At 63.5% G+C, this 55,795-nt stretch carries 60 protein-coding genes, 1 tRNA gene and 1 pseudogene (2 of these 62 cut by a window edge); 23 read left to right on the top strand and 39 right to left on the bottom strand.

Annotated elements, in window-relative coordinates; all coding sequences use genetic code 11:
* Together CXY77_RS05575 and CXY77_RS05570 are read right to left on the bottom strand one after the other, a co-directional pair.
* Positions 1-58: the 5' portion of a 1,4-dihydroxy-2-naphthoate polyprenyltransferase gene (locus CXY77_RS05575; RefSeq protein ID WP_369827242.1), read on the bottom strand. The gene continues 935 nt to the left of window position 1, outside the view; only the first 58 of its 993 coding nucleotides appear in the window; it begins with the start codon at positions 56-58; its stop codon lies beyond the left edge, outside the window.
* A 69-nt stretch (positions 59-127) separates the two neighbouring features.
* Complete coding sequence (locus CXY77_RS05570) at positions 128-1,267, bottom strand: AMP-binding protein (RefSeq protein ID WP_233197252.1); 1,140 nt, start codon at positions 1,265-1,267, stop codon at positions 128-130.
* A 279-nt stretch (positions 1,268-1,546) separates the two neighbouring features.
* On the opposite strand from CXY77_RS05570, the gene CXY77_RS05565 reads away from it, so the two are divergent.
* The 4 genes from CXY77_RS05565 to CXY77_RS05550 are packed head-to-tail and all read left to right on the top strand — an operon-like array spanning position 1,547 to position 4,219.
* The gene (locus CXY77_RS05565; protein WP_158252785.1) at positions 1,547-2,524 is read left to right on the top strand and encodes an RNA polymerase sigma factor RpoD/SigA; all 978 of its coding nucleotides are present in this window, start codon (positions 1,547-1,549) and stop codon (positions 2,522-2,524) included.
* A gap of 40 nt (positions 2,525-2,564) precedes the next feature.
* Complete coding sequence (locus CXY77_RS05560; protein ID WP_092340480.1) at positions 2,565-2,915, top strand: ATP-dependent DNA ligase; 351 nt, start codon at positions 2,565-2,567, stop codon at positions 2,913-2,915.
* Positions 2,912-3,166: a hypothetical protein gene (locus CXY77_RS05555; RefSeq protein WP_104129780.1), complete on the top strand. Its 255-nt coding sequence runs from the start codon at positions 2,912-2,914 to the stop codon at positions 3,164-3,166. The genes CXY77_RS05560 and CXY77_RS05555 overlap by 4 nt, the downstream gene beginning before the upstream one ends.
* 48 nt (positions 3,167-3,214) lie before the next feature.
* Complete coding sequence (locus CXY77_RS05550; RefSeq protein WP_104088157.1) at positions 3,215-4,219, top strand: o-succinylbenzoate synthase; 1,005 nt, start codon at positions 3,215-3,217, stop codon at positions 4,217-4,219.
* Between the two features lie 83 nt (positions 4,220-4,302).
* Here CXY77_RS05550 and ccsB read toward each other — a convergent pair whose 3' ends face one another.
* The 10 genes from ccsB to CXY77_RS05500 form a co-directional block, all read right to left on the bottom strand.
* On the bottom strand, positions 4,303-5,319 hold the full coding sequence (gene ccsB, locus CXY77_RS05545; protein ID WP_092340536.1) for a c-type cytochrome biogenesis protein CcsB: 1,017 nt from the start codon (positions 5,317-5,319) through the stop codon (positions 4,303-4,305).
* Between the two features lie 69 nt (positions 5,320-5,388).
* A complete protein-coding gene (locus CXY77_RS05540) occupies positions 5,389-7,065 on the bottom strand; it encodes a cytochrome c biogenesis protein ResB (RefSeq protein ID WP_092340482.1) in 1,677 nt (558 codons plus the stop codon).
* Entirely contained in the window at positions 7,049-7,810 is a 762-nt protein-coding gene (locus CXY77_RS05535; RefSeq protein ID WP_092340483.1) for a cytochrome c biogenesis CcdA family protein, read from the bottom strand. Before CXY77_RS05535 ends, CXY77_RS05540 begins: the two co-directional genes overlap by 17 nt.
* The gene (locus tag CXY77_RS05530; RefSeq protein WP_092340484.1) at positions 7,807-8,409 is read right to left on the bottom strand and encodes a TlpA disulfide reductase family protein; all 603 of its coding nucleotides are present in this window, start codon (positions 8,407-8,409) and stop codon (positions 7,807-7,809) included. The genes CXY77_RS05535 and CXY77_RS05530 overlap by 4 nt, the downstream gene beginning before the upstream one ends.
* Entirely contained in the window at positions 8,406-9,050 is a 645-nt protein-coding gene (locus tag CXY77_RS05525) for a histidine phosphatase family protein (RefSeq protein WP_092340485.1), read from the bottom strand. The genes CXY77_RS05530 and CXY77_RS05525 overlap by 4 nt, the downstream gene beginning before the upstream one ends.
* A 47-nt stretch (positions 9,051-9,097) precedes the next feature.
* Entirely contained in the window at positions 9,098-9,664 is a 567-nt protein-coding gene (locus CXY77_RS05520) for a hypothetical protein (RefSeq protein ID WP_104129779.1), read from the bottom strand.
* The gene (locus CXY77_RS05515; RefSeq protein WP_092340487.1) at positions 9,661-10,302 is read right to left on the bottom strand and encodes a hypothetical protein; all 642 of its coding nucleotides are present in this window, start codon (positions 10,300-10,302) and stop codon (positions 9,661-9,663) included. The genes CXY77_RS05520 and CXY77_RS05515 overlap by 4 nt, the downstream gene beginning before the upstream one ends.
* On the bottom strand, positions 10,295-10,831 hold the full coding sequence (locus CXY77_RS05510; protein ID WP_104129778.1) for a hypothetical protein: 537 nt from the start codon (positions 10,829-10,831) through the stop codon (positions 10,295-10,297). Before CXY77_RS05510 ends, CXY77_RS05515 begins: the two co-directional genes overlap by 8 nt.
* Entirely contained in the window at positions 10,825-12,126 is a 1,302-nt protein-coding gene (locus tag CXY77_RS05505) for a hypothetical protein (protein WP_104088154.1), read from the bottom strand. The genes CXY77_RS05510 and CXY77_RS05505 overlap by 7 nt, the downstream gene beginning before the upstream one ends.
* Positions 12,123-12,422, bottom strand: coding sequence for a hypothetical protein (locus tag CXY77_RS05500; protein WP_104088152.1), 300 nt, complete (start codon positions 12,420-12,422; stop codon positions 12,123-12,125). Before CXY77_RS05500 ends, CXY77_RS05505 begins: the two co-directional genes overlap by 4 nt.
* A gap of 78 nt (positions 12,423-12,500) precedes the next feature.
* Here CXY77_RS05500 and aspS point away from each other — a divergent pair, with 78 nt between their 5' ends.
* Positions 12,501-13,829, top strand: coding sequence for an aspartate--tRNA(Asn) ligase (aspS, locus tag CXY77_RS05495; protein ID WP_092340491.1), 1,329 nt, complete (start codon positions 12,501-12,503; stop codon positions 13,827-13,829).
* A gap of 133 nt (positions 13,830-13,962) precedes the next feature.
* Here aspS and CXY77_RS05490 read toward each other — a convergent pair whose 3' ends face one another.
* The 4 genes from CXY77_RS05490 to CXY77_RS05475 form a co-directional block, all read right to left on the bottom strand.
* On the bottom strand, positions 13,963-14,262 hold the full coding sequence (locus CXY77_RS05490) for a Dabb family protein (RefSeq protein WP_092340492.1): 300 nt from the start codon (positions 14,260-14,262) through the stop codon (positions 13,963-13,965).
* Positions 14,259-14,528 (bottom strand): glutaredoxin family protein, encoded by a 270-nt coding sequence (locus CXY77_RS05485; RefSeq protein WP_092340493.1) that lies wholly within the window; start codon positions 14,526-14,528, stop codon positions 14,259-14,261. The genes CXY77_RS05490 and CXY77_RS05485 overlap by 4 nt, the downstream gene beginning before the upstream one ends.
* Positions 14,529-14,671: 143 nt before the next feature.
* Positions 14,672-14,770, bottom strand: coding sequence for a 30S ribosomal protein bS22 (locus tag CXY77_RS05480; RefSeq protein WP_003792170.1), 99 nt, complete (start codon positions 14,768-14,770; stop codon positions 14,672-14,674).
* A 109-nt stretch (positions 14,771-14,879) separates the two neighbouring features.
* Positions 14,880-15,347, bottom strand: coding sequence for a helix-turn-helix transcriptional regulator (locus CXY77_RS05475; RefSeq protein WP_092340494.1), 468 nt, complete (start codon positions 15,345-15,347; stop codon positions 14,880-14,882).
* Positions 15,348-15,494: 147 nt separating this feature from the next.
* Here CXY77_RS05475 and CXY77_RS05470 point away from each other — a divergent pair, with 147 nt between their 5' ends.
* The 3 genes from CXY77_RS05470 (at position 15,495) to CXY77_RS05460 (ending at position 19,048) form a co-directional block, all read left to right on the top strand.
* On the top strand, positions 15,495-16,883 hold the full coding sequence (locus CXY77_RS05470) for a TrkH family potassium uptake protein (protein WP_369827237.1): 1,389 nt from the start codon (positions 15,495-15,497) through the stop codon (positions 16,881-16,883).
* Positions 16,876-17,547, top strand: a complete 672-nt coding sequence (locus CXY77_RS05465; protein ID WP_092340496.1) for a TrkA family potassium uptake protein — start codon at positions 16,876-16,878, stop codon at positions 17,545-17,547. Before CXY77_RS05470 ends, CXY77_RS05465 begins: the two co-directional genes overlap by 8 nt.
* Before the next feature lie 115 nt (positions 17,548-17,662).
* On the top strand, positions 17,663-19,048 hold the full coding sequence (locus CXY77_RS05460) for a chromosome partitioning protein (RefSeq protein WP_199181889.1): 1,386 nt from the start codon (positions 17,663-17,665) through the stop codon (positions 19,046-19,048).
* A 42-nt stretch (positions 19,049-19,090) separates the two neighbouring features.
* On the opposite strand, the gene proC is transcribed toward CXY77_RS05460, so the two are convergent.
* Positions 19,091-19,939, bottom strand: coding sequence for a pyrroline-5-carboxylate reductase (gene proC, locus CXY77_RS05455; protein ID WP_104129777.1), 849 nt, complete (start codon positions 19,937-19,939; stop codon positions 19,091-19,093).
* Between the two features lie 94 nt (positions 19,940-20,033).
* Here proC and CXY77_RS05450 point away from each other — a divergent pair, with 94 nt between their 5' ends.
* Entirely contained in the window at positions 20,034-20,996 is a 963-nt protein-coding gene (locus tag CXY77_RS05450) for a cation diffusion facilitator family transporter (RefSeq protein WP_092340498.1), read from the top strand.
* A gap of 3 nt (positions 20,997-20,999) precedes the next feature.
* Here CXY77_RS05450 and tadA read toward each other — a convergent pair whose 3' ends face one another.
* Positions 21,000-21,476 carry a tRNA adenosine(34) deaminase TadA gene (tadA, locus tag CXY77_RS05445; RefSeq protein ID WP_233197251.1) on the bottom strand — a complete coding sequence of 159 codons (477 nt, stop codon included), beginning with the start codon at positions 21,474-21,476 and terminating at the stop codon, positions 21,000-21,002.
* Positions 21,477-21,520: 44 nt separating this feature from the next.
* On the opposite strand from tadA, the gene upp reads away from it, so the two are divergent.
* The 4 genes from upp (at position 21,521) to CXY77_RS05425 (ending at position 25,231) form a co-directional block, all read left to right on the top strand.
* Complete coding sequence (gene upp, locus CXY77_RS05440; RefSeq protein ID WP_092340500.1) at positions 21,521-22,153, top strand: uracil phosphoribosyltransferase; 633 nt, start codon at positions 21,521-21,523, stop codon at positions 22,151-22,153.
* Positions 22,154-22,686: 533 nt separating this feature from the next.
* Positions 22,687-23,391 (top strand): winged helix-turn-helix domain-containing protein, encoded by a 705-nt coding sequence (locus tag CXY77_RS05435; protein WP_092340501.1) that lies wholly within the window; start codon positions 22,687-22,689, stop codon positions 23,389-23,391.
* Positions 23,392-23,816: 425 nt separating this feature from the next.
* Positions 23,817-24,278, top strand: coding sequence for a MarR family winged helix-turn-helix transcriptional regulator (locus tag CXY77_RS05430; RefSeq protein WP_369827236.1), 462 nt, complete (start codon positions 23,817-23,819; stop codon positions 24,276-24,278).
* A gap of 254 nt (positions 24,279-24,532) precedes the next feature.
* On the top strand, positions 24,533-25,231 hold the full coding sequence (locus CXY77_RS05425; RefSeq protein ID WP_092338746.1) for an SDR family oxidoreductase: 699 nt from the start codon (positions 24,533-24,535) through the stop codon (positions 25,229-25,231).
* Between the two features lie 2 nt (positions 25,232-25,233).
* On the opposite strand, the gene CXY77_RS05420 is transcribed toward CXY77_RS05425, so the two are convergent.
* Positions 25,234-26,697 (bottom strand): cryptochrome/photolyase family protein, encoded by a 1,464-nt coding sequence (locus CXY77_RS05420; protein WP_092338744.1) that lies wholly within the window; start codon positions 26,695-26,697, stop codon positions 25,234-25,236.
* Between the two features lie 398 nt (positions 26,698-27,095).
* On the opposite strand from CXY77_RS05420, the gene CXY77_RS05415 reads away from it, so the two are divergent.
* Together CXY77_RS05415 and CXY77_RS05405 are read left to right on the top strand one after the other, a co-directional pair.
* Entirely contained in the window at positions 27,096-27,698 is a 603-nt protein-coding gene (locus CXY77_RS05415) for a hypothetical protein (protein WP_104088144.1), read from the top strand.
* Between the two features lie 768 nt (positions 27,699-28,466).
* Positions 28,467-28,736, top strand: a complete 270-nt coding sequence (locus CXY77_RS05405; protein WP_092338738.1) for a hypothetical protein — start codon at positions 28,467-28,469, stop codon at positions 28,734-28,736.
* 147 nt (positions 28,737-28,883) lie between these two features.
* Here the strand turns inward: CXY77_RS05405 and CXY77_RS05400 are convergent, their stop codons facing one another.
* The 5 genes from CXY77_RS05400 to CXY77_RS05380 form a co-directional block, all read right to left on the bottom strand.
* Complete coding sequence (locus CXY77_RS05400; protein WP_092338736.1) at positions 28,884-29,993, bottom strand: sugar-binding protein; 1,110 nt, start codon at positions 29,991-29,993, stop codon at positions 28,884-28,886.
* A gap of 62 nt (positions 29,994-30,055) precedes the next feature.
* The gene (gene mmsB, locus CXY77_RS05395; protein WP_369827235.1) at positions 30,056-31,396 is read right to left on the bottom strand and encodes a multiple monosaccharide ABC transporter permease; all 1,341 of its coding nucleotides are present in this window, start codon (positions 31,394-31,396) and stop codon (positions 30,056-30,058) included.
* Positions 31,396-32,916 (bottom strand): multiple monosaccharide ABC transporter ATP-binding protein, encoded by a 1,521-nt coding sequence (mmsA, locus tag CXY77_RS05390; RefSeq protein ID WP_092338734.1) that lies wholly within the window; start codon positions 32,914-32,916, stop codon positions 31,396-31,398. The genes mmsB and mmsA overlap by 1 nt, the downstream gene beginning before the upstream one ends.
* 144 nt (positions 32,917-33,060) lie before the next feature.
* Positions 33,061-34,242, bottom strand: coding sequence for an ROK family transcriptional regulator (locus CXY77_RS05385; protein WP_092338732.1), 1,182 nt, complete (start codon positions 34,240-34,242; stop codon positions 33,061-33,063).
* Positions 34,243-34,516: 274 nt separating this feature from the next.
* Positions 34,517-34,589, bottom strand: a tRNA-Arg gene (locus CXY77_RS05380).
* Positions 34,590-34,752: 163 nt separating this feature from the next.
* On the opposite strand from CXY77_RS05380, the gene CXY77_RS05375 reads away from it, so the two are divergent.
* The 4 genes and pseudogenes from CXY77_RS05375 (at position 34,753) to CXY77_RS05360 (ending at position 37,847) form a co-directional block, all read left to right on the top strand.
* On the top strand, positions 34,753-35,286 hold the full coding sequence (locus CXY77_RS05375; RefSeq protein WP_104088140.1) for a hypothetical protein: 534 nt from the start codon (positions 34,753-34,755) through the stop codon (positions 35,284-35,286).
* A 125-nt stretch (positions 35,287-35,411) separates the two neighbouring features.
* Entirely contained in the window at positions 35,412-36,149 is a 738-nt protein-coding gene (locus tag CXY77_RS05370) for a flavodoxin family protein (protein WP_104088139.1), read from the top strand.
* Positions 36,150-36,272: 123 nt separating this feature from the next.
* Positions 36,273-37,343: pseudogene (locus tag CXY77_RS21035) on the top strand (carboxylesterase family protein).
* 105 nt (positions 37,344-37,448) lie between these two features.
* Positions 37,449-37,847, top strand: a complete 399-nt coding sequence (locus CXY77_RS05360) for a DUF1294 domain-containing protein (protein WP_092338726.1) — start codon at positions 37,449-37,451, stop codon at positions 37,845-37,847.
* Here CXY77_RS05360 and CXY77_RS05355 read toward each other — a convergent pair.
* Positions 37,844-38,413 (bottom strand): hypothetical protein, encoded by a 570-nt coding sequence (locus CXY77_RS05355; RefSeq protein WP_104088137.1) that lies wholly within the window; start codon positions 38,411-38,413, stop codon positions 37,844-37,846. The two genes, CXY77_RS05360 and CXY77_RS05355, sit on opposite strands and share 4 nt — an antisense overlap.
* Before the next feature lie 235 nt (positions 38,414-38,648).
* Here CXY77_RS05355 and CXY77_RS05350 point away from each other — a divergent pair, with 235 nt between their 5' ends.
* A complete protein-coding gene (locus CXY77_RS05350) occupies positions 38,649-39,131 on the top strand; it encodes a pyridoxamine 5'-phosphate oxidase family protein (RefSeq protein WP_104088136.1) in 483 nt (160 codons plus the stop codon).
* A 51-nt stretch (positions 39,132-39,182) separates the two neighbouring features.
* Here CXY77_RS05350 and CXY77_RS05345 read toward each other — a convergent pair whose 3' ends face one another.
* The 3 genes from CXY77_RS05345 to CXY77_RS05335 form a co-directional block, all read right to left on the bottom strand.
* Positions 39,183-41,642, bottom strand: coding sequence for an MMPL family transporter (locus CXY77_RS05345; RefSeq protein ID WP_369831289.1), 2,460 nt, complete (start codon positions 41,640-41,642; stop codon positions 39,183-39,185).
* A 178-nt stretch (positions 41,643-41,820) separates the two neighbouring features.
* Positions 41,821-42,465, bottom strand: a complete 645-nt coding sequence (locus tag CXY77_RS05340) for a TetR/AcrR family transcriptional regulator (protein WP_104088132.1) — start codon at positions 42,463-42,465, stop codon at positions 41,821-41,823.
* Between the two features lie 421 nt (positions 42,466-42,886).
* Positions 42,887-43,894 carry a TerC/Alx family metal homeostasis membrane protein gene (locus tag CXY77_RS05335; RefSeq protein WP_092338718.1) on the bottom strand — a complete coding sequence of 336 codons (1,008 nt, stop codon included), beginning with the start codon at positions 43,892-43,894 and terminating at the stop codon, positions 42,887-42,889.
* A 669-nt stretch (positions 43,895-44,563) separates the two neighbouring features.
* Here CXY77_RS05335 and CXY77_RS05330 point away from each other — a divergent pair.
* The gene (locus tag CXY77_RS05330; RefSeq protein ID WP_092338716.1) at positions 44,564-45,313 is read left to right on the top strand and encodes a GntR family transcriptional regulator; all 750 of its coding nucleotides are present in this window, start codon (positions 44,564-44,566) and stop codon (positions 45,311-45,313) included.
* 10 nt (positions 45,314-45,323) lie between these two features.
* On the opposite strand, the gene CXY77_RS20105 is transcribed toward CXY77_RS05330, so the two are convergent.
* The 6 genes from CXY77_RS20105 to CXY77_RS05305 all read right to left on the bottom strand — a co-directional run bounded on the left by CXY77_RS20105 (position 45,324) and on the right by CXY77_RS05305 (position 49,626).
* Positions 45,324-45,491, bottom strand: a complete 168-nt coding sequence (locus CXY77_RS20105; protein WP_158252784.1) for a hypothetical protein — start codon at positions 45,489-45,491, stop codon at positions 45,324-45,326.
* Between the two features lie 649 nt (positions 45,492-46,140).
* Positions 46,141-46,959 carry a cytochrome c biogenesis CcdA family protein gene (locus tag CXY77_RS05325; RefSeq protein ID WP_104129775.1) on the bottom strand — a complete coding sequence of 273 codons (819 nt, stop codon included), beginning with the start codon at positions 46,957-46,959 and terminating at the stop codon, positions 46,141-46,143.
* Between the two features lie 2 nt (positions 46,960-46,961).
* A complete protein-coding gene (locus CXY77_RS05320; RefSeq protein ID WP_233197250.1) occupies positions 46,962-47,897 on the bottom strand; it encodes a DsbA family protein in 936 nt (311 codons plus the stop codon).
* A 274-nt stretch (positions 47,898-48,171) separates the two neighbouring features.
* Positions 48,172-48,546 (bottom strand): rhodanese-like domain-containing protein, encoded by a 375-nt coding sequence (locus tag CXY77_RS05315; protein WP_092338710.1) that lies wholly within the window; start codon positions 48,544-48,546, stop codon positions 48,172-48,174.
* Positions 48,543-49,004 carry a hypothetical protein gene (locus tag CXY77_RS05310; protein ID WP_104088127.1) on the bottom strand — a complete coding sequence of 154 codons (462 nt, stop codon included), beginning with the start codon at positions 49,002-49,004 and terminating at the stop codon, positions 48,543-48,545. Before CXY77_RS05310 ends, CXY77_RS05315 begins: the two co-directional genes overlap by 4 nt.
* Positions 49,005-49,065: 61 nt before the next feature.
* Positions 49,066-49,626, bottom strand: coding sequence for a hypothetical protein (locus CXY77_RS05305; RefSeq protein ID WP_233197249.1), 561 nt, complete (start codon positions 49,624-49,626; stop codon positions 49,066-49,068).
* Between the two features lie 131 nt (positions 49,627-49,757).
* On the opposite strand from CXY77_RS05305, the gene CXY77_RS05300 reads away from it, so the two are divergent.
* Positions 49,758-50,048, top strand: a complete 291-nt coding sequence (locus CXY77_RS05300) for a metal-sensitive transcriptional regulator (RefSeq protein ID WP_104088176.1) — start codon at positions 49,758-49,760, stop codon at positions 50,046-50,048.
* A gap of 15 nt (positions 50,049-50,063) precedes the next feature.
* On the opposite strand, the gene CXY77_RS05295 is transcribed toward CXY77_RS05300, so the two are convergent.
* From CXY77_RS05295 to CXY77_RS05285, 3 genes are all read right to left on the bottom strand, one after another.
* The gene (locus CXY77_RS05295) at positions 50,064-50,828 is read right to left on the bottom strand and encodes a sulfite exporter TauE/SafE family protein (RefSeq protein ID WP_092338706.1); all 765 of its coding nucleotides are present in this window, start codon (positions 50,826-50,828) and stop codon (positions 50,064-50,066) included.
* On the bottom strand, positions 50,825-51,382 hold the full coding sequence (locus CXY77_RS05290) for a rhodanese-like domain-containing protein (RefSeq protein ID WP_255409984.1): 558 nt from the start codon (positions 51,380-51,382) through the stop codon (positions 50,825-50,827). Before CXY77_RS05290 ends, CXY77_RS05295 begins: the two co-directional genes overlap by 4 nt.
* A 179-nt stretch (positions 51,383-51,561) precedes the next feature.
* Positions 51,562-52,938 (bottom strand): rhodanese-like domain-containing protein, encoded by a 1,377-nt coding sequence (locus CXY77_RS05285; protein ID WP_104088124.1) that lies wholly within the window; start codon positions 52,936-52,938, stop codon positions 51,562-51,564.
* 125 nt (positions 52,939-53,063) lie between these two features.
* On the opposite strand from CXY77_RS05285, the gene CXY77_RS05280 reads away from it, so the two are divergent.
* Complete coding sequence (locus tag CXY77_RS05280; protein ID WP_104088122.1) at positions 53,064-53,420, top strand: co-chaperone YbbN; 357 nt, start codon at positions 53,064-53,066, stop codon at positions 53,418-53,420.
* Positions 53,421-53,866: 446 nt separating this feature from the next.
* On the opposite strand, the gene CXY77_RS05275 is transcribed toward CXY77_RS05280, so the two are convergent.
* Positions 53,867-54,307 carry a DUF302 domain-containing protein gene (locus CXY77_RS05275; RefSeq protein WP_104088120.1) on the bottom strand — a complete coding sequence of 147 codons (441 nt, stop codon included), beginning with the start codon at positions 54,305-54,307 and terminating at the stop codon, positions 53,867-53,869.
* A 28-nt stretch (positions 54,308-54,335) separates the two neighbouring features.
* Positions 54,336-55,795, bottom strand: partial view of a multicopper oxidase family protein gene (locus tag CXY77_RS05270; RefSeq protein ID WP_104129774.1) — the 3' portion only. 79 nt of this gene lie beyond the right edge of the window; the window shows 1,460 of its 1,539 coding nt (coding positions 80-1,539); its start codon lies beyond the right edge, outside the window; the stop codon is at positions 54,336-54,338.

The raw sequence follows: 55,795 nt of genomic DNA, 5'->3' as shown, positions 1-55,795 counted from the left end.
ATTTGCCGCTGCCCGCGGCCTTACCGGTCTTTGGAGCGCGAAGATCAGCGCCAGCCAGTGTCGCCTGGGGGTTCAATCGTTGTTGTTTGGGCCTGACCGGCCGAGCTCCTTGTGCCACGCCCCCATGCTACTGGCCACTCACGTGCAAAGCGGGCAGCTGCGCGGTCAGCGCTCTGCGGTCGGGCTTGCCCGAGGTCAGCATCGGAATTTCCGCCACCCGCACGATGCGCGCTGGCCTGGCCGCGCGCCCCAGCGCCGCCACAACGGATGCCGCCACCCCGGCATCATCCGCAGCCTCCCCGGCCACCACCACGACCGGCACCTGGCCCCACTTCTCGTGGTCAACACCGATCGCAACGGCCTGTTCGAAACCCGGGCATGAGCGCACGACGCGTTCGACGGCATCCAGGGACACCTTTTCCCCGCCGGAAATGATCACATTGTCGGCCCGACCGAGCACCGTGACGCGTCCGTCGACGATTTCGCCGAGATCGCCGGTGCGATACCAGCGCACGCCGTGCTCCAGCTGAAACCGGTCAGTGGTGCGCGGGTCATCATCGAGGTACCCCTCGGCGAGCACCGAACCGGACAGTTCAAGCTGCCCGTCCACGACCCGCACGAGGGTGTCGCCAATCGGCACACCGTTGTAGATGCAGCCTCCAGCGGTCTCTGATGAACCGTAGGTGCGCACGACCCGCACGTCTTGCTCGGCCGCCCGGGCGATCAGATCGGGTCGAATCGCCTGCCCGCCGACCAGAATCGCGGTGAAGCGACGCAGCACGGCCAACAGGGCCGGGTCATCCGCTGCGTCGAGCAGGCGCGCCAGCTGCACCGGAACCAGCGCAGTGTAGCGCAGCGGCTCGGTCATGGTCTCGGCCAGCCGCCGAAATTGCTGCGGATCGAAGTGACCAGGCGGCAACACGACGGGGCTGGTTTCGGATGCAATTGAGCGCACGAGCACCTGTACCCCGGCGATGTAGTGCGCGGGTAGGGCGAGCAGCCACTGGCCGGCTCCGCCAAGGGCAACGGCCGAGGCAGCGGCGCCGGCGAGCAAGGCGTTGGTGGCGAGCATGACGCGTTTGGGTGCCCCGGTCGATCCCGAGGTCTCGATGACTACGGCGACTCGCTTCGGCACGTCGCTGAGAGTGACCGCGGCACTGCCCACCGGCACCGGCAGCACAGCCGGCCCGCTGCCGGCGAGCGCAGCTCGCAACACGGTCAGAAAGTCGAGCGGATGCTCCGGCGCCAGCGCCCGCAGCGCCCTCACGAGTGCGCTGTCACGGCCCGGAAGCCCGCTGAGAAGGGTTCGGACACCTGTTCGCTCATGGTGTCAGCCTACGCGGCGAGGCTGCCGACATCTCAAATTTTGCAACTCGTAAGATTAGGGGTTGAGAAGACGAAAAAACCTCAGGTACTGTGGACCAAACAAGAAGTCAACCCCTTGTCATCCACCCCGTTCGGGGGTGTACTAATGACTTGGAAAGTACGGGGAGGTCGCCATGAAAAGCACGAACGGCAGCACGAGCAAATGTGGGGGCACAGAGCCATGACAAACACCGTTCAGGAATCACGCACCACGACCGCCACGCCTCGTCGCACCGTCTCCCCGGGTAATTACAACGCCGCCTCAACGGATGCCTTCGGCGATTACCTGCGGCGCATAGGCAAGGGGAGCCTGCTCAACGCCGAGCAGGAAGTCGATCTGGCTCGCCGCATCGAGGTCGGGCTGTTCGCCGAGGCTCGGCTGCTGCAGGGTGTCGGTACGCGCGATTCGGCCGACGAGCGCGAACTCGCCTGGCTCGTGCATGACGGGCGCCGTGCCAAGAATCAGTTCATCGAGGCCAACCTGCGTTTGGTCGTGAGCATTGCCAAGCACTACTCCGGTCGCGGTGTGCCCATCATGGACCTCGTGCAGGACGGCAATATGGGGCTCGTTCGCGCCGTCGAAAAGTACGATTTCATGACCGGCTACAAGTTCTCTACCTACGCCACCTGGTGGATCCGCCAAGCCATTCACCGGGGCATGGCCGACAAGTCGCGCATGATCCGCATCCCGGTGCACACCGCCGAGAAACTCAACAAGATCAAGCGCATCCGGCGCGACCTGACCAGCGTGCTCGACCGCGACCCCACAGCACGCGAAATCGGCGAGGCCGCCCAGCTTCCCGTGCGCGACGTGCTTCGACTGCTGCAATATGACAACGAACCGATCTCCCTGCACACCCCCGTCGGCGATGGCGCCGGGGACATGGCCGAGCTCATCATTGACGATGACCTCCCCCAGCCCGACGAACACGCCACTCTGACCCTGCGGGCGGCAGACATCCGCTATTTTCTCGACACGCTGCCGCCGCGGGAGCGTTCCATTCTGAGGGCCCGGTTCGGCCTCGACGGCAACGAGCCGCGCACCCTCGACCAGATCGCCCATATCGAGGGAGTAACTCGGGAGCGGGTGCGGCAAATTGAGAAGCGCGCCCTGGCCCTGTTGCATGTACCGCGGCTGGAGCACTACCTGAGGGACTAAGGCGCCGACCGCACCGATTGCACGCGAGCAGGAGCGAGACATGGGAAAGCTGACCTACGACTCCACCCTCACCGCGGACTTCGACGATCGGGTACTGGCGCATATTCAGGTTGTCATCGGCGCAAAGCTGCGCCGTGGGGAATCGTTCTACTTCAGTTGGCGCGACGACCCGCAGGCTGGCGACGGCCGCAGCACGATCTGGCTGCACCCCGGCATCCCCATCGCCTACAAATACTTCGGCAGTCGCTCACCCACCCTGAACCGCGACTGGATCGAAGTACTCATGGCCACGGCCAATTCTTCCGCCGGATTGCAGATCGTTCCGGAACCCCGCTCTGGAGGCGCACAAACGTCGGCTGCACAATCGAGTTCAGTGAAGGACGAACCATGAACCGCATCGACATTGTCTATGGCGGCAAACCGTATTCGATCGGCGGCCGTTCCATTGAAGCAGTCCAGGTGGAGATCGACGGCGCCCTGGGCGCCGGGCTCCCGTACTGGTTGCGCGTGAACAGCGGTGAAGGCCGGTTCGAAGACGCCTATTTGCTTATCGCGCCCGGCATCGCCGTGGCGATGGTCAACGTCAAGCCGAACGGTGTCGATCACGATCACGACGGTGATGAGCTGTACGAACAGGATTAGCGCCCCGCTCTGGCCGTCTATCCAGCCGGAGGCTGACACACTGGAACCATGATGACCTTACTGGATGCCACGGTCCCCCCCCTGGAAGAGCTTCTCGGTTCCGCACACGTCGTCTCACTGAAACTGTTCGACCGGTTTCGCGGGTTGGACAGCCGGGAAGCACTGCTGTTAGAAGGCCCGGAAGGCTGGACCGAGTTCTCGCCATTCGTCGAGTATGACGATGCCGAGGCCGCCAACTGGTTGCGGGCCGCGATCGACTTCGGCTGGCAGGGCACTCCCCACGCGCTGCGCACGAGCATTCCGGTCAACGCCACCGTGCCCGCCGTTCCGGCCGAGAAGGTGGCCGAGGTACTCGCCCGTTTTCCCGGCTGCCGCACCGCGAAGGTCAAAGTCGCCAGCCCCGATCAGACCCTCGCGGACGACGTCGCCCGGGTAGCCGAGGTGCGCCGCGTGCTCGGCCCTGAGGGGCGCATCCGCATCGATGCGAACGGGCTGTGGAACGTCGACGAAGCCGAACACGCCATTCATGCGCTGAGCGCTTTCGACCTCGAGTACGTCGAGCAGCCCTGCATGACCGTGCCGGAGCTCGCCGATATCCGTCACCGCACGACCTATCTGAGCGTGCCGATCGCCGCCGACGAGAGCGTGCGCAAGAGCGGCGACCCGCTTGCCGTAGCCAGGGCCGGCGCCGCCGACATTCTGGTGATCAAGGCGCAGCCGCTCGGCGGCATCCGTGCAGCGCTGTCCATCATCGGCCAGACCGGACTGCCGGTCGTCGTCTCCAGCGCCCTCGACACGTCGATCGGACTGTCGATGGGCGCGCACCTGGCAGCATCCGTTCCGGGGCTTTACTTCGACTGCGGTCTCGGCACGGCGTCGTTGCTGGCCGAAGACGTTACGACCGAGCCGCTGCTGCCGGTCAATGGCGCCGTCCCGGTGCGCCGGGTCGTGCCTGATGCCGCGCTGCTGGCGCAGCACGCGGCCAGCCCCGAGCGCCGCGACTGGTGGCTAGCGCGCTTAGCGCGCACCCACGCGTTGATCGCCGCCGAGTAGCCCGGGATTCTTCCTGCGAAAGCGGAAAAACGTTGCTTCAGACCGACCGAAGCAACGTTTTTCCGCTTTCGCGTCGTTAACGGCTACAGGCCCGAATAGGCGTGCAGGCCCTTGAAGAACACGTTGACGATGCCGAAGTTGAACATGACGGCGGAGAAACCGATGATCGCCAGCCAGGCTGAGCGTGATCCGCGCCAGCCGCGGGTCGCGCGGGCGTGAATATAGCCGGCGTAGATGACCCAGATAATGAACGTCCACACCTCTTTGGTGTCCCAGCCCCAGTACCGACCCCAGGCCTTCTCGGCCCAGATCGAGCCGGCCATGAGGGTGAAGGTCCACAGGATGAAGCCGATGATGTTGATGCGGTAGGCCAGGTTCTCCAACGTTGCCGACGACGGCAGCGTGGCCAGAAAACGAAGGCGCAGAGCGGATGCGATCGGCCCGCGAGGCGCGGCCGCCCCCTCCAGTACGTGGTTCTCCCGCCGGGACTGCAACAGTTGCACGGCCGACAGGGCGAAGCCCAAGGCGAACATTCCGGTGCCGAGTGACGCCACGAAGACGTGGATCACGAGCCACGCTGACTGCAGAGCCGGCGGCAGCGGAGCGACCTCCACGTAGAACTGCAGGGCAGCGATGCCGAGCAGTACGAGCACGAGCCCGGTAACGAAGGTTCCGAGAAAACGCAGGTCGGAACGGACCAGCACGATCAGGAACACCGTCATGATGAGCAGGGTTCCGGTCATGGCGAACTCGTACATGTTCGCCCACGGCACCCGGTCAGCGGCGAAGCCTCGCATGATGGTGGCCGCGAGGTGCAACGCCCAAGCCAGCACGGTCAGGGCGACGCCCACGCGAAGGCTCGACGACCGGCCGTATGGCAGCGCGGCGTCATTGTCCATGCGGGCGCTGATCCGGCTCAGTACGGGCCGCTTCAGCGCCGGTCGCTCGAGGGTTCGGGTGCTGCCGACGGAGGCGGCGGAACCCGCTGATGAGGCGGCATCCGCTTCGATCGAATCGGCCTCTTCGATCGCACCGACGGCACTGGACCGGCGGGCCAGGTCGATCGCGAAGGCGATGAAGGCGAGGGCGTAGACGGCCATCGCCGAATACAGCGCGTAGAGCGAGTACGAATTGAGCAGTGCGGAGTCAGTCAGATTCACGATGTAAGCCTAAGTCGATTCGGGGGTGGTGGCGACGGTTTGGTGGGAGTTGAGCAGTTTCAGGTGCCGGTCGGCTACGGCCGTGACGGCGGCCTCGAGGGCCGGGTCGTCGCCGCGGGCGAGGCCGGCGTACTCGAGCTGCACGGTGCCGTCGGCGCGGGTCGTTGCCTTCACCCAGACTCGGCGGCGCGGCACGAGCAACCCGGTGAACAGGCCGAACAATACGAGCGTGGAGAAGGAGATGAGCCAGATCTGCGTCGGGTCGTAGTGGATATCGAAGCTGGCAAAGCGCGAAACCGACTTGGTGAAGTCACCGGCGGCCGACGCGGCCGGGTCATTGTCGACGAAGCTGACCGTGCCGAGGCCGTTCGGCAACTCGGCTGAGGCGCCCGGCTTGAGTTCGATCGATTCAACTCCGGTTTTGCCGCCGGTTTGCTGGGTCAGAGTGTCGGTGACGAGCGAATAGACGGATGTCGGCACACCGGCATCGAGACCGAGGTCGCCGGTGTACACGTTGAGGGTCAGCAGCGGATATTCGAGATCGGGGTAGCTGGAGAAGTTCGCTCCCGACGCCGCTTTGTCCTGGGTGGGATAGAAGAAGCCAATCATGCCGAGCTGTTCGGCCAGGCCGTCGGGAACCTTCACGATGCCCAGCGAGGTGAGGTTGGCGTCCTGCGGCAGGAACGGCACCGAATCGGAAAACACGACGGTGCCGTCGGGGGCCGTGACCTGAATGGTCGGTGCGTACCCGTTGCCGAGCAGGTAAATACTGGTGCCGTTGGTGCGCAGCGGTCCGTTGACCTTGACGACGCCGGGCTCTGGAGCCTCGCCCTTGGGGGTGACAGTGACGTCGGCGGTGAAGTCGATCGGCTGCCCGTAGGCCTGCAGGTTCTGCTGTTCGTAGGAGACCGAGAAGTCGTCGAGGCTCAGCGTGTACGGGTCGAGGGTGGTGTCATCGAAGAAGCGCCCAGGGTTGAAGGAGTCGTAGGCGAGCAGGGTGTTCACGAAGGTCTGGCCTTCAACCAGCACGCGCTGGCCGGCGAAGCCGTAGCCGCCACCGAAGCCGACGGTCACCAGAATGCCCACGAGCGCCGCGTGAAAAACGAGGTTGCCGGTTTCCCGTAGGTACCCACGCTCGGCCGAAACGGATGATTCGGTGTCGGAATCGAAGCGGGCGACGCGGTAGCCGCTGGATTTCAGGACCGTGCGGGCGTGGGTGATGGCGGTGGCGGCATCCGCTTGCGCCGGCGCGTCTCGTTCGGTGAAACCCGATAGTCGGGAGAGCCGGGCCGGCGTGGTCGGCGGCTTGGCGCGCAGGGCCTGAAAGTGGTGCTTGGTGCGCGGAATGACGCAGCCGATGAGCGAGATGAACAGCAGCAGGTAGATCGCCGAGAACCAGGCCGACGTGTAGACGTCGAAGGCCTGCAGCTTGTCAAGGTTCGGCGCGAGGTCGGGGTTGTCGGCGAAGTACTGGGTGACGCCGTTCGGGTCGGAGCTACGCTGCGGCACGAGCGACCCTGGAATGGCCGCGATGGCGAGCATCAGCAGCAGGAACAGCGCGGTGCGCATGCTCGTGAGCTGACGCCAGAACCAGCGCAACCAGCCGGTCAGGCCGAGTTTGGGCTGCACGACGCCGGGCCCCTGTGTCTGCGGGCGGGAATCGTAGTGGTCAGATGGCCGGGACAAAGTTGCCAATCACCCCTTGCAAATCGAGGAGCCAGGTGTTCCAGATGCCGCTCACCATGAGTACTCCGATGACGACGAGCAGAATCCCGCCGAACAGGTTGATGGCACGAATATGCCGTTTCAGGAATGCGACCGATCCGGTGGCCCAGTTGAGTCCGAGAGCGATCAATAGGAACGGAATTCCGAGGCCGAGAGAATAGAACAGCGCGAGCAGGCCGCCCTGCCAGGGCGATCCGGTGCCGAGGCTGAGCGAGTTGATGGCGGTGAGGGTGGGGCCGGTGCACGGCGTCCAGCCGACCGCGAAGACCGCGCCGAGCACCGGCGCTCCGGCCAGGCCCATCTTCGGGCGCCAGTTGGTCTTGATGGTGCGTTGCATGGCACCGAACTGCCCGACGAAGACCAGACCGAGCAAAATGACCACGACACCGGCAATGCGGGTGATCAGGTCGCGATAGGAGTTGAGCCAGAACCCGGCGGCACCGAACACGACTCCGGTGAGCACGAACACCACGGTGAAGCCGAGCACGAACAGGCCCACGCCGGCGAGCAGCCGGGTGCGGCCGCGCCGGTCACGCTTGGACGCGCCGGTACGTCCATCGGTGAAACCACCGATATAGGCGAGGTACCCGGGTACGAGCGGCAGAATGCACGGCGAGGCGAAGGACACCAGCCCGGCAAGCAGTGCGATGGGAATGGCGAAGAGCAGCTGACCGCTGAAGACGATCTCTCCGAAGGGATTGTTCACTCGGTCGTGCCAGTCTCCGCGATCGTGTCCCGAATCAGGGTTTCCAGAATGGACGGCGAGGTGACCTGGCCGAGAATGCGCGCAGCGACCCGGCCTTCGGCATCGAGCACGAGGGTGGTGGGTACCGCGTTGGGCGGGATACTGCCGCTGAAGGCGAGCTGCATGGCTCCGGTATCGACGTCGAGCACCGAGGGGTAGGTCACGCTGTAGGTGTCGTTGAAGGCGATGGCGTTCGGCGCCTGGTCGCGCACGTTGACGCCGAGAAAGCTTGCCCCGTCGTTTTCGAACTGGGCGTTCAGGCTTTGCAGGTCGGATGCCTCGGCGCGGCACGGCGCGCAGCTCGCGTACCAAAAGTTGACGACGAGAACTTCGCCGAGCTTGTCAGCACTCGTCACGGTCTCGCCGGTCTCGGTCACGCCGGAGAAGTTGATAGCGTCACCGCGATCGGCGAGGGCGATCTCGGTGACGCTGCCGTCGCCGGCGATGAAGCCCTTGCTCGAGCCCTCCCGGTACTGGTCGGCGAGCGGGTCAGAAGAGCAGCCGGCGAGGAGCAACGCGGCGGCCGCGAGTGCGATCAGTGGAAGGCTGCGGCGGTTCATACGGCACCCACATCGTTGCTCGGGTCGAGAAGGGCCAGTGCCGGGCTGGCGTAGGCGGTTTCGGCGAAGTGATCGCCGTGCCAGGAGAGGGTGGTGATGCTCGACAGGTCGCAGCGGCGTTGACGCGGGTCATGGGCGAGCCGCTCATGGGCGAGGGAGCGGTGCACCATCCAGATCGGCAGCTGGTGGCTGACCAGCACGACGTCGCCCTCGTCGACCGAGTTCCAGGCCTCGTCGATCGCCGCAAGCATCCGCTCGGAGACGGCGCGGAACGGTTCGCCCCAGCTCGGCTTCAGGGGGTTGATCAGGGCCGGCCAGTTGCGCGGGTCGCGGAGCGCGCCGCCCTGGCCGCGCATCCGCTTGCCTTCAAAGACGTTGGTCGGTTCAATGATGCGTTCGTCGGTGTCGATCGACAGCGAAAAAGCTGTCGCGACCGGGGCGGCCGATTCCTGCGCGCGCTGCAGCGGCGAGGCGATGACGCGCACGACCGCGCGGCCGCGTTCGACCAGTTCGTCGGCGGCGGTGGCCGCCATGAGCACGCCCAGCTCGGAGAGCCGGTAGTTCGGCAGCCGTCCGTAGAGCACGCGTTCGGGGTTATAAACCTCACCGTGACGCACGAGATGCACTTGACTGGCTACCACCCGACTAGTCTACGGAGGGACCAGCCTTGAAACCGCCGTGAGAGCGCTCAGGCGTCAAGAATGCTGATGCTCCGAGCGAGGTCATCCACGATCGGCAGCAACTCGGTCATCAGCGCAATGTTGAAATTGGCGGCGATCACCACCACGTCCAGGTCGTCACCCTTCCACGCATACTGCGCAATCGCGGCAATGTCATGATCGGGCTCCCCCACGTCGGCGTAGCGGATGGTGCGCACCCCGTCACCGAGCAGCTCCGACGAAAACGTGGTCGCCGTGACGGGGCTCGTCGTGGCGGGGTCGTGCACCGCCGCGAGGTCGTCGAGGGTCAGCTCGGCTGAGCTGGCGGGGTACAGCACGCTCACAAAGAAGACGTACTCCGCCGGGTTCGCCAGGTAGACAAAGCGCGACTCGGTTTCTGGGCAATCGTTCGCAATCGAGTGCAAGGATTCGTCGATCCAGCGCGCGGTGGCCGCATCGAGGGTGTGGGCATCCGTCAACAGTCCCGTGATTGTGCCGGCCCAGTCGTCGAGGTGCGCGAATTGGTTCCAGGGCCATTCCTCGGGAACGTAGAGCCAGAGGTCACGATCAAAGTCGACCCGAATGGTTGCTGTCATGCCCAAACCACCGATTCCATCATGACGTCGAAGAGCTCGGTGAGCGCTTCGACTATTGGTTCGAACTCCGCGATCGGCGCTCCGGAGACCGTGAGCGCTGACACCAGGAAGCTCCCCGGTGCGCCGGGGACCGGCCAGCTGTAGTGCACCGTACGCACGGCGGCCACTGTGAGGCGACCGTTTCCGTCCGGCGCACGCGGCAGATCAACAATTTCTCGCACGCAGCGCCCGGCCCTGGTGCGGGCGACCGTCGCGTTCGGTCCACTGGGCTGCATTCGTTCCGCCAAAAGGGCGACGGCAGTGTCTGACGGAGCGTCGGTGCGCACCTCGCTCATCACGATTCCTGCTGAAACTGGAACCAGCCACGGCATCGCCAGTGGAAACACGAGGTCAAGCCCACCGGCTCGGCGCGCTTCTGCCGCGATGGTGCGCAGGCCGGCCCCGAGTCGTTTCTTCTGCGGGCCGTACGTGTCAGTGGGCAGGCCGGCAAATTGTCGGTCGACCAGATTCGTAATGGCAGCATCCGCCGAGTCGCCTACCGGAATCAGAACCCAGCCCGGGGGAAGTACGAGTCGGTAGGCGCATCGAACACGCGGCGCCGATATTGCAGCTGGCTGCGGCGAAACGGATTCAGGCATCCGCCGACGCTGGCTTCCCTGCGCGGCGAGTGCGCACCGATGGGCCGTCACGCCAGGCCAGCGGAACGAGATGCACCCAGCCCAGGATGTCGCGTACGACGAAGAGCAGCCACGCCACGAGGTAGACAAACAACGCCAGCGTGCCTTCGTTATGGATGCCGGGAGCGCCGAAATAGGCGGTGCCCAACGGAATGGAGAACAGGAAGGCCACGAAGGCAAACCAGGCGAACGTGGCGCGCCCCGGTTTGGGAAACCGTCGCAGTGGCAGCGGGATGGTCCAAATAGAGAGGAACAGCATTCCGGCTGCCGGGATGAACAGCGTCCACGATTGGGGGTTGAACGCCGGATACTCGGCGCTCCAGCCGAAGAACCCGCCCTGTTCCTCGGTCGGCGTCAAGCCGGTCAGGAGCCCGAGCACCGCGATGACGAGCGCTGGCCCCATACAGACAATGACGAAAAACACCAGGGACCCGAAGAACACGCGGTCCGAGACACGGAGTGCCCGCTTCTGCCAACCCGGCTTCACCATGACGATCCCACTCTCCATGTTGCCTGGTCGTTGACCTGCTTGTACCAATCGTCGAGGGAGGCACCCGCGTTGAGGACGTTATCAATGGCGTCGGGCATAACGGGGTTGAGTACCTGCGCCGGGAGTCCGAGCTGATCGAGGGCCAAATTCGCCCCCTTGAGCAGGGAGGGGATGGCCAATTCCACGCGCTGAAACCCGATATTGACCTTGCCGAGACCAACGAGCAGATCATCGCCCGGGCCACCGGCACCAGCTCGGGCATTGTTCAATACCCGCGATGCCTTGGCGTTGGCTACTCCCTTGGTCGAAAATACTTCTCGATACCAGACCACCTTGTTCGCGGTACCGACCTTGCTCGGGAGCACCCCATTGAAGCTCGCGGTGACAGACCGCAGGGGGTTCTTGCTGGTCCCCAAACCGGTGAGATGGGCCACTCGCGTGGACTTCAAGGCGGCCATCGTTCCCTTGAGTGCAACGCCGGCGATGGCAGCGACACCCAGGCTCGCGAACGTGAGCGCGTCCAGGCCGAACTCGATCCAGGAGATTTGTCCGGTGCTGGCGAGCACGAGGCTCAGCAGGGCCGTTGCGCCGGCGATGGCCAGGGCAAACGGGATTAATAGCGGAAAGAACAGGCTGAGAATAGCCAGCCCGGCGGCGAGGTAACCCAGAATATTCTTGATGCTCGTCAGGACGGCAGCGTTTTCCGCGACCCACCCGCTGAAATTATCCCAGAGGGAGTCATTGAGGCCATCCTGATCGATAGCGGTAGCGATTCGCTCCGCAGCGACGGCCGCGGCAGTATCGCGCAGTGCAACCGCATCGTGATAGTTCTGCAGGGTGGCTGCGAGTTGAACGGTCAGATCGTCAACGACCGACTCGTGAGCGAGTGCGAGTCGCTGGGCATCGATCTGGTCTGCCGGGTCGGTTGCTTCGCTCGCCGCGTCGGAATAGTGGTCGGCCCAGGACTGAGCGGTCGCGGCTTCGCCCGCCGCGTAATCACGCGCATCGATCGCCTGCCGCGCCATTGTCTGGGCCGTTTCCAGGGAATCGGCGTAGGCGGAGAGAGACGAGCCCGCCGTTTCATAGCGGCCGTGCAGCTTTTCCAGCCGGCCGGCGACGTCGCCGGACAGCTCCACGAGTGCCGATACGGCCTCGCTCCGGCCCAGGTCATCAGAGGCAATGAGCCGGCGCAGTTCGGCGGCCGATTCGCGCACGGCATCCGCTGTCAGTGTGTACCTGGTCGCCGCTGAGCGCACGCTGGTCGGGTCGCCCGGGAGCGGATCGTAACCGCTCACGACGGAGGAGTTTCAGTCAACGCTCGAGCGAGTTCGGAATCCACCGATTCGAAGCCGTCCGCGATGGATTGCCCCATCGTATGCATCTGCGTGAGCTGCTCGGTCAGTTCGTTGCGACGGTCATCCCACTTCGAAGAGAAATCGTCGATCACGCTCGCCAAATGAGCATGGCCGACCATGGCGCCCAACTCCGCGCTGACTGCGCTGGCATCGCTGAGGCCGCGACGAACGGCGTCGAAATTCTCGGCGAGGCCGCGAACGGCCCCGGTATCGACCTCAAGTTTGCTCTGCGTCATGAACCGTCCCTCCCGAACCACACTCTACCGGGCGCTCCTCGGCGGGTCTCCGCGAGCGGCTCCGGCTAAGCTCGAACAGTGACTTCGCGCGTATTAATCAAGAACCTGTCCGCTCTCGACGACGGCCCCGTATCGGTGTCCGGCTGGGTCGATACCGTTCGAGACCAGAAAAAGGTGCAATTCGTCGTCCTCCGCGACGAATCCGGCGCCGTGCAGCTGGTCAATCCCCGTACAACGGATGCCGATGGCGTCGTCGTTGCCGACGAGCCGGCTACCAGCATCTCAGGGTTAGCCCAGGGCACCTTCGTCACGGTCACCGGGACGCTCAAGCACGACGAGCGGGTGAAGCTCGGCGGCATCGAGATCAAGTTGGCCACCCTCACCGTGGTGTCCGCCGCCATTCCCGAGACGCCGATCGCGGCCGACTCGAGCCTCGACAAGCGCATGGACTGGCGCTTCCTCGACCTGCGCAACCCGAAGCAGAACCTCATCTTCCGCATCCAGACCACGTTCGAGCACGCGCTGCGCACCTACTGGATCGAGCACGACTTCATCGAACTGCACACCCCCAAGCTCATGGCGAGTGCGAGCGAGTCCCGCGCCGAGCTGTTCGAGGTCGGCTACTTCGACACCAAGGCGTATCTGGCGCAGAGCCCACAGTTCTTCAAGCAGATGGCCCAGTCGGCCGGCTTCGGCAAGATCTTCGAGGTTGGCCCGGCGTTCCGCGCTGACCCCTCGTTCACCAGCCGCCACGCCACCGAGTTCACCAGCGTTGACTCGGAGATCAGCTGGATCGACAGCCACGACGACGTCATGCAACTGCACGAAGACCTCATGGTCGCCGGGTTCACCGCTGTCAAGGCCAAGCACGGCGACGAGGTGCTCGCCCTGTTCGACGTCGAGGTGACCGTTCCGAGCACCCCGTTCCCGCGCATCCCGCTGGCCGAGGCCAAGGAGATTGTGAAGAGCCGCGGCTACGAGGTTCCCCGCGACGACGACGACATGGACCCGGAGGGCGAGCGCCAGATCGCCGCCTACGTGGCTGAGAAGTATGGGCACGAGTTCGTCTTCCTCACCGACTACGCCTCGAGCATCCGTCCGTTCTATCACATGCGTCACGACGGAGACGCGTCGATCACCAAGAGCTACGACCTCATCTTCAACGGCACCGAGATCTCCACCGGCGCCCAGCGCGAGCACCGCATCGAGGTGCTCGAAGCGCAGGCGATCGAGAAGGGCCTCGACCCGAAGGAGATCGAGGGCTACCTCGACTTCTTCCGCTACGGCGTGCCGTCGCACGGCGGTTTCGGCATGGGCCTGGCCCGCGTGCTGATGCTCATGCTGCACCAGGCGAGCATTCGCGAAGTCACCTACCTGTTCCGCGGCCCGACCCGCCTCGAGCCGTAGTAACCCCGCCGGGCCGGTACGTAATGCCGGTAAAATTTGCGACACGCCGGTCCGAGCATCTGGCGTGTCGCAAATTTACCGGCCTAGCCTACGCCAGCGGATTCCCCCGCCCCGTCACAGAGATCGGCGCCGGCTAGACCTCGAGGTCCACGGCCAGGCGATCAGCCACGACGGTGCGAATGAACGCGCCGACCTTCTTGTGCTCCGGGTGCTTCTGGTAGCGGTCGAGGGCCTCGAGGTCGTCGAAGTCGGCGATAAGCGCGACGTCCCAGTTTTCGTTACCGGCAACATCCGGCCCAACCGTCAACGCCCGAATCTCGGGAACGATACCCACCAGCGCCTCCAGGCCGGCCACAATGCCTGCGGCATCATCGGCCTTCTTGCGGGGCGTGAGTGCGGTGAGCTTCCAGCAGACGATGTGGCGAATGGTCATGAGACCTCCAGTAGGGCGGTACGCAGGCGCACGGGATCGATACGCCAGTAGTTGTGCACTTTGCCGTTGATGAGGAGCACCGGGATGTCCTCGAGGTACAGCTCGTGCAGTTCGGCGTCATCGAGAATGGAACGTTCCTCGAACGTGATAGTGGGCGCGCCAGGGTCGCCAGCGAGCTTGGCGACGACACTGCCGACCAGGTCGCGTGCGTCGTCGCAGAGGTGACAACCGGGCTTGCCGATCAGGGTCAGGTGTGCGGTGGCCATTGTTCCAGCCTAGGGTGACTTGCACCTCGAGACGACGGGCACGGTGGCGCATCGACCAAGGAACGGTCGGGGACAGCAAAAAGCGCCAGTCCCGAGGGGCTAGCGCTTTGCTCGATGAGCAGTTAAAAAACTACGAAGTCGATCTACTTTTTATTACGACGCTGGTGGCGAGTCTTGCGAAGCAGCTTGCGGTGCTTCTTCTTCGCCATACGCTTGCGTCGCTTCTTAATTACAGAACCCACACGGACCTCACAAGTATTGGTTTAGTCGCGGGGCCCGCGACTGACACGAAAACACCATTCTACCGGACAAAACCCGCTCCAACTACTCAGGGGGCGGATCGGGCCTGATCTAGCCGTTTCTGCGCCACTTCTTCGCGGTGGCATCTTTGACGACGTGTGACATTTGCGAAGCGTCAGCGAAGGCCTTGCCGATCGCCGAAGCGAACGCACGCTGCTCTTCTTTCAGGCCAGCGTCGGCCTCGAGATCGGCGTTCTTGACGGCCTGGTCGAAGTCGACGCTGAGGAACGGAATCAGCCAGTCCTCGATCTCTTCGAGCGGTGAATACTCCAACCGGTAGAACCGGTGCTGCCCGTCTTCACGCACGGTGACCAGGCCTGCTTCGCGCAATACCTTGAGGTGTTTGGAGACGGTCGGCTGGCTCAGGCCGAGGTGCCCGACGATGTCGGACACGCTCAGCTCGCCGCGAACATCCCCGGAGGGACCGCGAATTTCGCCCGTGGGAACAGCGCGCTCCAAGAGGATGCGCAGGATGTCCCGCCTTGCCGAATCCGCCACCACGGTAAAGATGTCTGCCATAACTTCAGGGTAGTCATTACTGCTGGGTAATCACCACCGCTGCGTAGTACCATTTCAAACTGGCAATAGTCGCAGGTCAATCGGGGGTTCCAGGTGTTGTCTCGAACCGGAACTGAACCATTTTTTCCGCGCCCACTCTCCATTTTGGTGCGCCTCCGCGATGGCGTGGATGCGCTCGCCCACAAGTCGCCATCGCGCTTCGCCATTCTGGTGTTCACCGCGCTCATCCTGGTGTTCACGGTGTTGTTCTCGCTGCCGATCGCCTCGGCCGATCGCACGATCACGCCCCTGCACGACGCCCTGTTCACTGCGGTCTCTGTCATCTGCGTCACCGGCCTCACCACGGTCGACATGGCAACGCACTGGTCAGCGTTCGGCAACATTCTCGTGTTCGTCGGCGTCAACATCGGCGGCATCGGCGTTCTGACGCTCGCGTCCCTGATGGGACTGGTCATCTCGCGGCGGCTCGGATTGCGCGCCAAGCTAATGGCGGCCAGCGACTCCAACCCCTCCCGCATCCATGCCGGCCCGGTCAACGAGGGCCAGACCGTTCGGCTCGGCGAGGTCGGCAGCCTGCTGTTGACCGTCGCGATCAGCGCACTCGTCATCGAGGTCGGCGTTGCAGCGCTGCTCTTTCCCCGCATGCTGCTTGATGGCGTCGCGATCGGCGAAGCTCTGTGGCACAGCTTCTATTACGCCGCGATGGCGTTCACCAACACCGGGTTCAACCCGAACTCCGGTGGACTCGACCAGTTCGCCGGCGACTACTGGTTTCTCGGCGCGCTCATGATCGGTGTGTTCCTCGGCAGCCTCGGGTTTCCGGTGATCTACGCCTTTGCGCGCGGCTGGCGCAGGCCGCGCCGCTGGTCGGTGCACGTCAAGCTCACCCTGGTCACGACGATCGCCCTGATGATCCTCGGCATGATCTTCTACATCATTCTCGAGTTCGACAATCCGAAGACCTTCGGGTCGCTGAATGCCGGCGACACCATCTTTCAATCGTTGTTCATGTCGGTGATGACGCGCTCGGGCGGTTTCGCAACCATCGACATCAGCGACCTGCACGGGTCGAGCCTGCTGCTCAGCGACATGCTCATGTTCATCGGTGGCGGGTCGGCGTCGACCGCTGGCGGTATCAAGGTGACGACCCTGGCCATCCTCTTTCTCGCCGCCTTTGCCGAAGCACGCGGCAAGCAGGAGATGGAAGCGTTTGGCAAGCGCATTCCGAGCGACATTTTGCGCCTCTCGGTCAGCGTCGTGCTGTGGGGCGCGACCACCGTCGCCGTCGCCAGCATCCTGATTCTGCACATCTCGAAGCAACCCTTCGACATCGTGCTGTTCGACGTGATCAGCGCCTTCGCGACCTGCGGACTGTCCACCGGACTTACAGCGGACCTGCCGCCTGAGGGCGTCTACGTCATGGCGGCGACGATGTTCATGGGCCGGGTTGGTACAGTGACTCTCGCGGCAGCACTGGCCGCAAGCCACAGCAGGCAACTGTTCAAACGCCCGGAAGAGAGACCCATCGTTGGTTGATCGCATCAAACACGACGCCCCCGTGCTCATCATCGGGCTCGGACGGTTCGGCGCAGCCACGGCCGGCCAGCTCGACCGACTGGGCCGCGAAGTACTCGTCGTCGACACGAGCGAGGCGCTCGTATCCAAGTGGTCGGAGCGCGTCACTCATGCCGTTCAAGCGGATGGCCGTTCTCTCGAGGCCCTGCAACAAATCGGCGCGCAGGACTTCTCGATCGCGGTCTGCGCCGTCGGCTCATCGGTGGAAGCCAGCGTGCTCATCGTGGCCAACCTGGTGGACCTTAAGATCCAGCAGATCTGGGCCAAGGCCATCTCCAAGTCGCACGGCAAGATTCTTGAACGCATCGGCGCCAACCACGTCATCTACCCCGAGGCCGAGGCCGGCGAACGGGTCGCCCACCTGGTGTCGGGTCGCATGCTCGACTTCATCGAGTTCGACGACGATTTCGCCCTGGTGAAGATGTACCCGCCGAAGCCGATCCGCGGCCTCAACCTCATTGATTCCGGGGTGCGCCGCAAGTACAACGTGACCGTCGTCGGCGTCAAGAGCCCCGGAAAACCGTTTACCTACGCGACAGCGGAGACCGTCGTCTCCAACCACGACCTCATCATCGTGTCCGGGGCCGAGGCCGATATCGAGCGGTTCGCCGCGCTCGGTTCCTAGCTCTCCCCCTATTTGGGGGAGACGACCGGCTAGTCTCCTATTTACGGACATTTCTCGCAGCAGCTCACCCGAGGTTGCGCGCTGACGACGTGTGCGCGAACGGAAAGGCTCACCCATGTCACCCGACGTGCCCGCTCTTGCCAACACCCCGGCCGATATTGTCGCCGCAGTTCAGACCGACACGACGGGCGAGGTGACCATCGATGGTTCCCGCCGCCGCGTCACCGGCACCGATGAAGCCGGAGTTCGCGAGGAGATCATCGGCCTCGTGGTCGAGACTGCCCGGAGCCGCGGAAAGTCGGTTCTGCTGCAGGTCAGTGACGAGCAGGGAGACTGGCCGCTGACCGTGCATCCCAACGGGAGAGTCGAATCCGCCGGACCGGTCGTCGTGGTCGGCCGCCCGAAGCCGGCGAAAACTGCGCCCCTGCCCGTTGTGAGCGACATCGAGAAACCGACGCCGTTTGCCACGCTGCTGCAGCCGCCCGTCGCAGCGCCGGCGAGCGCCCTATTCGAGTCGCTGTTGGCGCCCCCAGCGGATGCCACGCCCCCATCACCCGCAGCGTCACCCGTTGCGCCCAACCTGGCCGACTTTCTCAGCTCCCGGCCACCGGCACCAGCCGAACCGGCCGAGCACGGCTGGCAGGGCGCCGTGCGCCGCCTCAGCGGCGGCCTGGTCTCACCCACGCCGAGTTCCACCGAGCGCAGGCAGCGCACCGCCATCGCGGCCGTGCAGCGCAGCCTGAACGGCCCGCGCACCATCGTGGTGCTCAACCCCAAAGGCGGAGCGCACAAGACCACGGCGACGCTTCTCATTGCGGCCACCTTCGGCATCTACCGTGGCGGCTACACGCTCGCCTGGGACAACAACGAAACCATGGGCACGCTCGGCGTTCGCGCCCAAGCGGCCAGACACACCAATACCGCCGTCGACCTGCTGCGCGACCTCGACCGGTTTGGCGATGCCCGTTCCCGGGTGGGCGACCTCGACAACTATGTGCGCTCGCAGGGCGACGCACAGTTCGACGCGCTCGCCTCCGACCTCGACCCGGCGGGTGCAGCGAGCATCGACGACGACGCTTTTCGCAAACTGCACACGACGCTGAGCCGTTTCTACCGGGTTCTCGTCATCGACACCGGCAACAACATGCGAGCCAGCAACTGGGAGGCGGCGGTCGATACCGCCGACCAGCTGGTGATCGTGTCGACCATTCGGGAGGACACCGGTTACGGTGCGGCGTCACTGATCGACGGCCTGCGACAGAAGGGCCACGCGGACAAGGTTGCCCAGGCGGTCACCGTGCTCGCCTCGCCGTCGAAAACCGCTGACGAGCAACTGTCGAAGCGTCTGCACGACCACTTTCGCCAACTCACCCGCACGGTCGTCGACGTGCCCTACGACGCCTCACTGGTCGGTGGCGGCCCGCTCAACATTGACGCCCTGGCACCGCACACCCGTGCAGCGTGGCTGCAAGCGACGGCGGCCATCGCGGAAGGGCTGTAAGGCGCGCAGGGCTGTAATGCGCGCACGGCTCTAGCGGGAGGCCTACGAGGCGGCGAGTTCCTTCGCACGGGCGAGTGCGGCATCCGTTGCGGCGTCGAAGAGCTCCTTTAGGCCGCCCTTTTCGAGTTCCCAGACGGCACGCTCGGTGGTGCCGGCCGGGCTGGTCACCTGGCGGCGCAGCTCGCTCGGCGACTTGTCGGAGACGGCGAGCAGCGCGCTCGCGCCGAGGAAGGTGCCGTTGACCATGACGGCGGCCTCTTCGGGGGTGAAGCCCTTGCTAATAGCCGTTTCGGTGAGCTGCTCGATCAGGTAGAACACGTAGGCCGGGCCGGAACCGGAGATGGTGCTGAGGGCGTCGAGCTTGCTCTCGGGCACGACCAGCACGTCGCCGACCGTGGCGAACAGTGCGCGGGTGAGCTCCAAGTCGGCGTCGCTCGATCGGGTGCCTGCGCTGATGCCGGTGACGGCCATGCCGACCACTGCCGGGGTGTTCGGCATGGTGCGGATGACGTGCACGGTTTCGGGCAGGAGCGATTCAAAGGTGTCGATGGTCACGCCGGCCGCGACACTCAGAATGAGCGTGCCGGGTGCAAGGGAACTGCCGATTTCGGCCAGCAGATCGGCGACCATGTAAGGCTTGACGGCGATGATGACGATCTGAGCGCCATCGATGGCCTTGAGGTTCGCATCCTTGTCGACCTCGGTCGCGTACGCGGTGACCCCCTCGGTGTCGGTCAGCTCAGCGGCCTTCACCGCGGTGCGGTTGGTGACCCGGATGCCGCCCGTGACGGTCACACCGGGCTTCAGCAGGCCGGCCAGAATGGCGCGGGCCATGGAACCGGCGCCGAGGAAGGCGATCGTGGGCAGAGTCACGTTCTGGGAAGAAGTCATCCGACCAGTCTACTTTTTTGCGCCCCCGGGACGCCCAAAACGGCCAGCCCGGGCGCAGCCTTCGACCGCAGACGCGCGGTTCTAAGATGTTTTCATGAGCGCATCCGGCGGAAACAAAGCAATCGTGGCAGCATTCGCGGCAAATCTGGGCATCGCAGTGACCAAGTTCGTGGCCTGGGGCTTCTCCGGATCGTCGTCGATGCTCGCCGAGGGGGTGCACTCGGTAGCGGATGCCGGGAACCAGCTGCTCCTGTTGCTCGGCGGTCGCAAGGCGAAGAAGCGGGCCGACCTGGAGCATCCGTTTGGCTATGGCCGGGAACGCTACGTCTACGCTTTCGTGGTGTCGATCATTCTATTCTCGATCGGCGGGGTCTTCTCGCTCTATGAGGGTTTCGACAAGCTGCAGCATCCGCATCCGCTCGAAAATGCCTGGCTGCCGATTCTGGTACTCGCCATCGCAATGGTGCTCGAAGGATTTTCGCTGCGCACCGCGATTCGGGAGTCGAATCACACCCGCGGCACACAGTCCTGGGTGCAGTTCATTCGGCACGCCAAGGCGCCAGAGCTGCCCGTGGTGCTGCTCGAAGATGTCGCGGCTCTCACCGGCCTCGCCTTCGCCTTTGTGGGGGTCGGCCTGACCATCCTCACCGATGAACCGCTCTGGGACGCCGTGGGAACTCTCTTGATTGGCGCACTGCTCGTTCTGGTCGCGATCATTCTCGGGATTGAGACCAAGAGTTTGCTCGTGGGCGAGGGCGCCAGCAAGAAGGACTTCGACGCCATAGAAGCGGCCATTCTGAACGGTCCGGAGACCAAGCGCATCATCCATTTGAAGACGCTCTACCTCGGCCCGGACGAGATTCTGGTCGGCGCCAAGCTGGCCTTCGACGGCGAGCACCGGTTCGCCGACGTCGCAACCGACATCAATGCCGTTGAAACCCGAATACGCGCGGCGGTGCCGCTGGCCCGCACGATCTATCTCGAACCCGACATCTTCTTCGACCCGAACCTGGCCAATCCGCCCACCGACACCTTTGTGATCAAGGGCCTGGAGTAGGCCTCAGCGCGCGGCCCGACGGGCCGGGTTCTCGAAAAACTCGCGCAGAACTTCGCCACACTCGGCGTCATTGACGCCGGCGAACACCTCAACCCGATGGTTGAGCCGGCGGTCGCGCAGCACGTCGTAGACCGATCCGGCCGCGCCCGCCTTCGCGTCCCAGGCGCCGAACACGACCGTGGGCACCCGGGCGGCGAGGATCGCGCCCGCGCACATCACGCAGGGCTCGAGGGTGACGATCAGAGTGGCGCCGGTCAGGTGCCAGTCACCGGTGTGCGCGGCGGCCTGCCGGATAGCGACGACCTCGGCGTGCAGGGTCGGGTCCTGGTGCAGTTCCCGCTCGTTGCGGCCGCGCCCGATTACCACGCCCGCAGCATCGATGACGACGGCTCCCACCGGTACGTCGTCGGAGGAGAGCGCCGCGCGCGCCTCGCTGAGGGCGAGCAGCATCCACTCTTCGTGTTGATCTTGTGCACGCATGTGTCACCTTAAGCCGGGGGATTGCCTCTAGTAGAATTGAGCCTATGCGAGTCCATGTTGCCGACCACCCGCTCATCACGCACAAGCTCACCGTGCTTCGCGATAAGAACACGCCGTCACCGCTGTTCAGATCGCTCGTCGAGGAGCTCATGACGCTGCTCGCCTACGAGGGCACCCGTGGCGTGCGGGTGGAGGCCGTCACCGTGCAGACCCCCGTGTCTGCCGCCCAAGGCGTGCGCATCAGCGACCCGAAACCGCTCGTCGTGCCGATTCTGCGCGCCGGCCTCGGCATGCTCGAGGGCATGGTCAAGTTGCTGCCGACCGCCGAGGTTGGCTTTCTGGGCATGGCGCGCAACGAAGAGACTCTGCAGCCGACGACCTACGCCGAGCGCCTGCCCGACGATCTCTCGGATCGGCAGTGTTTCGTTCTCGACCCGATGCTCGCCACCGGCGGTTCGCTCATTGCCGCCATCAACTTTCTATTCGACCGCGGCGCGGTCGACGTGACGGCCATCTGCATCCTGGCCGCGCCGGAAGGGCTCGCCGCCGTGGAGAAAGCCCTGGCCGGCCGCGAAGTGACGATTGTGCTCGGTGCCGTGGACGAGAAGCTCGACGAGCAGGGGTATATCGTGCCCGGCCTCGGCGATGCCGGCGACCGGTTGTACGGCCTGGTCTGACGCCCCGGCCTTCCTCCTGATCGACGAGACCCGGCCGGCGCGCGCAGGTTCTGCGACCGGCAACACGCCAGACCCGGTTCACATCAATAATCTTTGATTGAGTAGATCCTGAGCATGGAATATTTCACAAAGTCGTGATTGTGCACGGATTCGCCTAAATGGGCGGTGCCCCGCGAACGTGGTGCGCGTCATGCGGCGACTTACCGCGACGCCAAATTGACACACGGCGTCACATTCCGCTTTACTCGCAGTTATGACAACCAGCGCACGCCCCCTGACCTCCCTCGAGGCCCCCGGGACTGCCGCCATGATGATGGCCGGCACCCCCGCCATCCGCTGTTGCCGAATGTGCCGCTAACCGAGACTTCCCCCTAGGCGTCCTGTTCCTGACTGATTTCATTCGTCAGACCGACGCCCCGAGCGCTTGTTTGAAGCACTCGCCCTCCGGCCCCACGGGCCATCCGGAGCCACCACGAAGCAGCGCTTTCGCGCATCCGTCGAGCTCCCTTCGATCGAACAGTCAAGGACCCCTCATGTCTCTCGCACAAATCCACGCCACTCGCCCCGCCCACTTCAACCGCCCCGAGCTGACCCTGGCTCCGCCGGTTGCCGCACCGCGCATTCGCGCCGTACCGACCGGCACCGAGGCTCGCGGCTTCGTGCTCTACGTCGGCATCGACGAGGCCAAGGCGGCCGCAGCCGGCACGAGCCTGAACCGTATCGTTGAGGCGCTCAAGGCCCTGGCCGCCGGCATCGCTCCCTCCGCCGAAACCTATGCCGCCGTCGCACTGGCACCGGAGGGTGCTGGCGGACGCGACGTGGACGTCGTGCGTCTCGCGTTGCAGGACCCGTCCGCACTTGCTGCGCACCGCGCAGAGCCCGAAGAGCTCGACCGCGCTCGCAGCGGTGTAGTCGTCGACATCTCCCGCAAGCGCGTCATCCTCGACAACGAGACGGCCGCGCTGACCTACAAGGAGTTCGAACTGCTGCAGTACCTCGTACTGCGCGAGGGCCGCACCATCGACCGGGCCGAGATCATCTCCGCGCTCTGGAACTCCGCCGATGAAGAAGACACCCCGAACGAGCGCACCATCGACGTGCACGTTCGTCGCCTGCGCTCCAAGCTCGGGCGCTACGAAGACATCGTGCGCACCGTGCGCGGCGTCGGCTATCGCTTCGACCGCCACGCGGACGTCGCCATCCGCCAGTCGACCACGCCGAGCCCCGACCTGTTCTAATCGATCACGCGGGTTTGCGGCGTCGGCTATCGCTTCGACCGCCACGCGGACGTCGCCATCCGCCAGTCGACCACGCCGAGCCCCGACCTGTTCTAAGCCGGTCTGGCGGGCATCGCGTGATGCCGCGTTAACGGACTGAGGGTCAGTCGCAGAGGCTACGACTGACCCTCTTCCCTTGCACCAAGAGTGTCCTGCAATCACATTTCACGTCTTCCGCCACAGCAAACGGTTGACGCACCTAAAACATATAACGAATAGGTAACGGGCGCCACCTTTCGTCAACAAAATCACCTGCGAGTTTCATGCCAAGAACCTGACTGTTGTCCGGCCTGGCAGATGCTGGCCCACGGCCCGCACGGTGCCCGCGCCCCGCTCGAGTCTCTATTCTTGGAGAACGACGTGGTAAACGAGGCAAGGAGGCGCAGGTGGTGGATCGAACGATTGCGGTGGGCGCGTGGGAGTCCCTGTTTCGGGCCCAGGTCGCCATCATGCGCAGTCTGGCGTCGAATTTTCCCTCCAAGGAAATCTCCCTCAATGAGTACGACGTGATGTTCAACTTGTCTCGGCAGCCGGACCGGCGCATCCGCTTGCGTGATCTGAACCAGCACGTGCTGCTGACGCAGCCGAGCGTGAGCCGGCTCGTGGACCGCCTCGTCTCGCGCGGCTATGTGCACAAGCACACCGACCCGACCGACGGGCGCGGCGCCATCATCGAGCTGACCGATGCCGGCCTCGCGCTGTTTCGGCGGGTCGCCGTTGATCACATGAGGTCGATTGCCGAGCGGATCGGAGAGACGCTCAGTGAAACCGAGCTGGAGCAGCTGACCGTGCTGTGCGACAAGCTGCGCATCGATTGTCCCAGCGACGACGGGGCGGGCCAGGGCTAGGCGAAAGGTGGGGCGATGGAACGAGGGCCCTACCCCTCGTCCCACCGAGGCAGTCCCTCGCAGGAATGCCTTCCTCACCGGGCGCCCGAACATTGCCCGGTGAGAAACTCAGGCGCAAGCACGTATCGGATCTTTGAAAGATAAAACGAATACAGACTCGTTGAGTTTTGCTCACGTCTGCCGATCGTATCCCAGCTTGGGGGTGGAAAGCCTAATCTTGCGCAACCACACAGCATCCCGTCTACTCTGACACTATGACTTCTCTCGCCGGCTCATCCATTCTCGTCATCGGTGCCACCGGCGGTTTGGGCCGTGAGATCGCGCGACTCCTGAGCGCGGATGGCGCCCTGCTCACCCTGCACGGTCGCCATCCGGAACGCATCAGCGAGACCGGAATCGCCGGAGCCCCCATCACCGGCGACCTGCGGGATCCGGGCACGGCCGCCCAGCTCGTGGCCGCGGCCCTGGCCGCTCATGGCCGCCTCGACGGAATCGTGAACGCCGCCGGACTCGTCGCCTTCGGACCGATGGCTGAGGTCTCGGACGAAACGATCGATGCTCTTCTGGCGGTCAACGCGACGGCACCCATGCGCCTGCTTCGGGCCGCCTATCCCGCCCTGGTCGAATCCTCCGGCGCGCATCGCGATCCGTTCTTCCTCACTCTCAGCGGCGTGGTGAGCGAGAGTCCGACTGCGAACATGGCGGCGTACTCGGCGTCGAAGGCCGCCCTCGCGGCATTCGGCAAGGCGGCGGGCCGGGAATTGCGGCGGGACGGCATCCGCTTTCTCGATGCCCGACCCGGGCATACCGAAACCGGACTGGCGACCCGGCCGATCCAGGGGTCAGCGCCACGGCTGCCCACGGGATACAGCCCAGCGAATGTCGCCCGTCGCTTGGTCGACGCGATCATCGCCGGCGAGCGCGACCTGCCGAGTACCGCTTTCGCCGGGTAGGCCTACCAGCGGGTGCGCGCACGCTCCTGGGCGACAACCGCGTCGCGGTCCGCGAGCCGCCTCAGACCGGCTAGTGGCTGAGCCATGCGGTGATTACCCCGGATGCGCGGTTCCACGCGATCGAGGAACGCCCAGTAGCCAGCCGTGAATGGGCAGGCCTGTGGCCCCAGCCTGATTTTCGGATTGAACCGACAGCTGCCGCAGAAATCCGTCATCTTCGCAATGTAGGCGCCACCCGAGGCGTAAGGCTTCGTGGCGACTATTCCGCCGTCCGCGTGCTGGGACATACCCACAACGTTTGCCGGCATAACCCACGGCGTTCCGTCGACGAAAGCATTGATAAACCAATCCGACAGCGCCGACGGCTCATATCCCCTCTGAAGCGACCAGTTGCCGAGAATCATCAGACGTTGAATATGATGCGCCCACCCGGTGCGGGACACTTCATCGAGCACGTGACTCAAACACCGCGCTTCGACGGCAGCACCATCCAACTGCAGGAACGCTGGCGGCAGGGGCTCGTGGGCGGCGAGGAAGTTGCTCCGGGCAACGTAGTTCTCACCGAGGTGCCAGTACAGGTGCCAGACCCAATCCCGCCAGCCCATGATCTGGCGCACCACCGCCTCAACGCTCGCCAGCGGCACGCCACCGGCACCGTAGGCAGCGACGACAGCGTCGATGACCTCCTGCGGGTGCAGGAGGCCCAGGTTGAGTGGCACGCTCAGCCGCGAGTGTGCCATCGTACTGTCTCCGGTCAGCGACGCGTCCTCAAAGGGCCCAAAGTCTGACAAACGGGTGTCAATGAAATCATCGAGCGCCGCGAGCGCTTCCGCGCGGGTCGCCGCGAAACGACGCGGACCATCCGCTCCGATCAGGTGCACTCGGCCGTCCCTGACGAGCTCGTCGAGGTCGCGACGAACGTCGTCGTCGATGTCATCCTCCACCGGAGCCCACGGGTCGGGCAGGCCGAGACCGACCGCATTTCGCGGGGGCGCCTGTCGATTGTCGTGATCGAAGTTGAAGCGGCCGCCCTCCGGCTCCGGTCCCCGCATTAGGACGCCCGTTTTCGCTCGCACGTGTCGGTAGAACTGCTCCATCACGAGTCGGGATGCCGGTCGTCCGTCAGCCCAGCGAGCAAAGTCCTGCTCGCTCGTCACAAACCCCCTGCTGGGCAAAACGGATGCCCCCAATTCGGCGACCAGGGCGCGCGCACCCCACGACGTGGGGTTGATCACCTCCAGTTCGCGACCGGCGAGAACGTCCCGATAGTGCTCTGCCCGCAGGAACTCGACGCGATCGCCCAACTCGCGGGCTCGGTGGCGAAGCGCACTCAAGATGAGGTGCGCCTTGGCCCGGTGATACGTGCGACGCTCGAGAACGGCAGACGCCTCAACCAGCACAATCGGCCCGCCGTCGTCGTAGTGCGGGCCGAGTTGGTCAGCGAACAGGAAGCGGGGAAGGGACACGAGACCGATTCTACGTAGGTTGCGTCGGCCTGGCCGGATTCTCACAAAAAAGCCCCGCTCGACGTAACGTCAAACGGGGCTGAATCTGTGCGCCCGAAGGGATTCGAACCCCCAACCTTCTGATCTAGGGTCGTGGTTTTTTCCACTATTGAATACCGATCAGCAGCGTTCAGGTTTAGCGGTTTGATCAGGCTTTTGTGGACTCCCGTTGCCAATTGCGGCACTGCTGCCGCGACGGCGACATCGCCAGCCGCCGTCACGCTTACGGTAGCAAATACGGGATTCGAGCAGTGCGCCCGCCAACATCGGGATTCCAAGACCCATGGTCTCTTCCATGTAAATACGGATATTGCCTTCCGTATTTTTATGAAAAAGGCAATGATGGTGCGACGAAGAACGTGGAGATAGTCTGGCGCACGTTGGCCGACGCCGCGCTGGACGATCAACGAGACTGGGCCAGCATCGGCGCTCTCGCCGACGCGGCTGCCGTAGCGCCGTCCACCACTCATCAGGCGCTGGGCCGACTTCTCGACATCGGAGCTGTTCGCGCCAATTCGCGTCGCGGATACACCGTCGTCTCCCCGGGAAAGCTTCTCGAAGCCTTCGCCGCCCATCGCAGCCTGCGAGCCGACACGATGGTGTCGACAACCCTGCCCGCTACCCAAGAATTTTTGGACGATGTGACGGTCGACTACGCACTGAGCGGCAGCAGAGCTGCTGTGCACTACCTCGGTGGCCGCAACACCGTCGCCGATCTCGGCCGACGGATCGTCTACACCACCCAAGCACTTGCGCAGCCTGACTTTCCTGTGGGCGATGAGGTCATCATCCTCTCCGAAGATCCGGTCGCGGCACGCACCTGGCGCTCCGGATACGCCAGCCTCGCGCAAACCTACGCCGACCTGTGGGCGAGACCGGGATGGCAGGCGGCCGAGTTCACCCGTGCGCTGAAAGCAAAACTATTCGCCGACGCCGATTGGGAGCAACGCACCAGTGCCTAACCTCTACGAAGACGAGCACGGAGTCATCCGCGCACTCGTCGACCGGCTGGGTCACGACCTCGAGCCATCCATCCTCATCGGCGGGTGGGCAACGTTCGTTCGAGTCGGAGGCGAAATCAGTCTCGACATCGACCTCATCACCTCCCAGGATGGGACCCCGAGCTGGTGGTCCGACCTCGAGAAGGTCGTTCAGCCCAGCGCAGAAGCTGACGCACCTCGCCGCGTAAGACGCGGCTATCAAGAACCACAAGGGCGGCGCCTATCTGCGCACCGAAGGGCTGTCTACCTCGCAGATCACGGAGTGGCGCAAGCTGCGTGACGCCGGTGCTCTTGCGGGGAAGAAACCCGGTGAGAAGATTGGCCGGTTAACGCCGGAGCAGGCGGAAATCGTCCGGCTGCGCCGCCAGCTGAGCAAGACCGAGCAGCGTCTGGAAATGACGGGGGTGGCGTTGGAGATCATGTCAAAAATGCACGAGCTACTCGAAAGTCTTTCGAAGAGCTCGCGGGACGAAACACCGTGCGCGTTGCCGTACTGACCGCCTACCGCGAACTGGCCAGCCGAGGAACCTCCACTCGCGTCGCGGCCGACCTGGTCGGGATGCCCCGAGCGACCGCCACCAGGACCTCGCCGCTACCCGCGGCGCCAATCGCGAAATCATGACGCAAATCAACACCAGCAGAGGCCAAACCTGACCACACCAAGCCCACGTGCGCAACATCAGTCGCGCACGTGACGACCACATATTTGTCCTCCGATCTGGGAAAAAAGTGACCGCGAGGTCTCTCGAAACCCCGCAACCCCCAGAGAACCGCCGCCATTCCGGGATCGGCCTGAATACGCCCGCCGACGTGCACTACGGCCTCGCCGAGGCGAAGGCCGTCGAACGTGCAGCGACCCTGGACGCGGCCAGGGCACGCTTCCCCGAGCGATTCAGCACCAGCCAAGCACCAAAGATTCTGACCATTCCCGCGACGGCATGGATCAACAAACCCGCCGACAAACCCGCCGAGAACGACGGGCTCGAACTAGCCGCCTAAACTCCCACTGGCCTCATGCACCTTGATAAATTCCGCTGCGCCCGAAAAACTTCCGCAACCACAGAGCGTCGAGTGCGCGATGGCGTTAACGGGAGAGACCGGCCAGCCCCGAGGGGGGTCGACCGGTCTCTTCGTAACTAACGGGTGCTACTTGGTGAGCTGAGACAGCTCGGGGTTCTCCGCGTACGCCTCGACAGCGTTAGCCGCGGTAACGATGACTGGCGTGAGCAGGTCAGCGGGGACGATCTTGTTGCCATTGTCATAAGACTTGGTGTCGTTGACGGTGGGCTTGTCGCCAGACTGCAAAGCGGATGCCATGGCGATGGCTTCCTTGACCAGCGCGCGGGTGTCCTTGTAGATGGTCGAGTACTGTACGCCGGACATGATCAGCGGGATCGAGGCGGCCTCGGAGTCCTGACCAGTCACGACGGGGAGCTCAGCCTGGCCGGCATCCTGCACCGAGGTGATGATGGCGCGGGCGAGGGTGTCGTTCGGCGAGAGGACGCCGTCGACGGACTCGGTCTGGTACGTGCCCTGCATGAGGGTGTCCATGCGACGCTGGGCATTCTCCGGCTTCCAACCGTCGGTTGCCGTCTGGCCAATGTCAGTCTGGCCGGAGACGATCTTCAGGGTTCCGTCGTCGATCTTCGGCTGGAGTACGTCCATGGCGCCGTTGAAGAAGACCGCGGAGTTCGAATCGTCGGCGGAACCTGAGAAGAGCTCCACGTTGTAGCTGGTCTTGTCCGGGAACTTGGCGGCCATGCCGTCGAGGAGAGCCTGTCCCTGGAGCTGCCCAACCTTGAAGTTGTCAAACGCGACGTAGTAGTCAACGTCGTCGGTGTTCAGGATGAGGCGGTCGTACGCGATAACGGTCACGCCCGCGGCCTTGGCGTCAGCCACCTGGGTGCTGAGCTGCGCGCCGTCCTTGGCGCCGATAATGATGACCTTGGCGCCGTTGGTAACCATGGTGGAGATCTGCTGCTGCTGGTCGGCGACCGCGTTGCTGGCACCGGCGTACTGCACGTCGCCCTTGAAGCCAGCGTCGGCTAGTCCCTTTTCGAAGAGGCTGCCGGCGAGGACCCAGTTCTCACTGGTCTTGTCGGGAAGTGCGACGCCGATGAGGGAGTCGGCGCTGAAGCCACTGGCAGGCGCGTCGGTTCCTGCCGCGCTGCCGCGTCCGGTGTCGGAGGAGCAGCCGGTGAGGCCGAGTGCTGCAACTGCCATGACGGCGGTCGCAGCAAGAAGGATCTTCTTCATGAGGTTGTCTTTCTTTCTGTGTGTGGTGGTGAAGGGTGGAAGTCTGAATCAGTGGGTGAGAATTATTTCTTGAGGTCGGCCGGCACCGCGGTGTCCGGCGTTCCGCCGCCCGGCGTGACCTGCGCTGAGGTGGAGTTGTCGGTTAGCCCTTGGCCGCTCTTGTTGCGCGTCATCAGCCCGATGATCGACGGACGTCCCTGTGACTTGTTGTAGACGTCGACGCCGACGGCGATCAGGAGTACGAGGCCCTTGATGATCTGCACGAGGTCGGACTGGATGCCTTTGAGCGCCAGCCCGTTCGACAGCACGGCCATCACGAGTCCACCGATGATGGAGCCGGCGACGGTTCCGATACCGCCGGAGACCGCCGCGCCGCCAATGAACACCGCGGCGATCGCGTCGAGCTCCCAACCGGTTCCGTCGAACGGTCCGGAGGCCTGCGAGCGAGCGACGAAGATCATGCCGGCCAGCGAGGCCAGTACCGACATGTTCATCATCACGAAGAAGTTGACGCGCTTCGAATTGACGCCCGACAGCTCAGCCGCGTGCTTGTTGCCGCCGACCGCGTAGATGTGGCGTCCGATGGTCGTACGGTTCGTGAGGAACGAGTACGCCACGACCAGCACGGCGAGGATGATGCCGGAAACCGGGAAGCTCGTGCCAACGCGGCCGGTGGCGAACAGGTAGGCGGCCACCAGGACGACGCCGCCGAGGATGAGGACGCGGAGCACGCTGAGCCAGACGGGATCGGATTTCGCGCCCATCACATTGCGGGTGCGGCGGCCACGCACCTCGAGGCCGATGAGGATCAACACGACGAGAATGCCGAGGAGCATCGTGGCATTGTTGACGCCGAAATTCGGCCCGAACTCGGGGAGGTAGCCCTTGCCAATGCCCTGGAAGCCCGTGCCGACGGGCACAGTGGCCGAGTCGCCGATGAACTGGTTGCCACCGCGCCAGATGAGCATGCCGGCCAGTGTCACGATGAACGCCGGGACCCCGATATAGGCGACCCAGAATCCCTGCCAGGCACCGATCAGCGCACCGACAACGATGCCGAGGATAATCCCGGCCCACCACGGGAAGTTCCAGTCCTGCATGGCGAGGGCAACGATGATGCCGGTAAAAGCCGCGACCGAGCCGACCGAGAGGTCGATGTGGCCGGCGATGATCACCATCACCATGCCAATCGCCAAGATCAGGATGTAGGAGTACTGCTGCACGATGTTGATGATGTTGCCGGGCTGCAGCGTCTTACCCCCCGTCCAAATCTGGAAGATGATGATGATGACGACGAGGGCACCGAGGATGCCGAACTGCTTGAGGGAACCACCGCCGCCGAACAGTTTCTTCAGGTCACGGATGTTGGATCGGCCGCTTTTCTCAGTATCGGATGCGCTCATTACGCGACTACTTTCTGTGAGTCCGAGGTCATGCTGCGCATGAGGGTTTCGGGATCGGCCTGGGCGACCGGGAGTTCGTTGGTGATTTTTCCTTCAAAGATCGTGTAAATGCGGTCGGAGACGCCGAGGAGTTCGGGCAGCTCAGACGAGATCATGATGATGCCAGTGCCCCGCGCCGCGAGGTCGCGGATGATCTGGTAGATCTCGGCCTTGGCCCCCACGTCGATGCCGCGGGTCGGCTCGTCGAGGATCAGCAGGTCTGGATCGGTGAACATCCACTTCGCCAGCACGACCTTCTGCTGGTTTCCGCCGGACAGCTTGGTGACACCCTCCTCGACTGTGGGGGTTTTGATGCGCAGGCTCTTGCGATACTCCTCAGAGACCCGCGTCTCCTGCAACTCGTTCACCACGATGCCGCGGGAGATTTTGCCGAGCTTGGCCGACACAATGGAGCGCTTGATGGTGTCGAGCAGGTTGAGGCCGAGCGACTTGCGGTCTTCGCTCACGTAGGCAATGCCGTGGCCGATCGCCTCGGAGACGGTGCGCAACTTGATCTCCTCACCGTCCTTAAAGACCTGGCCGGAGAGGAACTTGCCGTAGGAGCGGCCGAACAAGCTCATCGCGAGCTCGGTGCGGCCGGCACCCATCAGCCCGGCGAACCCGACGACCTCGCCGCGGCGCACGGTGAAGCTCGAATTCTTCACGACGAGACGCTCGGTGGTGAGCGGATGCTGCACCGTCCAGTTGCGCACCTCGAAGAAGACCTGACCGATTTTGGCGGAGTGCTCGGGAAAACGATTCCCGAGCGTACGCCCGACCATGCCCCGGATGATGCGATCTTCGTCGACGCCGTCGGCCTTCACGTCGAGGGTCTCGATCGACTTACCGTCGCGGATGATCGTGATCTGGTCGGCGATCTGCTCGATCTCGTTCAGCTTGTGGGAGATCATGATCGACGAAATGCCCTTACCCTTAAGACCGAGGATCAGGTCGAGCAGGTGCTGCGAGTCGTTTTCGTTGAGCGCGGCGGTGGGCTCGTCGAGGATGAGTAACTTCACGTTCTTGTTGAGAGCCTTGGCGATCTCGACGAGCTGCTGCTTGCCGACGCCGATGTTCTTGACCTGGGTGTCTGGGTCGTCATCGAGTCCGACACGGGCGAGCAGTTCGACCGAACGGCGCTGGGCCTCAACCCAGTTGATGATGCCGCCTCGGCCGGGCTCGTTGCCAAGGAAGATGTTCTCTGTGATCGAGAGCTCAGGGATGAGCGCAAGTTCTTGGTGGATAATGACGATGCCGGCGGCCTCGCTCTGCTTGATGTCGCGGAAGCGCACGACCGAGCCCTCGTAGACGATCTCGCCGTCGTAGGTTCCGAAGGGGTACACGCCGGAGAGCACCTTCATCAGCGTGGACTTGCCCGCACCGTTCTCGCCGCAGATCGCGTGGATCTCTTGGGCTCTGACGGTGAGAGACACCTTGTCGAGGGCCTTCACGCCCGGGAACTCCTTGGTGATGGACTGCATCTCCAGGATGGTGGGGTGACTGTTGTGAGACGTCTCCACGTCTGACCTCCTCGTCTGGCAGGACCACGATATTGTGGCCCCATTTTAGAATCTAAACCCCACGCCCGTTGTCGTCAACTTGTGAACACAAAAACATGGCAACGATCAGCTTAGGGTGGGGTGAATCCCCGAGTGTTGCAGCACGAGCGCCGCGCCGCCGAGTGCCTCGGCTCGCTCGCCCAGCGACGACATCACCAATTCCGTGGTCTCCACGATCATCGGCACGGCGTAGCGCTGGAGTCCGCGGCGGATCGGACTCAGCAGCATCTCCCCCAGATCGGCCAGCGGACCGCCGACAATGATGGTGTGCGGGTTGACGAGGTTGGCTATCGCAGCGATCGACCGGCCGACGGCGAAGCCGGCGTCGTCGACCACGCGGATGGCGCGTTCGTCGCCCGCGAGCACGAGGCGCACGATGTCGCGCGTGCGCACCGGCCGATCGAGGGCACGCGAGAGCATGTCAATCATGATGGCCGTCGAGGCCACCGTCTCAAGGCATCCGCGGTTGCCACAGCGGCACAGGAGTCCGTGCTCATGGATGGGAGTGTGGCCGATTTCACCGGTCAGACCGATGTGTCCAAGGAACGGTCTTCCGTTGAAGATGAGGCCAGCGCCGATGCCGGTGCCCACCTTAATGAAGACGACGGTGGGCGTGCCGGCGTGCGGACCCCAGGTGGACTCGGCTAGGGCGCCGAGGTTGGCGTCGTTCTCGAGGTACACCGGCAGCTCGAAGCTCTCCTCCACCATTCTGACCGTGACGCCGACCCACTCGGGCAGGATGGCACCTTTGACGACGGTGCCCGTGCGGCTATCGATGGGCCCGGGCACGCCGACGCCCACGCCGAGCACGGCCGAGCGTTGCACGCCAGCTTGCAGGAGCGTGGAGGTGAGCAGGTTGGCTGCGATGTCGAGCGCCTCGGCCGCCGTGTAGCCGAGCGGGATCTCGACGTCCTTCTCGCCGATCACCCGGTAATCGACCGTGGCCACGATGATACGCACGTGGCGGCGCCCGAAATCAATTCCGACCGAGACCGCGCCGTCGGTCGACTTCAGGCTGACCAGCTGGGCACGCCTGCCGGAGCTCGTCGTGGGCGACGTCGAGACCAGTCCGCGCTCGACGAGCACTTTGACGATGTTCGAGACCGTGGCGTTAGAGAGCCCCGTATTGCGGGCGATATCGGCCTGCGTCGTGGGTCCGGAGGAGACCAAGTTGGATAGGATTCGCTGTTGGTTCGACAGTCGTAGGGCGCTCTGCGACCCTGGGTTCCTTGTTGGTCGAACCGGCATGTATCCAAGAGTGCCGCATTTTGACGATGTCGTCAATAAATGAACGCACATGTGGCCTTGTCATCGACAATGACATGACCACGTTGCAGAGGAGTACCTGTTTCGTGAGATTTTGAACGTTCTTCGCTGAGCTCCCGTCAGCGAAGGAACCCGCCGGTTTGAGGAAGTTTCGCTCTACCCTTGACGGGGTACTATTCCAACCCTCGTTGCAAGGCGTGTAAACGAAAAAACCCCGCCTTACAGGCCTAAGGCCTGATGAGACGGGGGCTACCTGTGCGCCCGAAGGGATTCGAACCCCCAACCTTCTGATCCGTAGTCAGATGCTCTATCCGTTGAGCTACGAGCGCATGCCAATCTCGCGAACTGTAACGCCCGGAGACAACTTGAAAACTATACCAGCTATCGAGGACTTCCCGTTCCATCCGGGTGGGCAGCAGGGTGCCGGCGCCGATCTTTTAGCGCCATTGGGCTGTCGATGTTCAAGAGATTTCTGGGAATGACTCAGATTCGATGGCGCTTTTCGGGGAAAGTGTTCACCTGAGGCCAAATCGATACCCACAAAGGGGGGGCGTAACCGACCTGGTCGCGCCGACCACGACCGGCTCAAACAGCACGCTCGGCGGCACACAGATTCTCGCGAATCTGGCCGCGCCGGTCACGGTGCAGGGCAACGCGATCAGCGTGGGGGGCGGTTCCAAGTCCGAGGGGGCAACGAACGCTTCATCGACCCCGGGCGGGGCTACCGCCTCCGTCGCTTCGACCACCACGGGAACCGACAGCTTTCTCGGTGGCACTCAGGTCGTGCCGCTCACGCTCCTCGGCACCGATTCATCCGCACGAGGCACGGGTAATTCTTCTCTCGCCGCGCTGCGACTGACGCCGCTGTTCGGGTCAACGCTGGCCGGTTCCACCCTGGCGAGCACGGGAACAACGCCACTGCCATTCCTCGCGCTGGGCCTCCTTTTCGCCCTGGCCGAACTTGGCCTGGCCGGTCGTGGCCTGATTGCACGCGGCCTGATTGCGCGTGGAGGTGGCACCGCCTAGCCAGCAGCATCCGCTCATGGCCGCCGGACGCTTCGACCACCAGGTAGAATCGCCCGGTTGTGGCGCGCCCGCGACGCCAAAATCAACCCCTGTCATCCTTTCGAGTCGAGTGATTTAATAACCGGGTGAACAAGACGAGCCCCGCCGAACGAGAATCCTTTGACTACTCCGGCCTGCGAGCAGTCTTCATCAACTGCACCCTCAAGCGCAGCCCGGAGGTCAGCAACACCCAGGGCATTGTCGACCTCAGCGCGCGCATCATGCGGGAGCAGGGCGTGCAGGTCTACCTGATTCGCGCCATCGACCACGACATTGCCACCGGCGTCTACCCCGACATGACCGACCACGGCTGGCAAACGGATGCCTGGCCGTCGCTGTTCACGACGGTGCAGGCTGCCGACATCCTCGTTCTGGCCGGGCCAATCTGGCTCGGCGACAACGGCTCGGTGACCAAACGCATCGTGGAACGGCTCTACGCCCACTCGGGCGAGTTCAATGACAAGGGCCAGTACATCTTCTATGGCAAGGTCGGCGGCGCCATCATCACCGGCAATGAAGACGGCGTGAAACACTGCTCGTCGAACCTGCTGTACAGTCTGCAACACATTGGCTACTCGATTCCTCCCGCCGCCGACAGCGGCTGGATCGGCGAAATAGGCCCAGGCCCGAGCTATCTCGACGAGGGCTCCGGCGGCCCGCAGAACGACTTCACCAACCGCAACACCACCTTCATGAGCTGGAACCTCATGCACCTCGCCTCAATCTTGAAGAAGAACGGCGGCATCCCGGCTTTCGGCAACCTGCGCCAGGACTGGGACCGCGGCGAACGCTTCGGGTTTGAGCCGAACCCGGAATATAGGTAAGAGTCAGCAGCAAAATTCAACAGATCGGGGAACCCAGTGGCACTCCAAACACTTTCGACAGAGTCTTCCCTGGTTCCACCTGTACCCGCGCCGAGCGCGCTCGACGTGCGCGTCACCGGCGGCATGGTGCGCGGCATCCGTGAAGGTGCTGTTCTGGCGTGGCGCGGCATTCCCTATGCCGCTCCGCCGGTCGGTGATCGACGCTTTCGCGCTCCGCAGCCCGTCATCGCGTGGCCGGGAGTGCGGGACGCCTCCCGCTACGGCGACGTCGCCCCGCAGCCGTAACGCGGCCAGTTCAAGGGAACCAGCCCACGCGTGCGCTCCAGCGAGGACTACCTGACGGTGAACGTGCTCTCCCCCGCTGTTCCCCGGCGCAAGCGGCTGTCGATTTCCGTCATGGTGTTCGTGCACGGCGGCGGCTACAACACCGGTTCTGCCCAGGATTTTCCTGGCCAGGGCGAGGGCTTCGTGAGCAGTGGCCGCGTCGTCTACGTGAGTTTGATTTACCGACTCGGCGCCCTAAGATACCTCGACTTCAGCCGGTATTCCACGCCGGACCGCCCGATTGAGAACAATCTGGGGTTGCGCGATCAGGTGGCCGCCCTCGAGTGGGTGCGAGCGAACATCCGCTCATTTGGCGGCACCTTCCTGCCGGAGCATCCGTTCGACGCTTTTCGCGACGGCCGCGCCCACCGGGTACCGCTGATCATCGGCACGAATGATCGCGAGGGTGCGTTTTTTCGCGGCCGGGCCAACGTGCTCCCCCGCTCGCCGTGGCGTATCCAGGCCCTGTTCAACCACGCCCCCGAAGATAGCCACGACGAGATGCGGGCCGCCTATCCTGGCCTGCCGATCAGCCGCGCCGCCGCCGATTTCGGGGGTGACTATGCCTTCTGGTATCCGAGCATCGTCGTCGCCGGGTTGCACTCTCGGTTCGCCCCCGTGCATTTCTACCGCTTCGACATCGCTCCGCGGCTCATGCACCTGCTCGGGCTCGGGCTCGGGCTCGATGCCACGCACGGCATTGAAATGTATGCCCTGTTCGACCAGGTCGACTCCCCGTTCGCCCGCACGATGACGGCGCTGGGTGGCCGGGAACCGTTCAGTCGAGCCGGCGCCGGCACTGGCTGCACTTCGCCTGCACCGGCATCGTCGAGAGCAACTCGCCGCGGTATACCGAATCAGATCGCCTGACCCTGATCATCGACGTCGTCGACCGGGTCGAAGCCGACCCCCGCAGCGAGCGCCGGCGCGTCTGACAACGGTTTCTGCCGAACCTGTAGCACCTAGCATGGGGTCATGGCCATCACCCGCTCCCGCCGTGCTGCGGGACGCGGGAGCTACCTCGCGATTGCCGCTTTTGCCGTCGTCTATCTGGTCGGCGCCGTGTATTGGCCCCGGCCGCTCTGGGTGGCCGGGGCGTACCTGGTCACCAGCATGATTTGTTTTGCCGTCTACGCGATCGACAAGCGTCGCGCGCGGTTCGGCGGGTGGCGGGTGTCGGAACGCACCCTGCTGTTCTGGGGTTTCATCGGCGGTTGGCCCGGCGCCATCGTGGCGCAGCAGGTACTGCGCCACAAAACCCAGAAGAAGAGCTTTCGCGAGGCGTTTTGGGTCACGGTCTTCTTCAACGTCGTGCTCTTCGTCGTCGTCAGTACGCCCACGTTCGACCGGCTGGTCGCCCAGGCGATCAACTAGTATTCGTTGAACTCCGGGCTGGTCGCCGCGTCGTGTTTGGCCCTCAGAATGGCGAGGTTGATCAGCACGAACGCTTCCAGGCGTTCGCCGCGATGTTCGGCATAGTCGGGCTCGCGCTGATCGACGGCCAGCTCGATGAGCTTCGACGAGACCGCCGAGCTGACCTCTTCGCTTGCTGACCGCTGCGCACTCGACACGATGCGGGCCACCTGGTCGTTGTCATCGGCAACAGCGTCGAGGGCGAGCGTCAACCGTTCGTGCACGCGAAATCTCAGGGCAAACTGCTTGAGATCGTGGCGTTGGTCATCGGTAAAGCTCAGGCGCCACTTCATCGCTGCCAGGTCGCGGCCCATTCGGCTGACCCGCCGGGCATACTCCTCGTTCTGCCGAGCCAGCCGATGCAGTTCGCTGCGGGCGTTGTCGGCGTACCGCCCGGAGTCGTAGTCGAAGTGCTCCCGCAGTGCCCCCACGATGATGTCGTTCTTCACGGCCATTCGTACGGCCGACAATGCGATCAGCAGGCCTTCGTCAACCGTGCGCTCGAGGTCGGGCAGCTCAGCGTTCACGTCGGGTTCACTGACGTGTTCGTGAGCGTCAGCACGACGCCGGGACCGATTCCAAATGATTGCGCCACCACTTCCTCGTGCAGGTGAATTTCATTTTATCCTGCCCCGCGAATCGCCTCCGACCGCCAGATCACTCGACTACTTCACCATCCCCCGCTCGCGCGCAAATTCACAATCTGGGTACGGTGGACGCCGATGGCGCAGGTGCGCCACGACCGATGAAGAAGGAGCAACGATGAGTGACCCGCGTGATGTGCAGAAAGTAGCAAAACTGGTCAAGGAGTTTCGTTTCGCCATGCTCACCACGACGAGCCCGGGCGGCAAGCTCGTGGCTCGCCCGATGACGGTACAAGAGGTCGAGTTCGACGGTGACCTGTGGTTTATCGCTACCCGCGATTCGCACACCGTGACGGAGATCGGTTCTGATCCGGTCGTGGGAGCGTCTTTCGCCTCCAACGACACCTGGGTTTCCCTCTCGGGAACCGCGGAAATGATCGACGATTCGCAGAAGGTGGCGGAATTGTGGAACCAGTGGGTCGAAGCGTGGTTCCCGGAGGGTCCCGAGGACCCCAACATTGTGCTCATCAAATTCACCGCGGACGGCGCGGAATATTGGGACACCCCTGGAGGGCGCATCGCCTCCGTGATCAGCCTGGTCAAGGCGAAAGTCACGGGCCAGCCCTATGACGGGGGCGAGAACGACAAGGTCGACCTCTAGACACCGTGCAGGTCGGGCGACAGACCTCAGGTCCGTCGCCCGACCGCCCGGCTAGACGATCGGTGTCGTGACGCGCTCGGGTTCGCTCGGCAGGGGCACCGGGTGCGTTCGCTCGAGCGACCCGCCCTCCACATCCACGTTGGGCAGGATGCGGTCGAGCCACTTCGGCAGCCACCAGGCCGCGTCACCGAGCAGGTGCATTACGGCCGGGATGATGAGCAGCCGCACCACGAACGCGTCGAGCAGTACGCCGATGCCGAGCCCGAAGCCGATCGACTGAATCATCACCGAGTTCGAGAAGATGAAGCCGGAGAAGACCGAGGCCATGATGAGCGCGGCCGCGATCACCACGGTGCGCCCGGCATGAACCCCGCGCTGCACGGCCAAGCGCGACGAGGCACCGTGCACGTACGATTCCCTCATGCCGCTGACCAGGAACAGCTGGTAGTCCATGGCAAGCCCGAACAGAACACCCACGACGAGGATGGGCAGGAAGCTCAGGATAGGCCCCGGGTCGTGGATGCCGAACACCGCCCCGAGCCAGCCCCACTGGAAGACCGCCGTGATTGCGCCAAACGCTGCGAACAGCGACAGCACGAAACCCAAAGTCGCGGTGATCGGTACCAGGATCGACCGGAACACGAAGATCAGGATGATCAACGACAACCCGACGACAACGAGAAGGTACAGCGGAAGCGCTGCGGCCAGCTTCTCGCTCACATCGATGTTTCCCGACGCATTGCCGGCCACACCGAGGGAGGTGACACCGTCGATGTCCAGACCGCGCAGGTCCCGCACGAGTTGCTCGGTCGATTCGCTGGTCGGCCCCTCAGCCGGAATGACTTGGAACGCGAGCAGCAGGTCATCATCGGAGGCTCCGATCGGCGCGACCGCGACCACGTCGTTCTCCGCCTTCAGCGCGGTTCCGATACGTACCTGTTCCGCGAGGAGCGCATCATCCGTTATAGCGGTTTCGAGGTCTGCAACCACGAGCAGCGGGCCGTTCACGCCGGCACCGAACTTCTCGTCAGCAATTTTGTAGGCCTGGTACGCACTCGAGCTCAGCGGTTCCGACGAGCCGGCGGGCAGTCCGAGGCGCATGGACAGCGCGGGCATAGCCACGATGAGCAGCACGATGATGCCCACGACCACGGTGACGACCGCTCGCACCGTATTCATGGGCTTGGACGGAACCTTGGCGTGGTGCTCGGCGTGACCGACCTTGGCGCGGGCTTTCCTAGTGAGAATCTTCGCGCCGACCAGGCCCAGCACCGCCGGCGTCAACGTGATCGCAATGAGAATGGCGACGAAGACGCAGACGGCGCCAACCGTGCCCATGAGGCCGAGGAAGGGGATACCGGTGAGGTTGAGTGCGAGCAGGGCGATCAGAACGGTGGCACCGGCGAACACGACCGCGTTGCCGGAGGTGCCGTTGGCCAGCCCGATCGATTCCTGCACTGGCAGGCCGTTGCGCAGCTGGGTTCGGTGCCGGTTGAGTATGAACAGTGAGTAGTCGATGCCGACCGCGAGCCCAAGCATCACACCCAGAACAGGTGTGACCGAGAGCATCTCGACGGTTCCCGACAGAGCGAGCGAGGCGAGCACTCCGACGCCCACGCCCACGAGGGCATTCAGCAGCGGGAGTCCCGCGCCGATCAGCGTGCCGAGCATGACCCACAGCACGATGGCCGCAACGATCACGCCGCCGATCTCGCCCGGACCGAGAATCTCGGGAATGCTGGAGGCAATGTCGTTGGAGACTTCAGCCGTGACGCCGTCGATCCCCGCGTCGGTCATCTCAGCGACCACGGCTTCTTTCGACTCGGCCGGAACCAGGTTGAGCGGGGTGTCGAACTGCACGCTCGCGACCGCGGTGGTCGCGTCGGTCGATACCTGACGGATGCCGGAGGCCAGGTCGAGCAGGTCGGCTCCCTGCTCGAGCGTGGTGCTCTGGGAGGCGAGTGCGGTGCGGCTCGCCGTGAGTGTCGTCTGCTGGGCAGCAATCGCGTCTGTGCCCGCATCGATCTGCGCCTGCTGCGCGTCCAGCGTCGACTGGGCGGCGGCGAGTTGTCCCGCTGCCTCGGCCTGCGCGCGGCTGGCATCGAGCTGCGTCTGACCGGCCTTGGCCTGGGCCGTCGCCGCGTCGATCTGCGCCTGCCCCGCGTCGAGCTGCGCCGTTCCAGCAGCGATCTTCCGGCGACCGTCGACGACCTGCTGGGTCTGATCGTCGATCTGGGCCTGGGTATCGAACGGGTTCGTCGCCGCTTTCACGTCGGCCAGGTCGACCGTGCGCGTGAGCAGGTCGCCGATTGCGGTCTTTTGCGCGTCCGTGAAGGCGGAGTCATCCGTCGTGGTCAAGATGACGGTGCCACGGCCGCCGCTGGCGGAGGGAAACTTGGCGGCAAGTTCGTCGCTGACCTTCTGAGTCGCGGTGCCCGGGATGCTGACGGACGACGTGAGGGTTCCGCCGAAGAGGGCGAATGCACCCACAGCTAGGCCAAGAATGACCACCCACGAAACGATGACTAACCACGCTCGGCGAGCGGAAAACCGACCGAGTCGGTAGAGAAGCGATGCCATAATCTCAAGTTCTTTCTGCAGGTCGGGTTGTGGTCGGGTGACCGGAGTGGCGTCTCGCGTCGCATCATCGGGAATCGAGCTGTGGGGTCGAGCAGGCAAGTCGAGTACTTCAGTTGGAAGGTGCGTAGCCGGTGCGGACGGTGACCATGAGGCGGTCGAGCAGTTCGTTCCACACTGCGCGCGACGAGGCGTCGAGTGCGCCGCCCGTTCGGACCAGCCAGTGGGCGGATACGATGGCGATGCCGTTCATCACCGAGCTGACCAGAATCGCAACTTCGAATTCGTCCATTGCGCCCGTACGAGCGGCGATCTCGGTCGAGAGCTGTTCGGTGGTGCGCGTGAAAACATCGCTGATGCCGTGTTGGGATCGACCGTTCTCGCCCTCCGCGTTGAGTACCCCCGCTAGATACGCGACGACCGGCGGCAGATCGATGTTGCGAAGGGCCGTCGTGAGTTCGTCGAACAGGCCTTCGCGGCTGCCATCGCCTGCTGGAGTCGATGCTGTCGCTGCACGAAATTCATCAACGGTGGCGCTGAGAACCCGGGTGCAGGTGGTCATGATCACGTCGTCGAGTGATGCAAAGTGGTTGAAGACGGTGCGCCTGGAGACGTCGGCGCGCTCGGCAAGCTCGTCAACGCTGAATTGCGGTTTACCACGTTCGCGGATGAGCGCGTCAGCGGCATCCAGAATCGCCTGGCGGTACCGTGCCTTGAGTTCGGCACGGCGGTCGGGGGCGGTGTTCTGAAACGTCACGTGCTTACACTAAGTGCAACGACGCACATAGTGCAATCAGCGTGGCAAGCTCCCAGCTTTGGCGATTATCTCGCCATTGTTGGTCGAGATCTTCGACCGATGACCCAGACACGGAGGCTGGTTCGGAGCCGATGTCGACCTCCGTGCAGGGATCGGGAGAACATCATTGGAATGCCAATCATCGGGCTCGCCGTCAGATTGGCGGCAAGCGGGTGCGGTCGTGGCGAAGCACCACCAACCCGACCGGTCAGCCGCCGTCCCCACACGAACCCATTGCGTCTGACCAAACATTTTCTCTGCTATTGAGGGTGGCATACCGTGCCTGCTGCCCACATGGCGTAGTCCAGCGAATAGAAGGCGGATGTGCTCAACAGGTTGGGGTAGCGGGCTCGCCGGCAGGTTTTGCGAGCTGCCTAGGTGCTCAACGGTCGCTCACCTCGGCGGCAACGGGTTCGGTGACGGGGGCTCGCTGGCCTCTGGTCTTCACGAGACTTGCGACGGTAGCCACCGCAATCGTGGTGCCGATGAATACTAACGAGAACCAGATCGGGATGTCGAAGGCCCAGGGCACCGGTTGGCCGCCGTTGATGAACGACAGCTCGTTGAGCTTGAGCGCGTGCAGCACGAGCTTCACTCCGATGAATGCGAGGATCACCGCGAGTCCCTGAGCCAGGTAGACCAGGCGCTGCAGCAGGCCGCCGATGAGGAAGTACAGTTGGCGCAGACCCATGAGGGCGAAGGCGTTCGCGGTAAAGACGATGTACGCCTCGTCGGTGAGGCCGAAGATCGCTGGGATCGAGTCGACAGCGAAGATCAGGTCGACGAAGGCTATCGCGACTAGCACGAGCAGCAGGGGGGTCACAAACCGGCGGCCGTCCTTCAGGACCGAGAGTTTGTCGCCGTGATACTCGTCGGTCACGGACAGGTGACGCCTGACAAACCGCATGAGACGGCCGTTGGCCGGGTTCGACTCGCTATGCGTGAAGGCCTGGCGGTAGGCCAGCAGCAGCAGCAGCGCTCCGAAGAGGTAGAAGATCCAGGAGAAGTTCGCGATCAGGGTCGCGCCGACCGCGATGAAGACTCCGCGCATGACAAGTGCGAGCGCGATGCCGATCAGTAGAACCTTCTGCTGATAGGCGCGCGGGACGGCGAAGGCCGTCATGACGAGCAAGAACACGAAGAGGTTGTCTATCGAGAGGGCCTTTTCGGTCAGGTAGCCGGCGAAGTACTCACCGCTGAAGGTCCACCCCGAGACGATGCCGATTCCGACGCCGAACATCAGCGCAAGGCCGATGTAGAAGGCCGACCACCAGGCGGACTCCCGGATCGTCGGCTCGTGCGGGGTTCGCACATGTGCAAAGAACTCGAATACGAAGAAGGCGATCGTGACGAGGATAGTGATGGTCCAGATGAGCAGGGACACGTTCATCAGGGGGCTCCAATCTTGACGCTGATACGACGTCAAGGTCTTTTCCATTCCCGCGAACGAGAACCGGTGGCCCGGGATGCACCAAGCATCCGTAATGACGAGCCGACCGTGTCGGAATACTCCCCTTGCTGATATGAGGATACGGGGATCGACTGACCCGAGTCTGAGGATTTGCCGCAAGCACCGCATTTCGGTGAGCGTGAACAGGGCAAAGGAAAACCCCTGAGTCCCAGTGTTCACGGGATTCAGGGGTTCGAATGGCTGCGGGTAGTTCACGTAATTCCTAATTCGCATTGTTGGCGCGGGACTCGGAGGTCGTGCCAGATCACTTTTCCATCACATCGCGGAATTAATTCCACGGGCGCGGCCATCCGAAGCGCCCGAAGCCGGTTGTGGAAAGTCCGACGACCAGCGGGCTGCAAAACCGGACCCTAAGGCAGGCAACCCGCGAAAGCGGCCCGGCACTGGCCCTGTTTTCGATCCGCACGAGATCGACGCAGAGCTCGAAGCCCGTGACGTCCACCCATCCAGCGCCCCACCCAATCCCACGATATTGACCGGCATTTCGTGGCAGCAACGTCGAATAGGTGTTACGACCCACACTCGTAGTGCACGCAAGGGATAATTGCATTTTGGCGCACCTATTGCCCGAGGAGAAGCGGAACTCACATGTCAACTGCGGCTGAAGCAGACCGGGCACGACTGGCCAGATTGCCTGGCCAGCCACTCTGGTTGCGCGTCCATGACGACATTCTCAACCGGATAACCTCGGGCGAATTCGCGGACACGTTCCCCGGTGAAATTCAACTAACCGCGGAATATCAGGTGAGCCGGAGTACCGTTCGACTTGCGCTGAACCCTCTGCGTCGAGAGGGGCTGGTTTCATCAAGTCGGGGTAAACGCCCGGTGGTGCACGTCAACCACGGCGAAGAACATCGCTTTGGGCCGGTTTACAGCTTGTTTGCGGCAGTTGAGGCCTCTGGGATGAGGCAGCACAGCGAGTTGATCCGGTGCGAGATCCGTGTCGACGCGCGGATTGCTGACCGGCTCGACCTGCCCGGCGACGCTCCGCTGGTCAATATTGAGCGCCGTCGTTTCGCTGACGACTATGTCTTTGCCGTTGACAGCGCCTGGCTGCCTGCCGATCGCGCTGCCGGTCTTCTCGACGTCGATTTCAGCAACACTGCTCTCTATCAGGAGCTGACGCTCCGGTGTGGGATCACGCTGGATGGCGGACAGGAGACCCTGACAGCGATTACCGTTACCGCCGAACAGGCGCGAGTTCTTGACTGCCCGGTCGGCACTGCCGCTTTCTTCATTGAACGGTGTGGTCGTGCGGCGGGACGTCCGGTGGAATGGCGGGAGACTGTCGTCCGTGGCGACCGTTTCGCGGTCACCACATCATTCTCACCCCGGTGATCTTTAGTCTTTATCGGTCAGCCTCAAGACCGTCGAGCTGAGGGATGGCCAGGACGTACTCGTAGGGGTCCCGGGTGGGAAAGAGCCCGGTTCCGTTAGGGAGAACAGCCATCGGAATTCGTTCCTGACCGCGTTGCTGCTGGTGACCGTCGGACGAGGTGATCGTAACGTTTCCCATCCCGCCACGAAGGTAATCACTTTGTCAGAGGCAGATACCGGGGCAGTGGCGCTCTCCAGAACATGCTCCCACAGCGTTCCGGAGTCCGGATCAATTGCGGTGAGCATCGTCGCCCCGTCCGGTGGACGGAAGGAGGACACGGCGAGGTTTTCTGATGACTCGTTAATGATTGACGGTCCGGCCAGATGCCCCGAAAATTCCGCGAGAATAGCGCCAGTTCTCGGATTGTGGGCGCTCACGACTGTGTCGCCCGCGGGGTTGACCCAGTCCAGAAAGACAATACCGCCCTGAGATGCGTTGACGGCACCCGAGACCGCTGAGGAAGATTCGACGTCCGTGGGGCGTGAGAGTGCGTTCGCGTCCCAGTGTATTTCTCCGGTGGTGGTGTCGACAGCCGTGAGTACGCCTGCCGTCTCGATGAGGCCGGTGCCATTACTTCCCTACTCGATCGCTGACGCTCCCGTCGCGTCTTCGGCAACACTGACAGTACCGTCGTGCGCGCTGAGCATGACCGCGGGCGAGACGTCGTCGGAGACACAATGAGCGCCGAGCTGCGACTAAGGTCCGGAACACGCGGCCAGCAACACAACGCTAACGAGCGTGGCGGCTGCGGCTCCGGCAGCGCGTCTCATTCTTGCTTTTGAGGTATTCACTGCCGGCGCGTGCGACGGTTCCGAGCCGCGTAGGCCAGCGCGATGAGGCCCAGCACGACGATCGCGGCGATCCCGAATCCCAAATTGGTCACGAGTGAGGACATATCGAGTACCCAGGCCTCGGTAGCGAACTGATCTCCGATGGTCAAAACTCCGCCGAGGCTCGCGGTACCGTCGGTGAGGAACAGGAAGACTCCGATCAGGATTGACAGGATCCCGGATACGATCATCAACCACGAGTTCTCCCATCGTCCGATAGTGAGCATCCGGGGGCGCAGCCAGCGACTCTTTCCCAGTGAAAGTCGGTCCCACAACAAGGCGAGCACGATCAGGGGCGCTGCCATGCCGAGCGCGTAGATCGCTAAGAGCACTCCCCCGTAGACGGCGTTACTGCCGAGGGCGGCCACCGTAAGCACCGATCCAAGGATAGGACCTGCACACACTCCGGCTACTCCGTAGACAGCGCCGAGGACGTAGACCGATACCGCCGAGGTCCCTTCGGCCGCGCCGCCGCGGGTGAAGGTGGGAAAACGTAGTCCAGAAATTTGGATGATACCCATCAACACCACGAGCAATGAGGCGATCCCGACGAAAGCCGTGCGATTTTGCGTGACAAACACTCCGACCGTGCCAGCCAGCACTCCCAGCGGCACCAACGTGGTAATCAGACCCAGATAAAACAATCCGGTACGGGCAAGCAGCTCGGACGGCTTCGCGAACGCGTAGGCGAAGAACGCAGGAAGAAGCATGACCGAGCAGGGGCTCAAAAGTGTCAGCATCCCACCGATCAGGGCGCCAGCGTAGCCAATATCCATGTCTAGCGTCCGGCCTTCGCCAGTTCGCTGTCGATCGTGTCGCGAAACACCTGCACCGGCATCGCGCCGGAAATCGGCGTTTCGTTCACCACGAACATGGGCGTGCTGGTAATTCCGAGGTACCGTGCCTCTGCCGCGTCAATGTTCACTTTCTCCAAGAGTTCAGCATTGTCCAGGTCGGAGACGAACTGCTCAAGGTTGGGAACACCAATTTCCGTCGCGATTTCCAAAAGACGTTCCGGGGGCAGTGCCACATGTCCGCGTTCTGGGGCACCCGCAAAGACGACCTCGGCAAACTCCCAGAAGAAACCTTGCTCGCCAGCCGCGCGGGCAGCCACAGCCGCAGCCGTGGATTCCTCGCCGAACACCGGCAGATCCCGCCATTCGATGCGCACTTGACCGCTGTCCACATACTCCTCGACAAGGACAGGGAGGGTATCGCGCGCGAAAACCCCACAAAACGGACACCGGAAATCGGCGTATTCGACCAAAACGACCGGCGCGTCGACCTCTCCGAGTGCCGTCACCTCGCCATCGACACGTCGGGCGAGATTGAGCGTCTGCTCGCCGCTTTTTTCCCCGGATTGTTCAGCGGGGGCCGAAGTGGATTCTTCGACAGATTGTTGCGCAACCACTCCGACGATGACGACTGCGAGAACTGCCGCCGCTCCTAAAAGCATCAGGAGCGTGCGTCGCCGCACCTTGACTCGTCGGATCTGCCTATTTTTTGTGAAGTTCTGTTGTGTCGGCACCATCTTAAATGTACGCACATTAGGGTCAAAAAGACAGTTATAGCCGCCTCCCCGTCCGAGCCTGGGAACATTCCCGGTTTTCTGATTGAAAAGAGTCCAGTCATGCTCCAAGCAACCACCGCCCCGCCACCAATTGCTCTCGCTGTTGACCGCATCGTTACCCACGTCGGCGAAGGGAATCTCCACCTTGGTGAAGCCAAGGCGTACCGCCGCGTCATGAACGAAGCGCCTCGGTTACAAACCGCGGGCGGTTAGGAATTCGAGCGCGTGGCGCAAGTGCACTGCTGACTCGTTGGGACGTCGGCCATAACCTCATCGACGTGCATGCCGCATCCGGTCCAAGTGGTTTTTCCGCAATTGTCGCATCGCGTGGGACTGCACATAGTGACTCCTTCGTTGGTCGAGCTGAAGTCCTCAGTATACCCCGTGGGGTATTAATTTAAATGCGAACAGAGGAAGCTTATTTGTCGACAACGATGGCCAGTCCGGTGGCGGCAGATGCGTCCGTGATGCCACCAGCATCGGTCAGCGTGGTGAACCCGAGGTCGGCCATGCGGGTGACTGCTGCAGCCGACCGGTTTCCGGTGGCGCAGTAGATGATGTAGTTCCCGTCGATTGGCAGCGCCGCGATCAGCGTGTCGAAGTCCGGGGATTGCACGTCAATATGGATGGCGTCCTGAAGGTGTCCACCGACATACTCTGGTGCGGTGCGCACATCGACGACGACCGTACTGGAGGTGACAGCGATGGAGGGCGCCGGCGCGGGGCTCGCGCAGGCGACCATGCTGAGCAGTGCCGCCACGGCGATTGTGATGCCGGTAAGTGCTTTCTTCATGGCTGGGTATCCTGACCGGTGCGTGGAGTGGGTGGCAGTGTGATCGGCCTGGGACCGACTTTCCGGGAGCGCGGGAACAAGGGCATGCAGGTAGTGCAGACGTCACCCTCAGCGGACTCTGACGATTCGCGGCGGGTGGTGGCTCGGCGTTCGCTGACCAGTCTTTCGCGCAGGGCCCAGATCAATAGGGCGAGGGCGGCGGCGGCCAGGGCCGGGCGCGCAGCACCGCTCACTATCGGGTCGAGGGAGCGGACTTCGGTGGTCAGATACAGCGCGATCAGACCCAGAGCTGGCCACCGTGTGTCGCAGAGAGTTGCGTCGGCGCCGATGGGGGTTCCGACATAACTGGCAACGATCAAGCCGATCAAGCTCGCTCCGAGCGCGGTGGCCGCGACCGTCCACCACAGGGCGCCGTCTGCGTCGTCCGCCCGGGGCGCGTAGCCGGTTACAAAAGCCATGAACGCGGCTGCGGCTGCGGCGGCCGTGATTATCCAGCGTCGAGTCGACCAAGTTTGTAGGTCAGAGAACACGATCAAGGACTCCCGTCGCGGCAGTGGTCCGAGCGGGAAGACCGCAAGAATTTTCTCGAGTCATGCGCGCGTAGAGAGCCCCGCCGAGCAAGACGATCGACGCGGCGGCCAGATACGGCTGGACCGGCTCGAAGAATTGCATCGCTCCGGTTGCGCCGAGAGCGAGGAGAACCAGTTTGTTGCAGACGGGGCATCCCACCGCGAAGAACGTCACCAGCCAACCGGCCATGCCCAATCGTCCGGCCGCCCTACTGCGCGGGGCGCCTTCCGGGTGCGCCACATAGGTGGCAGTGACCATGCCCGTCAAGACCGCGCTGAGGGTGAGCACCGGCCACGACCAGGCGGTCGGCGGGATCTGTCGCGAAAAGAATGGCGTGTCAATCAAGTCCGTCGGAATGGCAATGAAGACCACCGTAAACAATGCCGTCGCCAGGGCAACCCACCAGCGGCGAGAGGGCCAGCGACGCAGGTCCCCGCCGAGCCCGGCCAGCTTGCCGCGCCAAGGGGCACGCCGTGATGATTCGTCCCTGCTGGTGCGCTGGTCACGCATTCGAATAGCCCTCCTTTACTTTTCATCGCGAAACGCTTGCTGCCATATTTGAATATACTGATACCCTAAGGGGTATCATGATCCTAGACAAAACCAGCCTCGCATCCGCCTACGAACAGGAGCACACCCTCATGGGGATCACCGAACCCGCGACCCACGCCAGCGACGACCTGCGCAAGACCCTCAATCGGCTCAAGCGCGCGCAGGGGCAGCTCGGCGCCGTCATCACAGCCGTTGAGTCCGGCGCTGATTGTCGTGCCGTGGTCACCCAGCTGGCTGCTGTCTCGAGTGCCATTGACCGGGCGGGGTTCACGATCATCTCGTCGGCGATGAAGGAGTGCCTCATCGATAACGGCGCGGATGGAGAAACCAAGCAGCTCAGTGTCAATGAGCTTGAAAAGCTTTTCCTGTCCCTCGCCTGACCCCGCTCGCGAGAGCTAGCCGGCGACGGCGCGAATCGCGACGTACACGGCGATGCAGAGCACAAGGATCGCGAAGCTTGTTTTGAGAACACGGTCGGGAAGTCTCCGGCTGAGTCTGCCCGCGATTAAAGATGCCAGCATAGCGGTGCCCGCGAAGGCGCCGGTGACGGCCCAGTCGATCTGCACGTCGCTCAGGTGGGCGCTGAAGCCGGCGACCGAATTGATGACGATGATCACGAGGGACGTGCCGATCGTGACGCCCATGGGGAGTCCGAGCACGAGGGCCAGTGCCGGAACGATCAGGAACCCGCCGCCGACGCCGAGCAGCCCAGTCAGGAACCCGACCACGGCGCCCGTTGCCAGCGCACGGGGCAGACAACTGCGCCACCGGGTTCCGCCGCCGGGCAGCGCACAGGGGCCGGTTGCGGCGGGGGTGGCAAAGAACATTCGCACGCCAGCGATGACCATGATCACGCTAAAAGCGCCGAGCAGAAGCTGAGGGTCAACCAGTCGGTTTACGAGGGTGCCGAGGTAGGCGGTGGGAATGCCGGCGGCGCCGATGATGCCGGCCAGACGCCAGTTCACGCCGGTGCGCAGCCGCGGAAGCACGGCGACCGCCGACGCCGCTCCCACGACGATCAGCGAGGTTGGTATCGCCTCCTCGAGGGGTAACCCGACACCGTAGACCAAGGCCGGAACGGCCAGGATTGACCCGCCCCCGCCGACCAGGCCGAGCAGCGCACCCACGATCACTCCCAGAAGCAGCGCGGCCACGATCATGCGTGCGGCGCCAGCTGCGCGAGGATGTCACTCTTCGTGGGTTCGGAAACCGGGCGGTTCCAGGGCATCCACGACAGAATTCGCCCCAGCGTGCAACTGTTGGTGGCGGCCGACACCGTGAGACCGGCACCGATGACGCCGGCGAGAAGACGGAACTGCGGATGGATGGACCTCCCCGCCAGCACGCTCGCCAACACCAGGGATCCGGCCGTCATGCGTACCTGTCGATCCATGGCCCACGTGGAGCGACCGCTGGTGATATCGCCGCCGGCGGCATAGCCCGCCACACCACCGGTCAATACCCGAGCACCGTTCAGGCCGGCTGCGTCAAGATTCTTTCGCGCTTCTTCCGCGCGTCGACCCGACTGGCACACCAGCACCACCCGGGGGGCCATCTGCGCCGCAAACTCTTCAGCGTGTTCTTTGAGCAGGTGGAGCGGCACGTGATACGAACCCGGGATATGCCGGGTTTCAAACTCCGAACCGCCCCTCACATCGATGATCATCAGGTCGTCACGATTAAGAACCCACTGATGGAATTCGTCTGCCCCAATTGGTGACGGGGAGGGGTTGACGGTGTGCGTGGTGTCAGAGATAGTAGATCCGTTTCAGTTTGGTGCGGGAGCGTAGCAATGCCGGGCAGCCCTGAGGCCTGCCACTAAGGCAGGCCTCTGACGATCGTGTCTGCCGTGAAGCCAACGTTGATTAGGTGTTCAGCCGCGGGTCATCTCCATCAGGCTTTCACTGAATATTGGGCAGCCCATGCGTTATAGCCGCCGATGAGGTCGGTGACGTCCGAATGGCCAAGATTCCGCAGCGCACTCGCGGCGACGCTCGAACGCCAGCCGCTGGCACAGTGGATGATCACGGGTCCGGCGGGCACTTCGGCGTGGCGCTGGCTCAGCTCGGCCAAGGGAACGCGCAGCGAGCCCGGGATCGCGCCCTGCTCGACCTCGCCGGGGTTGCGTACGTCGAGGATCGTTGCGGCGGTGTCCCGGCGCAGAGCCTCGAAGTCTTCAAGCTCGACCCGCGCACCGACCTGCACCAGCGGGCCGAGGTCGGTGAACGCCTGCGCCGGGTTTGTCAGATATCCGGCGACCCGGTCGAAGCCAATGCGGGCCAGCCGCATTCCGGCCTCGGCTTCGCGGCCGGAGTCGGCGATAATCACGATGCTGTCGTCGTGCTCGATGAGCATTCCGGCCGTCTCGGAGAAGCGACCGTCCAGTCCCACGTTAATGGACCCGGCCAAGTGCCCGAGGGCGAAGTCCTCGGGGCTGCGGGTGTCGAGAACGCGGGCTCCGTTTTCAACGGATCTGCGAACATCCGTCAAGGTGAGCGGTGCCAGTGCACGGGTGGAACCGATGATTTCGTGCGCGCTGCGATTGATCATCGCGTCGACGGCGAAATAGCCGGGGATTGCGGGCTGGCCGCTGCGGATCATTGTCACGAAATCGTCTTCACTCATCGGCTGCACGGACGCGTTCGTGAGGCGCTGGGTGCCGATAGTGGATTCGAGCTCGTCGGAGAGGTTCTTGCCACAGGCGGAACCAGCACCGTGGGCGGGGAGAACACGCACCGCATCGGGCAAGGCGAGAAGGGTCGTGTGGATCGACGCGTACAGGGCGCGGGCCAGTTGGTCGGGATCGGCGCCAACGGATGCGGCCAGGTCGGGACGACCCACGTCACCGATGAAGAGGGTGTCGCCGGTGAGGACGGCATGGGGCACGGCATCGTTGGCGTGTTCACGAACGACGATGCTGATGGACTCCCAGGTGTGCCCGGGGGTGTCGAGAATTTCTAGTTCCACCTCGCCGAGCGAGATTTTCTCGCCATTGGCGAGGTGGTGGATCTCATACTCGGTCTCGGCGCGGGTGCCGTAGCCGATCCAGGCGCCAGTGGCTGCGGCCAACTCGAGGTGACCGGCGACGAAGTCGGCGTGGAAATGCGTGTTGATGACGCCGATGATGGTCAGGTTGTTCGCCTGGGCGTCGACGAGGTATTCGTCGATGTCGCGGCGGGGGTCCACGATGACGGCTTGACCGCTCGTCGGATCACCGACGAGGTACGAGCCATGGGACAGGCAGTTGAGGTAGTACTGGGTCAAAATCATCGTGGCCTCCAAAGGTCGGGGCCCATCACGCCGACACGAGTTGGGGCGTGTAGTGGGTATGTGCGCTAGTCTCGCACATACCCCGCACGGTATGCAAGATACCCCTAAGGGTATAGTCTGTGTGTATGGCTACCATCAATCTCACCGAGACCACCTTTGACGCGACCATTGCCCAGAGTCCCATCGTGCTGGTTGATTTCTGGGCCGAGTGGTGCGGCCCGTGCCGCAGTTTCGCCCCGACCTTCACCGCCGCGTCTCAAAAACACCCCGCAATCACTTTCGGAAAAGTCGACACCGAAGCCGAACAAGGATTGGCCGCAGCCGCGGGCATCCGCTCCATCCCCACGCTGATGGCATTTCGGGACTCCGTACTCGTCTTTTCCCAGCCAGGCGCCCTCAACGCAGCCAGCCTGGAAGAGCTCATTGCCGGCGTCGAGAACCTCAACATGGACGACGTGCGCGCCAGTATCGCCGCCCGCTAAACCTCGCGCCCTGTGAGAAACCGCATAACCGCTTCACAGCAGGGTCACATGAGCACGTCCCTGTCCCGCGTAAGTAGAATACTCCCAGGGGTATAATTCTTTTAGCAGTTCACCTTATTGAATGGAGATCCATTATGTGTCGTTCCGTCACCTGCAAAGTGTGTCAAAAAACAACGTGGGCGGGCTGCGGTCAGCACGTTGATCAGGTCATGCGCGGTGTTCCACGCAACCAGCAATGCGCCGGGCACGTGAAAGAAAAATCGACTGGCTCATTCTGGTCCCGGCTACTCGGACGCTGACGGCTGGCACGGCCCGGGCGAGGACATCCTCGTTCCGCGGTCGGGTATGTGCGGCAGCCCTCATGTCAGAAGGAGCGCCGCCGCGCGCTGCTTTACGCAGAACCAGCGGCACAGCCCTCACCGTGCTCTCGCGGGCCAGAGCGCGTATTAGTTGCTTTTGTTCTCTCCTTGCAGAGCGGCTAGCGCGGCGAGAAGACGTTCATCGGCTTGATCAGCAACGTTTTGTATCCCTGGGGAGCTGCTGAGCTGGACCATGGTTTGTGGGTTGATAGCTTGCACCGTGGTGATTGTCGCTGATGGGCTTCGTCGGATGACGACGTTGCACGGAAGCAGCAATCCCATGTCGGGCTCTGCGGTGAGTGCTTGTTCGGCGAGGGCCGGATTACACGCACCCAGGATCAAGTATTCGCCCAGTGACTGTGCGCTTTCCACGCCGAGTTTCGTTTCGAAGGTCGCGTGGACGTCGATTTCGGTAAGAACGCCGAAGCCCTGGTTGGCTAGTTCTTCGCGCACTCTGGCGACTGCTTCTTCGTAGGGCAGCGAGACGGTGATGGTGTGTGCGTAGTTCGTTGGTTTCTCCTGATTCATTTTTTCGAATTGATGGTTGCGGCTACTGTCAGTTTGCGGTGATGACGCCCATCATTCCGCTGTCTTCGTGGTCAAGAATGTGGCAGTGGTACACGGTACGTCCGCTGAAGTCGTCAAACGCGATACGTACGCGCACTGTGCTGCGTGCCGGGATGTTCACGACGTCCTGCCACATGATGGTTTCGACGGGCCGGCCTGACTGTTCAATGATCTGCATCGGCCACACGTGCAGGTGCATGGGGTGATCGAGCGGACTGGTATTTGTCAGCATCCAGTCCTCCACGCTGTCGAATTGCACGGTCGTGTCAACCCGGGTGGCATCGAATACCTGGCCGTTGATTGTGGCTGACATCATGCCCCCACCCACTCCTCCGCCCATGCCGCCATCCATGTTTCCACCCATGCCGCTGCCTGTCTCCCCGCCCATTGCGCCGCCCATATTTCCGCCCATTCCCATCGCGAAGATCAACTCGCGTCGAGCGGTTACGGTAGCCGTGCGAAGGTCACGCGGAACGGGCTGGCCGGGTATGGCGGCGACTGGGGCGACGTCGTCACCGGCTACGTGAAATGTGGCCAGCGCGATGTCGTCGGCTCCAGCGGAGCCTCCGACTCCCATCATCATTCCGCCGGACGTACCTCGGTCATAGGTGTGGGCACGCAGTACGGAGGTGCCGGCTGTGCCGGTGACGAGAAGGTCGGCCCGGTTCCCGGGGGCCAGCACGACCTCGTCGACGTCGTGCGCGGCTTCGAAACGTCCGGAGTCGATTCCGAGAAGGGACAGTTGCTGCCCGTCGAGACGTAGCCGCAGGTAGCGGGACACGCAGGCATTGATGATGCGCCATCGTTCCCGCTCACCAGGGCGGGCAGTCATGCTGGGGGTGAGTTGCCCGTTGACCAGGACGAGGTCTCCCTCGCGTCCGGACATTTTCTCCATCGCTGTGGCCGCTGAAATTGTTCCCGTGGAATCGAGGGTCATGTCGGAAATGACGAGGACGCGTTCCCGGCTGGCAGGGATAGGGTCGGGGTCTTCGACGATGATGGCGCCATAGAGCCCGCCGAATACCTGATCGGACACGAAACCGTGATGGTGCGGGTGATACCAGTAGACGCCCGGCGGGTGATTGGCGGGCAATTCGTACTGGTAATCAAAGGAGTCGCCGGCTTCGACGGTTACGAACATGTTGTCGCCGTTGTTCTCCGGCGAAACGTGAAGGCCGTGCACGTGCAAGTTGCTCGGATCGGCCAGACCATTACGAAGGCTGACGCTGAGGGCGTCTCCCGCTCGAACGCGCAGTGTGGGGCCGGGAACGCCACCGTTGTAACTCAGCGCACGCACGTCACGGCCAGCAATGGTCACCTGTTGGGGGGAAGACTCAAGATCAACGGTGAGAGTGCCGCTGATGCTTCGCAGCTCCGGAGGCTCCACGAGGTCGCTCCCGGACGGTATTGCCAGTGACGTCGTCGAGTAGATCCGTTGATTGACGAAGA

This window comes from Cryobacterium sp. N21, assembly GCF_002929575.1.
GTDB lineage: Bacteria > Actinomycetota > Actinomycetes > Actinomycetales > Microbacteriaceae > Cryobacterium > Cryobacterium flavum.
The sequence above is the reverse complement of the archived record's forward strand: the minus strand, read 5'-3'. Positions and strand labels throughout refer to the sequence as shown.

Coding starts and splice junctions, on each gene's coding strand:
- mmsA (WP_092338734.1), bottom strand. CDS start 32,916: ATGCAGTCCATCACCAAGGAGTTCCCGGGCGTGAAGGCCCTCGACAAG.
- CXY77_RS05520 (WP_104129779.1), bottom strand. CDS start 9,664: ATGACAGCAACCATTCGGGTCGACTTTGATCGTGACCTCTGGCTCTAC.
- tadA (WP_233197251.1), bottom strand. CDS start 21,476: ATGCGTGCACAAGATCAACACGAAGAGTGGATGCTGCTCGCCCTCAGC.
- CXY77_RS05275 (WP_104088120.1), bottom strand. CDS start 54,307: ATGAATCAGGAGAAACCAACGAACTACGCACACACCATCACCGTCTCG.
- ccsB (WP_092340536.1), bottom strand. CDS start 5,319: ATGGCCGTCTACGCCCTCGCCTTCATCGCCTTCGCGATCGACCTGGCC.
- CXY77_RS05485 (WP_092340493.1), bottom strand. CDS start 14,528: ATGGCCACCGCACACCTGACCCTGATCGGCAAGCCCGGTTGTCACCTC.
- CXY77_RS05530 (WP_092340484.1), bottom strand. CDS start 8,409: ATGAACCGCCGCAGCCTTCCACTGATCGCACTCGCGGCCGCCGCGTTG.
- CXY77_RS05490 (WP_092340492.1), bottom strand. CDS start 14,262: ATGACCATTCGCCACATCGTCTGCTGGAAGCTCACCGCACTCACGCCC.
- CXY77_RS05305 (WP_233197249.1), bottom strand. CDS start 49,626: ATGCGTGACCAGCGCACCAGCAGGGACGAATCATCACGGCGTGCCCCT.
- CXY77_RS05510 (WP_104129778.1), bottom strand. CDS start 10,831: ATGGTGAAGCCGGGTTGGCAGAAGCGGGCACTCCGTGTCTCGGACCGC.
- CXY77_RS05285 (WP_104088124.1), bottom strand. CDS start 52,938: ATGATTTTGACCCAGTACTACCTCAACTGCCTGTCCCATGGCTCGTAC.
- CXY77_RS20105 (WP_158252784.1), bottom strand. CDS start 45,491: ATGGGAAACGTTACGATCACCTCGTCCGACGGTCACCAGCAGCAACGC.
- CXY77_RS05550 (WP_104088157.1), top strand. CDS start 3,215: ATGATGACCTTACTGGATGCCACGGTCCCCCCCCTGGAAGAGCTTCTC.
- CXY77_RS05450 (WP_092340498.1), top strand. CDS start 20,034: ATGAGCGCATCCGGCGGAAACAAAGCAATCGTGGCAGCATTCGCGGCA.
- CXY77_RS05325 (WP_104129775.1), bottom strand. CDS start 46,959: ATGGATATTGGCTACGCTGGCGCCCTGATCGGTGGGATGCTGACACTT.
- proC (WP_104129777.1), bottom strand. CDS start 19,939: ATGACTTCTTCCCAGAACGTGACTCTGCCCACGATCGCCTTCCTCGGC.
- CXY77_RS05350 (WP_104088136.1), top strand. CDS start 38,649: ATGAGTGACCCGCGTGATGTGCAGAAAGTAGCAAAACTGGTCAAGGAG.
- CXY77_RS05335 (WP_092338718.1), bottom strand. CDS start 43,894: ATGAACGTGTCCCTGCTCATCTGGACCATCACTATCCTCGTCACGATC.
- CXY77_RS05295 (WP_092338706.1), bottom strand. CDS start 50,828: ATGATCGTGGCCGCGCTGCTTCTGGGAGTGATCGTGGGTGCGCTGCTC.
- CXY77_RS05515 (WP_092340487.1), bottom strand. CDS start 10,302: ATGCCTGAATCCGTTTCGCCGCAGCCAGCTGCAATATCGGCGCCGCGT.
- CXY77_RS05360 (WP_092338726.1), top strand. CDS start 37,449: ATGGCCATCACCCGCTCCCGCCGTGCTGCGGGACGCGGGAGCTACCTC.
- CXY77_RS05460 (WP_199181889.1), top strand. CDS start 17,663: ATGTCACCCGACGTGCCCGCTCTTGCCAACACCCCGGCCGATATTGTC.
- CXY77_RS05425 (WP_092338746.1), top strand. CDS start 24,533: ATGACTTCTCTCGCCGGCTCATCCATTCTCGTCATCGGTGCCACCGGC.
- mmsB (WP_369827235.1), bottom strand. CDS start 31,396: ATGAGCGCATCCGATACTGAGAAAAGCGGCCGATCCAACATCCGTGAC.
- CXY77_RS05385 (WP_092338732.1), bottom strand. CDS start 34,242: ATGCCGGTTCGACCAACAAGGAACCCAGGGTCGCAGAGCGCCCTACGA.
- CXY77_RS05375 (WP_104088140.1), top strand. CDS start 34,753: ATGGCGCTTTTCGGGGAAAGTGTTCACCTGAGGCCAAATCGATACCCA.
- upp (WP_092340500.1), top strand. CDS start 21,521: ATGCGAGTCCATGTTGCCGACCACCCGCTCATCACGCACAAGCTCACC.
- CXY77_RS05560 (WP_092340480.1), top strand. CDS start 2,565: ATGGGAAAGCTGACCTACGACTCCACCCTCACCGCGGACTTCGACGAT.
- CXY77_RS05500 (WP_104088152.1), bottom strand. CDS start 12,422: ATGACGCAGAGCAAACTTGAGGTCGATACCGGGGCCGTTCGCGGCCTC.
- CXY77_RS05475 (WP_092340494.1), bottom strand. CDS start 15,347: ATGGCAGACATCTTTACCGTGGTGGCGGATTCGGCAAGGCGGGACATC.
- CXY77_RS05565 (WP_158252785.1), top strand. CDS start 1,547: ATGACAAACACCGTTCAGGAATCACGCACCACGACCGCCACGCCTCGT.
- CXY77_RS05315 (WP_092338710.1), bottom strand. CDS start 48,546: ATGAAGAAAGCACTTACCGGCATCACAATCGCCGTGGCGGCACTGCTC.
- CXY77_RS05280 (WP_104088122.1), top strand. CDS start 53,064: ATGGCTACCATCAATCTCACCGAGACCACCTTTGACGCGACCATTGCC.
- CXY77_RS05300 (WP_104088176.1), top strand. CDS start 49,758: ATGGGGATCACCGAACCCGCGACCCACGCCAGCGACGACCTGCGCAAG.
- CXY77_RS05310 (WP_104088127.1), bottom strand. CDS start 49,004: ATGGCTTTTGTAACCGGCTACGCGCCCCGGGCGGACGACGCAGACGGC.
- CXY77_RS05555 (WP_104129780.1), top strand. CDS start 2,912: ATGAACCGCATCGACATTGTCTATGGCGGCAAACCGTATTCGATCGGC.
- CXY77_RS05330 (WP_092338716.1), top strand. CDS start 44,564: ATGTCAACTGCGGCTGAAGCAGACCGGGCACGACTGGCCAGATTGCCT.
- CXY77_RS05400 (WP_092338736.1), bottom strand. CDS start 29,993: ATGAAGAAGATCCTTCTTGCTGCGACCGCCGTCATGGCAGTTGCAGCA.
- CXY77_RS05435 (WP_092340501.1), top strand. CDS start 22,687: ATGTCTCTCGCACAAATCCACGCCACTCGCCCCGCCCACTTCAACCGC.